The organism is Staphylococcus ureilyticus, assembly GCF_025558845.1.
Classification (GTDB): domain Bacteria; phylum Bacillota; class Bacilli; order Staphylococcales; family Staphylococcaceae; genus Staphylococcus; species Staphylococcus ureilyticus.
Genome location: NZ_CP094825.1, coordinates 1,614,800 through 1,672,470 on the forward strand (window position 1 = coordinate 1,614,800; position 57,671 = coordinate 1,672,470).

Consider the following 57,671-nt stretch of genomic DNA (forward strand, 5'->3'; position numbering starts at 1 on the left):
CTTTTCCGCTTTTTAACGACATTATAACTTCAGGTACACGCGTTAAAGATTGAATTTGTGCATTATCTATTTCAGTTTGTGCTATTTTTTCTTGCTGTGTTTGTTTCTGTACACCGATTTTTTTATTCGCAAAATCTTCTATTGTTTTAAAACGATCAGTTTCTGACTTTTTAATAATCATTTTTTGATCGACTGTCATATAAGGTTTTGAAAAATCTACTTCTTTTAAACGTTCAGGTGTCGGTGTCATTCCTGAGATAATGATATCAATCTTACCAGTTTGAATCGCTCCTAATAAACTATCAAATTGCATATTTACAATTTTCAGTTTTAAATGATTATCTTTCGCAATCTTTTTTGCGATATCAATATCAATACCTGCATACTTTGATTTACCATTAACATTATGTTCAAACTCATAAGGTGCATAATCAGCTGATAAACCAACACGCAATTCACCACGTTCTTTAATTTTTTGCCATTGGTCTTTTTCATTAGCATTTACTTCTGGATTTATGTAAATAATTAAAGTGCTTATAAGGAATGAAAAAACGGTAATTATTTTCAATATTTGTTTCATCTATTTATCCCCTTTCCATATTATTAATTATTATACATAATAACGCAAAAATATTCAATATGAGATATGTGTCATTTTTCTTAATTTTAAAAATTCTAGTTACTGTGATTATATAAAATGGTATTTGGGATATGGTGCGATGACAGTAATATTCACTGCATATTAAAAAAACACCTCCATTTAAAATGAAGGTGCTTGAGTATTGTCTTGATTTCAACTATTTATATCAGTTTAAAGTTAAATACCTGTTGTAATCATACATAATGATACTAAAAAACAAATAAATCCAAAAAACTTATGATCTATTAAATTTTGTTATTTCATTATTGTTTAGGGATCTCAAACTTATAAATATCATCTGTATATTTACGCATCATTTTTTTACAAATTTCATGCACAAAGAATGCAGAAACAAATGGTATTATAAAATATCCAAATACTAATAAAATAATATTCATGTTAGGATCTCCATCCATTCGATTAAATGCATTAATCGGCCCAACTAATCCTGTATAACCAAAACCAGCAGACATTGGTGTACCTTTAATGCCAATAAAGTAAGCGATTAAACCGCCAATCACTCCATTAATTATTAACGGTATTGCAATAATTAAATGCTTAAAATAAACAGGTATCATCATCTTAGCAGCACCAATTATCAATACTAAATTGACTCCGGCCCCATTAACTCTAATTGAACCAAATAAAAATGTCACACAAGCTGCTACAATACCCATATTAGCTGCACCACTACCTAAACCTGATAAACTGATTGCCGTTGCTATAGCAACTACAGATATTGGTGTAACCATTAACAACGCATATGTAACACAAATCAATATTGACATCATCAATGGATTTAATTCTGTAAAGGCATTTACTATATGGCCGATTCCTTTAGTGACATTTGTCACATAACCTAATGTAAACAAGCCTATAACGCCACTTAAAACTGGAATAATAACAGGTAATAGAATCATTTCCATTGATCCTAATTTATTTTGTAATAACAAATACAAAGTACAAGCTATCACTACAACTAAAATAGTATTTATGATATCACCAGTACCATTGAGTAAAAATCCACCTTCAGTCATCTTAACAGCACCACTACCTATCATAGCGGAAACACCTATCATAGTGGCACCAGCCCCATTAAATTTAAACTGATGTGCTGCTAAAACACCAATAATAAATGCCATAAATGATTGGATTAAAACTACTAACTGATAAACAGTCTCTAATAATTGGTTACCTTCTTTAAAAAATTTTAATAATTCACCTAATAATGCATTAGGTATTAATGCAATGACTACACCTGCTCCAACAGCTTGTAAAATATTACCAAAAAATGATTTCCCTGTAATTTTAGCTGTGCCTGATTTTACCATTCTTGTATCCTCCAAATATAACATTAGACTAATAATATTATATTTTCGACTAAAGTACAATATTAAGTTTAAAGTTATAAACTAAGTTATAATCATTAAATTTCTGCATATACACCTAGCTACAAGAATTCAAAATAAATCATATACATTTTAAATCATAAAAAAAAAAGAAACCCCATAAATATGGGATTTCTGAGATATTTTCTCTCTATTTAAACACTAATTATACCAGCGGTCGGGATCGAACCGACACTCCAAAAAGGAACGGGATTTTGAGTCCCGCGCGTCTGCCAATTCCGCCACGCTGGCTCAATATTATAAACAAAAAACTTCCAACCAGGAAGTGATAATGGAGCGGAAGATAGGACTTACACCTATATCTCATTCCGGGAAGGAATGTGTTCTAAGAGTTAAACTACTCCCGCATAATATAAATTAAATGGAGCGGAAGATAGGACTTACACCTATATCTCATTCCGGGAAGGAATGTGTTCTAAGAGTTAAACTACTCCCGCATAATATTAAATTAAATGGAGCGGAAGATAGGACTTGCACCTATATCTCATTCCGGGAAGGAATGTGTTCTAGAAATTGAACTACTCCCGCATATTTCATGGAGGCGGCAACCGGATTTGAACCGGTGATAAAGGTTTTGCAGACCTCTGCCTTACCACTTGGCTATGCCGCCAATAAAACTGGGCTAGCTGGATTCGAACCAGCGCGTGACGGAGTCAAAGTCCGTTGCCTTACCGCTTGGCTATAGCCCATTAATCAATAAGGGCGGTTGATGGGAATCGAACCCACGCGTGTCGGAACCACAATCCGATGCGTTAACCACTTCGCCACAACCGCCATGGCAGGGGCAGTAGGAATCGAACCCACATCGAAGGTTTTGGAGACCTTTATTCTACCGTTGAACTATGCCCCTATTAAATTGAATGGTGGAGGGGGGCAGATTCGAACTGCCGAACCCGAAGGAGCGGATTTACAGTCCGCCGCGTTTAGCCACTTCGCTACCCCTCCATGAAAATGGTGCCGGCCAGAGGACTTGAACCCCCAACCTACTGATTACAAGTCAGTTGCTCTACCAGTTGAGCTAGGCCGGCTTGTATAAAATGGTTCAAGACAGAGTCGAACTGCCGACACATGGAGCTTCAATCCATTGCTCTACCAACTGAGCTATTGAACCATAATGTTAAAAATAATGGCGGTCTCGACGGGAATCGAACCCGCGATCTCCTGCGTGACAGGCAGGCGTGTTAACCGCTACACTACGAGACCAAATTATGTAATTGCGGGAGGCGGATTCGAACCACCGACCTTCGGGTTATGAGCCCGACGAGCTACCGAACTGCTCCATCCCGCGATAATGATATTAATGGCGGAGGAAGAGGGATTCGAACCCCCGCGAGCCGTTAAGCTCCTGTCGGTTTTCAAGACCGATCCCTTCAGCCAGACTTGGGTATTCCTCCAAAAATATACGATAATTATACTATTAAATTGTTTTAAAATGGCGGAGGAAGAGGGATTCGAACCCCCGCGGGCCGTTAAGCCCCTGTCGGTTTTCAAGACCGATCCCTTCAGCCGGACTTGGGTATTCCTCCAAAATTATATGGACCTTGCAGGATTCGAACCTGCGACCGAACGGTTATGAGCCGTTAGCTCTGACCAACTGAGCTAAAGGTCCAGAGTATAATTTACAACTAACAATAGTGGCGGTGGAGGGAATCGAACCCACGACCTCACGGGTATGAACCGTACGCTCTAGCCAGCTGAGCTACACCGCCGTTATAATTTAGTTTGTATCAATAAATATGGTGGAGACTAGCGGGATCGAACCGCTGACCTCCTGCGTGCAAAGCAGGCGCTCTCCCAGCTGAGCTAAGCCCCCATTTAGTTAAATGAATTTTAGTAGATATCGGGAAGACAGGATTCGAACCTACGACTCCTTGGTCCCAAACCAAGTGCTCTACCAAGCTGAGCTACTTCCCGTTTTTCATAGGATGAAGCAATCTAAATTACGCGCCCGATAGGAGTCGAACCCATAACCTCTTGATCCGTAGTCAAGCACTCTATCCAGTTGAGCTACGGGCGCTTAATTCAAAGATGGTGCCGAGGACCGGAATCGAACCGGTACGATGATCTCTCATCGCAGGATTTTAAGTCCTGTGCGTCTGCCAGTTCCGCCACCCCGGCAAAATAATGGAGCAGAAGACGGGATTCGAACCCGCGACCCCGACCTTGGCAAGGTCGTATTCTACCGCTGAACTACTTCTGCAAATGCGGGTGAAGGGAGTCGAACCCCCACGCCGTAAGGCGCTAGATCCTAAGTCTAGTGCGTCTGCCAATTCCGCCACACCCGCGTTATTTGATTAATGGTGAGCCATAGAGGATTCGAACCTCTGACCCTCTGATTAAAAGTCAGATGCTCTACCAACTGAGCTAATGGCTCTAAAGATGGTGCCGGCCAGAGGACTTGAACCCCCAACCTACTGATTACAAGTCAGTTGCTCTACCAGTTGAGCTAGGCCGGCAAATTAAAATGGTGGAGGATGACGGGTTCGAACCGCCGACCCTCTGCTTGTAAGGCAGATGCTCTCCCAGCTGAGCTAATCCTCCGTTTATATTGGCAACGTCCTACTCTTGCGGAACGTAAGTCCGACTACCATCGGCGCTAAGGAGCTTAACTTCTGTGTTCGGCATGGGAACAGGTGTGACCTCCTTGCTATAGTCACCAGACAATGTCATGTATAAAATTTATACACTCAAAACTAGATTGTAAGTAAAATTTAGTTCAACCAACAAAACTTTTAAATTTGATTAAGTCTTCGATCGATTAGTATTCGTCAGCTCCACATATCGCTATGCTTCCACCTCGAACCTATTAACCTCATCATCTTTGAGGGATCTTATAACCGAAGTTGGGAAATCTCATCTTGAGGGGGGCTTCATGCTTAGATGCTTTCAGCACTTATCCCGTCCATACATAGCTACCCAGCGATGCCGTTGGCACGACAACTGGTACACCAGAGGTATGTCCATCCCGGTCCTCTCGTACTAAGGACAGCTCCTCTCAAATTTCCTACGCCCACGACGGATAGGGACCGAACTGTCTCACGACGTTCTGAACCCAGCTCGCGTACCGCTTTAATGGGCGAACAGCCCAACCCTTGGGACCGACTACAGCCCCAGGATGCGATGAGCCGACATCGAGGTGCCAAACCTCCCCGTCGATGTGAACTCTTGGGGGAGATAAGCCTGTTATCCCCGGGGTAGCTTTTATCCGTTGAGCGATGGCCCTTCCATGCGGAACCACCGGATCACTAAGTCCGTCTTTCGACCCTGCTCGACTTGTAAGTCTCGCAGTCAAGCTTCCTTGTGCCTTTACACTCTATGAATGATTTCCAACCATTCTGAGGAAACCTTTGAGCGCCTCCGTTACTCTTTAGGAGGCGACCGCCCCAGTCAAACTGTCCATCTGACACTGTCTCCCACCATGATTAATGGTGCGGGTTAGAAATCCAATACAGCGAGGGTAGTATCCCACCAACGCCTCCACGTAAGCTAGCGCTCACGTATCTAAGGCTCCTACCTATCCTGTACAAGCTGTACCGAATTTCAATATCAGACTACAGTAAAGCTCCACGGGGTCTTTCCGTCCTGTCGCGGGTAACCTGCATCTTCACAGGTACTATGATTTCACCGAGTCTCTCGTTGAGACAGTGCCCAAATCGTTACGCCTTTCGTGCGGGTCGGAACTTACCCGACAAGGAATTTCGCTACCTTAGGACCGTTATAGTTACGGCCGCCGTTTACTGGGGCTTCGATTCGTAGCTTCGCAGAAGCTAACCACTCCTCTTAACCTTCCAGCACCGGGCAGGCGTCAGCCCCTATACATCACCTTACGGTTTAGCAGAGACCTGTGTTTTTGATAAACAGTCGCTTGGGCCTATTCACTGCGGCTCTCCTGGGCGTGAACCCTAAAGAGCACCCCTTCTCCCGAAGTTACGGGGTCATTTTGCCGAGTTCCTTAACGAGAGTTCGCTCGCTCACCTTAGAATTCTCATCTTGACTACCTGTGTCGGTTTGCGGTACGGGCACCATAAATCTAGCTAGAGGCTTTTCTCGGCAGTGTGAAATCAACGACTCGAGGAAACAATTTCCTCTCCCCATCACAGCTTGACCTTATGAGTGCCGGATTTGCCTAACACTCAGTCTTACTGCTTGGACGTACAATCCAATCGTACGCTTCGCCTATCCTACTGCGTCCCCCCATCGCTTAAAACGATTCATGGTGGTACAGGAATATCAACCTGTTATCCATCGCCTACGCCTATCGGCCTCAGCTTAGGACCCGACTAACCCAGAGCGGACGAGCCTTCCTCTGGAAACCTTAGTCAATCGGTGGACGGGATTCTCACCCGTCTTTCGCTACTCACACCGGCATTCTCACTTCTAAGCGCTCCACATGTCCTTGCGATCATGCTTCAACGCCCTTAGAACGCTCTCCTACCATTGTCCTACGGACAATCCACAGCTTCGGTAATATGTTTAGCCCCGGTACATTTTCGGCGCAGTGTCACTCGACTAGTGAGCTATTACGCACTCTTTAAATGATGGCTGCTTCTAAGCCAACATACTAGTTGTCTGGGCAACGCCACATCCTTTTCCACTTAACATATATTTTGGGACCTTAGCTGGTGGTCTGGGCTGTTTCCCTTTCGAACACGGACCTTATCACCCGCGTTCTGACTCCCAAGTTAAATTGATTGGCATTCGGAGTTTGTCTGAATTCGGTAACCCGAGAAGGGCCCCTCGTCCAAACAGTGCTCTACCTCCAATAATCATCACTTGAGGCTAGCCCTAAAGCTATTTCGGAGAGAACCAGCTATCTCCAGGTTCGATTGGAATTTCTCCGCTACCCTCAACTCATCCGCTCACTTTTCAACGTAAGTCGGTTCGGTCCTCCATTCAGTGTTACCTGAACTTCAACCTGGTCAAGGGTAGATCACCTGGTTTCGGGTCTACGACCAAATACTCAACGCCCTATTCAGACTCGCTTTCGCTACGGCTCCACATTCACTGCTTAACCTTGCATCAAATCGTAACTCGCCGGTTCATTCTACAAAAGGCACGCCATCACCCATTAACGGGCTCTGACTACTTGTAAGCACACGGTTTCAAGTTCTCTTTCACTCCCCTTCCGGGGTACTTTTCACCTTTCCCTCACGGTACTGGTTCACTATCGGTCACTAGAGAGTATTTAGCCTTGGGAGATGGTCCTCCCAGATTCCGACGGAATTTCTCGTGTTCCGTCGTACTCAGGATCCACTCAAGAGAGAACAGACTTTCGACTACAGGATTATTACCTTCTTTGATGCATCTTTCCAGATGCTTCGTCTAATCTATTCCTTTGTAACTCCGTATAGAGTGTCCTACAACCCCAACAAGCAAGCTCGTTGGTTTGGGCTCTTCCCGTTTCGCTCGCCGCTACTCAGGGAATCGATTTTTCTTTCTCTTCCTGCGGGTACTAAGATGTTTCAGTTCTCCGCGTCTACCTTCGATACGCTATGTATTTACGTATCGATAATACGACATAACTCGTATTGGGTTCCCCCATTCGGAAATCTCTGGATCACAGCTTACTTACAGCTCCCCAAAGCATATCGTCGTTAGTAACGTCCTTCATCGGCTTCTAGTGCCAAGGCATCCACCGTGCGCCCTTAATAACTTAATCTATTTGCTTTCCAACTCGACAACCGTCGGTTGAAAACCCAAAATGTTATTAATCTGTGAGTGTTCTTTCGAACACTAGCGATTATTTCTTTTTGAATTCAAGCTTATTTAAAACTCTTATTCACTCGGTTTTGCTTGGTAAAATCATAAATTTTACTTACTTATCTAGTTTTCAATGTACAATTACAATTTCTATGGTGGAGACTAGCGGGATCGAACCGCTGACCTCCTGCGTGCAAAGCAGGCGCTCTCCCATCTGAGCTAAGCCCCCGAAATTCGTATTAAATTCTAATGGTGGGCCTAAGTGGACTCGAACCACCGACCTCACGCTTATCAGGCGTGCGCTCTAACCAGCTGAGCTATAGGCCCCTTCGTTTAAGAATACTCAAATGAGCATTCAAAACTGAATACAATATGTCAATGTTATTCCTTTGTCATCTTCTAAAGAAGATGTTCCGAATATATCCTTAGAAAGGAGGTGATCCAGCCGCACCTTCCGATACGGCTACCTTGTTACGACTTCACCCCAATTATTTGTCCCACCTTCGACGGCTAGCTCCATAAATGGTTACTCCACCGGCTTCGGGTGTTACAAACTCTCGTGGTGTGACGGGCGGTGTGTACAAGACCCGGGAACGTATTCACCGTAGCATGCTGATCTACGATTACTAGCGATTCCAGCTTCATGTAGTCGAGTTGCAGACTACAATCCGAACTGAGAACAACTTTATGGGATTTGCATGACCTCGCGGTTTAGCTGCCCTTTGTATTGTCCATTGTAGCACGTGTGTAGCCCAAATCATAAGGGGCATGATGATTTGACGTCATCCCCACCTTCCTCCGGTTTGTCACCGGCAGTCAACTTAGAGTGCCCAACTTAATGCTGGCAACTAAGCTTAAGGGTTGCGCTCGTTGCGGGACTTAACCCAACATCTCACGACACGAGCTGACGACAACCATGCACCACCTGTCACTTTGTCCCCCGAAGGGGAAGGCTCTATCTCTAGAGTTGTCAAAGGATGTCAAGATTTGGTAAGGTTCTTCGCGTTGCTTCGAATTAAACCACATGCTCCACCGCTTGTGCGGGTCCCCGTCAATTCCTTTGAGTTTCAACCTTGCGGTCGTACTCCCCAGGCGGAGTGCTTAATGCGTTAGCTGCAGCACTAAGGGGCGGAAACCCCCTAACACTTAGCACTCATCGTTTACGGCGTGGACTACCAGGGTATCTAATCCTGTTTGATCCCCACGCTTTCGCACATCAGCGTCAGTTACAGACCAGAAAGTCGCCTTCGCCACTGGTGTTCCTCCATATCTCTGCGCATTTCACCGCTACACATGGAATTCCACTTTCCTCTTCTGCACTCAAGTTTCCCAGTTTCCAATGACCCTCCACGGTTGAGCCGTGGGCTTTCACATCAGACTTAAGAAACCGCCTACGCGCGCTTTACGCCCAATAATTCCGGATAACGCTTGCCACCTACGTATTACCGCGGCTGCTGGCACGTAGTTAGCCGTGGCTTTCTGATTAGGTACCGTCAAGACGTGCACAGTTACTTACACATTTGTTCTTCCCTAATAACAGAGTTTTACGATCCGAAGACCTTCATCACTCACGCGGCGTTGCTCCGTCAGGCTTTCGCCCATTGCGGAAGATTCCCTACTGCTGCCTCCCGTAGGAGTCTGGACCGTGTCTCAGTTCCAGTGTGGCCGATCACCCTCTCAGGTCGGCTACGTATCGTTGCCTTGGTAAGCCGTTACCTTACCAACTAGCTAATACGGCGCGGGTCCATCTATAAGTGATAGCAAAACCATCTTTCACTTTAGAACCATGCGGTTCTAAATGTTATCCGGCATTAGCCCCGGTTTCCCGGAGTTATTCCAGTCTTATAGGTAGGTTACCCACGTGTTACTCACCCGTCCGCCGCTAACGTCAAAGGAGCAAGCTCCTTATCTGTTCGCTCGACTTGCATGTATTAGGCACGCCGCCAGCGTTCATCCTGAGCCAGGATCAAACTCTCCATAAAAAATTATGATGTTTGATTAGCTCATAAAATACTAATTTGTGTTATCAATAACACGTTGTTTTGATTCAACATTTAATGTTGAAATCGGAATTAACGTTGACATATTGCAATTCAGTTTTCAATGTTCATTGATGTGTTACAAGAATTAATTGTAACATTAAGTTTTTGTTAAGTCAATAATAAATTTTCATTTGTTATTGTTAAGTTTGTTTCGTTTGTTAACTCAACATTTAACATTGTATAACCATTCAATAATTTTAACAAGTGTCAAATTTACACTTTCTATTATTTTTATTTTGGTTTGTTTTAAAGCCGTCTCGTTTTGACGACTTTTATATAATATCAAGATTAATCTCACTCGTCAATTCAATTTCAATAACTTTTTAGTTAAATTTTACCTTTGTAATAACTAATTATTTTTTATATGTATAAATATGTCAAATTGTATAATTATATCAGTATTGTTTGGACACATTAGCCACTATACCGTCAATTAAAATTGCATTTTTTGTTTTCACTTTATATTGATATAAAACAAGCTCATAGTAATAGAAAGTGCTACATTTATAAATGTAGCACTTTCTAACTTAATAGTTTTTTTCGTAATTGTTCAATTATAATTACTGCTGTAAATTCTCTTTATCTTTACATTCTTTACATAGACCATAAATTTCCATACGATGATGTGTCACATCAAAATTCGTTACGTGTTGAGCTAATTGTTCAACTTCATCTAGTTGTGGGTAATGAAAATCAACAATCTTTCCACAATTTTCACATATAACATGGTAATGATTATGTGTATTAAAATCGAATCGACTTGAAGCGTCGCCATAAGGCAACTCCTTAACAATGCCTATTCCTTTAAATACACGTAAATTATTATATATCGTTGCAACACTTATATTTGGAAAATCGGGTGAAAGTGCTTGATAAATCTCATCAGCAGTGGGATGTGTTTCTGAAACAATTAAAAACTTCAATATCGCCTGTCTTTGTGGTGTTATTCTTATTCCATTATCTCTTAAAGACGCAATCGAGTCTTCTAATTGATGTTCAACTGTTTCCATCTCTGCACTCATGTCCCTCACCATCTTTCTATTTAATAATAATTATTACTTAATATTAATATAACTGTTGCATTATCGAATTGTCAATAAACAAAGACCATTTCAATCAATATCCTGTATCGGGATCAACTTCATTCTCAATTAAAGTATTGTTATTGAGAAAATAACTAAGATTTCGTTTGAATATCTGAGTAACTTCTTGTTTGTTTTCTGTGCCATTGCCCGTAATATGTGCTGTAATTGTAATATTATTTATATTATATAATTGGTTATCTGGAGTAAGTGGTTCTTTTTCAAACACATCTAAATATGATTGTCGTATGATGTTTTCTTTCATCACATTTGCTATTACATTTTCGTCTACGATTGTTCCTCTTCCTACATTAATAAATAAAGCAGCGCTTTTCATCTTTTCAAAATGTTCTCTTTGTAGTAGATGTATTGTTTCTTTCGTTTCTGGTAACGTATTAACAACAATATCTGCTTCTTCTAGTGCTTGAAATAAATTATCGATAGTATACGTTTTGGAAAACCCTTCTACATCATGACCAGTTGTATTAACACCTTGTACAATCATGTACATCGCGTTAGCAATGGTTGCTGTTTTTTGCGCTATACTTCCTGTCCCTAAAAATAAAAGGGTTTGCCCGCTTACTCTTTTTCCAGTTAGCTTCGAATCATATTTTTTATTTGTTTGATTAATAAATGAAGTCTTCATTTTTTTATAGTCATCTAATATAAACGCCATGATAAATTCAGACATTTGTTTTGCGTGTACACCTCGACCATTCGTCAACAAGATATTATTACTATCGATATAGTTTAAAGGAAGCTTATTTACACCGGTAGCATACCAGGCCAACCATTTCAGATTCGAGCATGACTTCAAAAAGTCTTCATCTAATTTACCATCATATCCAAATAGTATGTCCAAATCCTTTTTATCATGGTCATTAATTTCAGAAACACCCTGTGTAAATATAAACTTGACGTTTGGAAAAGCTTCAACTAAATCATTTTCTAAATCTCCCATTCTTTGTAAACTGACTGCCTTCATCTCTAATCACCCCAGAATTGCTTTTAATTCGTCCATTTGTGATTTTACTTTTACTTTTTCTATGACATCGATAATAACGCCATCTTCGTCAATAATGAACGTAGTTCTTACTATTCCCATACTTTCTTTTCCAAAATTTTTCTTTAGTTGATATACACCCACTTCCGCGGATAATTGATAATCTTCATCTACCAATAAATCAAAATTCAAACTATGTTTTTCGCTGAAGTTTTGATGTTTTTTCTTTGTATCTCCACTAATTCCATAAACTTTTGTATTAAGTTCATTAAAATATGATAAATTGTCTCTAAAATCACAAGCTTCTGTCGTGCATGTTGGCGTGTTATCTCTCGGATAAAAATAAAGCACTGCTTTATTTCCTCTTAATGTATCATTAGAAATAATATCACCATTTTGATTCTCAAGTCTAAATTCCGGAAATTGATCTCCTTTTTTCAACAAATAACTCACCCTATTTCTTTTTGTTAATAATTATATGATACGATAATAAACGAAAATATTAAATAAAAGAGGTTGATATTAATGAAATTTACTGAAAGTGAAAGACTTCAAAATTACTCAAATGAATATATATTAGGAGGCGTAAATTCACCTTCTCGTTCATATAAAGCTGTAGGTGGTGGTGCTCCTGTAATGATGAAATCTGGCCAAGGCGCTTATTTATATGATGTAGATGGCAATAAATATATCGATTACTTACAAGCTTATGGACCAATAATTACTGGTCATGCTCATCCTCATGTAACTCAAGCTATTCAAGAACAAGCAGCACTTGGCGTATTATATGGAACGCCAACAGAACTTGAAATAAACTTCGCTAAGAAATTACGCGATGCTATCCCCTCATTAGAAAAGATTCGTTTCGTTAATTCTGGTACTGAAGCTGTAATGACGACAATACGTGTGGCACGTGCGTATACTAAAAGAAATAAAATAATTAAATTTTCTGGCCAATATCATGGTCATTCAGATTTAGTTTTAGTTGCAGCTGGGAGCGGACCTTCCCAATTAGGATCACCAGATTCTGCCGGTGTACCTCAAAGTGTAGCCCAAGAAGTCATCACAGTACCCTATAATGATATAGAATCTTATAAAGAAGCCATTGATTATTGGGGAGATGATATTGCAGCAGTACTCGTTGAACCTATTGTAGGTAACTTTGGTATGGTTAAACCTAAACCAGGATTTTTAGAACAAGTAAATGAAATTACACATAATAATGGAAGTTTAGTGATTTATGATGAGGTTATTACCGCTTTTCGTTTCCATTATGGTGGTGCACAAGACTTATACCAAGTTTATCCAGATTTAACTGCCTTCGGTAAAATTGTAGGTGGTGGTTTACCTATCGGTGGTTATGGTGGTAAACAAGATATTATGGAACAAGTTGCTCCCCTAGGCCCTGCATATCAAGCTGGAACGATGGCTGGAAATCCATTATCCATGAAAGCAGGCATCGCATTATTAGAAGTATTAGAACAAGATGGTATTTATGAATATTTAGATAGCCTAGGTCAACAATTAGAAGATGGTTTAAATAAATTAATACAAAAACACAATATCACTGCTACAGTCAATAGAGTTTATGGTGCATTAACGCTCTATTTTACAAACGAAATTGTCACACACTATGATCAAGTTGAAAATTCAGATGGTGATGCTTTTGCACGATTCTTTAAACTTATGTTACATCAAGGTATTAATCTCGCCCCTTCAAAATTTGAAGCTTGGTTTTTAACAACTGAACACACTAAAAATGATATTGAAAAAACATTAGATGCTGTAGATTATGCTTTTAGTCAAATGAAATAAACTTGAATTTTATAGGGAATCGTTGTATAACAAGTATAAACATAAATTTATTAAATATATGAAGGAGCGCTACATTTGAAATTAGGAGCACGCATTCTGAAGACAGGTATAGCTATTATACTTGCTTTGTTTATCGCTTCTCTGTTCCCTGATGAAGCAGGATTAAAAGCAATCGCTGCTGTCAGTGCGGTAATCGCGATGCAACCAAGTGTTTTTCGTTCCATTAAAACAATTTCTGAAAGAGCAATTGGTAACCTGATCGGTGCAATACTGGCAGTTGTTATGGTTACTGTTTTTGGTAATAATCCAGTAATCATGGGGGTTACTGTTATATTATTAATTGCTATTTTATTCCGTTTTAAATTGGAACATGTAGCTACACTTGCAAGTATAACTGCATTAATTATTATGGGAACACATACTGGTAACTTTTATATTTCTGCATTTTACAGATTTGTCCTTGTTATGGTAGGTGTAATTAGTTCTTCTGCAGTTAATCTTTTATTCTTACCCCCTAAATTCGAGTCTAAAATTTATTATAATTCTTTAAACATTTGTTCAGATATCTTTGTATGGTTCAAACTTGTATTAAATGATACCTCTGAATATCATCATATAAAAGAGGATAGAGGGCTAATCAGCAAACGTATTACAAAATTAGAACAAATCTTTGAATACTACGAAGAAGAACGACCTTGGACGAAAAAGCAAATGTATGCGCAAAATAGAAAAAAAATTCTATTTAAACAAGTTGTCCGTAGCACACGGCAAGCATACGATGTTTTAAAACGAATGAATCGTTATCAAAACGATCTTCATAATTTGAATAACGAGCTGTTACTTCAAATAAAATTAGAAATAGATTTGCTAATCGCCTATCACGAACAAATCTTTATTAGTATTTCAAAGAAAGCACGTTATGATATTAGTCACTTTGATAGTCAGATAGAAAATCCACAAAAAAAAGATTTAATGGATGCTTTCCAACGCGAAATCATTAAAGATCCTTATCAGACAACATATTCATTCACTAATATAATGCAGATTATTTCAGCTATAGAAGAATATCGTTATACTATAGAACACTTGGATCGTTTAGTTATCAGTTTCTTCTCATATCATTCTAATGATAATGAAATTGAAATTGAAGAAGAAGATTTTGATCTATAAAAACTCAATATTTTAACTAAAAAGACCAGAGACATTTTTAAATGTCTCTGGTCTTTTATATTTTCAAAGTCTTTTTATAAATTTTGAATGCTATAAAGATGTTCATAAGCACCTTTTTTCGCTAATAATTCTCGATGTGTGCCACTTTCTACTATTTCACCATTTTCTATAACAACAATTTTATCTGCATGAGTAATTGTAGATAATCTATGTGCCACAATTAACGTAGTACGATCTTTACTTAAGATATTTAATGCATCTTGTATAATAGATTCACTTTCTAAATCCAATGCACTCGTTGCTTCATCTAAGATAATAATCGGTGGATTATTCAAGAAGATTCGCGCTATAGATATACGTTGCTTCTGGCCTCCAGAGAGTTTAACTCCTCTTTCACCCACTTCTGTATCATATCCATCTGTTAATTCCATGATGAAATCATGTGCGTTTGCCATTTTTGCAGCAGCAATGACCTCTTCATCTGTTGCATCGGGTCTGCCTAATAAAATATTTTCTTTAATCGTATCTGAGAATAGTACGTTATCTTGTTGAACTAATCCAATTTGATGTCTGAGGCTACCTGTTAAATAGGACTTAATATTGGTGCCGTCAATTTTAATTTCACCATCTGTAACATCATAAAATCTAGGTATGAGATTGATAAGTGTTGATTTACCTCCACCACTCATACCGACAAACGCTACTGTTTCGCCTTGTTCGATATCCAAATTAATATGGTTTAATATCGTAGATTCATCCGCATTATATCGGAAACTCACATTATTAATTTCAATACGTCCTTCTTGAATTTCTAATGGTAAGGCACCTTTTTTATTCTTTATGTCATAACTTTCATCCATAAGTTGGAACACACGATCCATCGATGCAAAACTTTGCGTTAATGTTGTAAATGAAGAAACCAATCTACGTAAAGGTCCAAATAATTGTTCGAGGTAACCCACAAATGCAGCGAGCGTACCAACTGTAATGGAACCGTTAATAGCTAAAACCGCACCAGAACCTATTACAATTAATGGCCCTAAATCAGTTACTGTATTAATTGCAGCAAATGAATAGGCATTCCATCTCGTATGCGTAAATGCGCGTTGTAAGAAATTGCTATTATGCTTATCAAAATTCACTGCTTCGTTATCTTCTATTGCAAAACTTTTAATGACTGACATGCCTTGTACACGTTCATGTAAAAACCCTTGTACTTCAGCCAAGGCTTGAGATCTCTTACGTGTCAGATTTCTTAAACGTCCAAAGAAGAAGTAGACAGTCAAAATATAAACTGGAAATACTATAATTGCAGCTAGTGTTAATTTTACATCTAGTACAAACATAATAGATAAAGCGATAATGATAGTGATACAATCAAGCCAAATATTCATAAGGCCTGTCAAGATGAAATCTTTTGTTTGTTCAACATCATTAATAACCCGTGAAATAACTTGCCCAGCTTGGTTATTAGCATAGAATCTTGCACTTAGCGCTTGTAAATGATTATATAGACGTTTACGAATGTCATATAATATTTTATTACTTGTCCACTGAGCTAAATATTGTCTTAAAAATTCTATAGGGGGCCTTACGATTACAAAAATAAATACGGCTATTCCTAGCGCAATTCCCAATCTAGCAAATTTTTCTTCTACCGAGATTGCACCGTTATTGATAATGTCATCAATAACATATTTAATTAATAACGGAATAAGCATTGGAATACCAAATTTTAATATACCAACAAGAATTGTGGCAATGATCCGCCATTTATATGGTTTTACGAATTGTATATATCTGCGAATCATACAAACTATACCTCCCTGCTTATTTCAGCAAATGAAACAGCCTTCATTGAAATTCAACGAGGCTGTTATTACAATTATATACGATCAGATCATTTAGTTAAGCATTTGCTATTAAGATTTATTCTATACAATTAACTTGTATCATATATACCTTTAATACTATATCGGATATAACTATCAATTACATTAAATATGCTTAATAATCTCTAATCTTTTTAAACCGTTCACGCCAAACTTTAATAAAATCCGGTGCAAAAGGACCTTTTTTTTGTTCAATCCATTGTTGAAGAATATCTACGTTTCTTCGTAAAATTACATCAATATCAGATGAATAATTCATTTGACGCATATGTTGTTCATATTCATCTTCATCTAATAAATGATATTTACCATTGGGATAGACTTTAATATCTAAATCATAATCTATATATTTGAGTGCTTCCTCATCACAGACAAATGGTGAGGATAAATTACAATAATAATAAACACCATCTTCTCTAAACATACAAATAACGTTAAACCAATATTCGGAATGGAAGTATACAATTGCAGGTTCTCTTGTAATCCATGTTCGATTATCACTTTCTGTTACCAATGTATGGTCATTACCACCAATGACTACATGATCCGTACCTTTTAAAATAGTTGTTTCAGACCAAACACGGTGTATATTTCCATCGTGTTTATAACTTTGAATTTTTATCGTCTGACCCTCTTTAGGTATGGACTCTTTAACCATGCTCCACACCACCTTTTCTGATTTCACATATTGAATTATAACATAATTAACGATTACAGAACGACCTTAATTATTTGTTATTAAAAAATTATATATTTTTGACATACTTACTGGAAAGTTATAATTAACTTTATCATCTACAGGCATCCACTGCATATTGTTAGCTAATGTAATCTCTTGCCGATTAACACAACTTTTAGATATATACACATCAATATCCCATGTTAAATGTGTAAACTGATGTTTTAAAGAATAAACAGGTTTAGCTTGAAATTCAATTTCTGTAAATAATTGTGTATTAATATTTTCGTTGCTTTCCGCTTCATACATAGGAAATTCCCACATATTATTTAATAATTTTTGAGTTCTTTTTTCAATAAGTAAATCACCCTTTTCGTTACGCACTATATAGACATTTTGTTTTATATGTTTTTTCTTCACTTTAGTCGTTTTTACAGGTAACTGCTCAACTGTTCCTTGTTCAAAGGCTTCACAATGTTCTTGTACAGGACAAAATAAACATAACGGATTTTTTGGTGTACAAATTAATGCGCCTAGTTCCATCATCGCTTGATTAAAAGTACCTGAATCTTCTTGAACATATGTTTCTAATTCTTTTTCAAATGTTTTTCTTGTAGTTTGTAATTTGGTATCGCGATGATCATTATTTAGTCTTGACCACACTCTAAAAACGTTACCATCGACTGTTGCTAATGGAAGGTTGAAAGCAATACTCATGACTGCTGCTTTGGTGTATGGACCAACGCCTTTCAGTTCTCCAAAACGCTTCGGATCATTAGGTACCTCACCATTATAATTTACCGCTACATCTTTGATTGCATTATGGAAGTTACGTGCACGACTATAATAGCCGAGTCCTTCCCAATATTTTAGCACTTCATCTTCATGTGCGTTGCTTAAATCAGTTATTGTTGGAAACCTACTTACAAATTTATGATAATAATCGATAACCGTCTTCACTTGAGTTTGTTGTAACATTACTTCACTTAACCAAATATAGTATGGATTTTTAGTTTCTCTCCATGGCATTTGTCTTTGATTTTTCTCAAACCATTTTACGAGATTATTTTTAAATTCTGATTCGTTATACATGTTATACATCTCTTTCTCTACGTGATTCTAAAACTTTTTTTCTTCATTTTAGTATGTTAATTTTATTATTTAGTATATTAGATTATAATAGAAATAATATTGAAATGAAATGAGAGGATACTTATGGATACAGGTACGCATATTGTCATGGGTATTGGATTAACCGCTTTGGCAACACAAGACCCAGCGATGACTGGTTCATTTGCAGCAACTGCAACTACTCTAATCATCGGTTCTCTGATACCAGATGGAGACACAGTTTTAAAACTTAAGGATAATGCCACTTATATATCAAATCACAGAGGTATAACACATTCAATACCTTTTACGATTCTGTGGCCATTACTTATAACTTTATTTATATTTACATTTTTTAAAAATATTGATGCTAGCCATATCTGGTTATGGGCTCAGCTTGCGGTCTTTCTTCATGTCTTTGTTGATATATTTAATTCATATGGAACCCAAGCGCTCAGACCCATCACAAATAAATGGATTCAACTCAGTGTCATCAATACATTTGACCCAATCATATTCATCCTTTGGTGTGTCGGCATTTTGCTTTGGGTATTAGGCTTACATCCATACCTTTCATTTTTCCCTATTTTTGGTATTCTTGTTGTTTATTATATTATTCGGTTTAGGATGCAAGCCATCATTAAACAACAAGCGCTCAAACAAATAAAGCAAGAACATAACCCTGTTAAAGTTTTTGTTGCACCTACCATGCGATTTATGGAATGGCGTGTTGCTATTCAAACAGAAAATCACGATTATGTTGGACGCAGTTATGGTAGAAATATCGTTTTTAGTGATAAATCTGAGCGTCATCCTTTTCCTAGTAATGATTTAATGCAATTTGTTAAAGATGATAAAAACATAAAAACTTTCCTTAACTTTTCATCTATATATCGCTGGCAAGCTAGAAAGCTAGATGATGACACGACAGAAATTAGATTAATCGATTTACGCTATCTAAAAAATGGTCACTATTCTTTTGTAGCAATCGCACATCTAGACGAATTTATGAATATTGATCATTCTTATATTGGTTGGGTGTTTAGTGAAGATAAATTACAAAAAAAATTATTTGCAAAGTAAAAATTTTATTGATAATGACAAAGGCTGGGACACAAGATTGTGTCTCAGCCTTTACTAATAAGATTGAAAATGACTAAAATCATTATTTATGGTTTGTATTTTGAGCAATTACATTTTCGTTATGATTTGAATCATTTTTTAATTTGTCATCAGTATACTTTTTCTCATGCGCAACTCTAAATTTCTGATATGCTGTCGTTCTAAACAGAGCAAATATCAATGCACAAGCTGTCGCCATTAAAAATATAAAATAAAAATGGTATGGTATATTATTTAAGCTTAATGCACCTAAAACAACAGACTGTGAGATTCCCTCTATAAGATAAAATAACGGGTTCAACATTAAAATATGAGAAATTACTGTTGAATTACTGGACGGAATATACACAATTGGTACGAGAAAAAACACAATAACTGATAATATATAAAATATGATATCTACATTATTTTTTGTAATAGTTAGTAAATCAAATACTGTAGAAATAACTACGACAAAGATAATTGACATTATAACAAAGTATATTGTCGATGGAATGGAACTCTCTATATTAACTGGTGTCATTAATATAATCATCATTAACGCAATAAACATTAATAAATTAGAAATAATAGCTATCATAATCGTTTGAAAAATTGGATTCAAATTAAAAACTTTAGCAGTAAAATACTCTTTTTTAAACAATTGATAACTTTGATAAATAGCTATCCAGATAAATGAAAAACTTATTAATGCTGCTAATCTAAAATAACCACGTGCTTGTTTTATTTCTTCTGTACCATTCACATTAAATATGAACATTAGTAGACATAATAACAGGATGCTAATAATAAATGGTATTACAAACCATTTCCACTGCCCCTTTAATCGATGGTACAAGTGTTTACTTAAAAATGGTGCATTCTTATAAAAATTAATTAAATTATCTATCATTTACTACACCTACAATTCAATATATATCCATTTATCATTTTTAAAATCAGCCATGAAATAACCATCACCTGATTTAGTAATCCAGAAGTTATTATCAATATTAAATTTCTCTTTTAACTTCGCTTTATCTTTCATCGGAATTGTAAACCCGGAAAGTTTATTTTGATCATTAAATATCATTGCAATCGGTTGTTGAACGATAGGTACAATAAAGCGATCATTTTTCCCTTCTTCTGGAACTAGTGAATCTGTCACTGTACCATGCTTTTTATGTAAGTGACTATTAAAAAATTCAAAATAATTACTATAATTTTTACTCATAAATGGCGCGAGTGCATCCCCACTATGTTCTTCAAATAAACCTGCTGGATCAAAATAACGAATATCTTTTTTTCCGACTTTATAAGACTGATTATCGACACTAACACGATAATTTTTTGTGTTTTCACCAGTAATGGTAAGCAAAGCGTACTTGTTAGGACTTAACTCTTTTCCTTTTTTTAGGTTCTTTAATTTAACTGAATCATCTAATACGATTCCGTATGATAGTTTAGCTTCGTAAGGATTTTTAGGTTGGTTTTGAATAGTGGCCTGGTCTTCATTTTGTCCTATGTTAATTTTACCAATATCATTAAATATTAACACTGCTGTTAAAAGCACACCTAGTATACAAATAGTTATAAATGTCCAGAATCTAACTAGTACAATCGGTGGTTTGACGTGGTTATATCTTTCAATTCGTTTGAAATTATAAGTTAACTCAGGCGTACGCGCTCTACTTTTTTTCCAATCTAAATCAAAATTTCGTTTTTCTTCATCACTTTCTAAAGATGCTCTGTCTCTCTCATGTTCATTAAATACAGGAATGACTTGTTTAATAGAACCTTCCATTCTAAGTTGACCATGCGAAACCCACGCTATATAATTACTTGCTTTACTAACTCTTTCAACATTGTCATCTATCATAACAATGGTTAAATTATTATTTATGTATTCATCTGATAGTTCAATTGCTTTTTCAAAATATTCATCCGTTAAATTTTGCAGTATTTTATTAAAAATGATAATACTTGCTTTAGATGTTCTTGCAAGCGAAAAAAGTATGCGGGCATATACTTCATCTGGTAATTCACATATAGGCGTATCACTTTGCGCTTCGACATGTGCATATTTTAGAACTTGTTCAACTTTATGCGTATTGACTTTGTTTGGGAATAATGTAACTGCATTAGATATGAAATCTTCAACCGATATATTTTGAGCATATTTATCGTCTATATCTGCATAAAACAAATCTGTTTTGCGCACAATTCTTCCCTTATCAGGTTTAATTTCACCACTTAATATCCGACCTACAAGAGATTTTGAAGACGCAGGCTCACCGATGATGCCAAGTGATTCACCTTGATAGATATGTAGATTAATATTATTTAACTCTATGTTATCTGCATCATAACCAAAAGGCTGATACCACTTTTTTGATTTTTTATTTCTATAGTAATGTGTTACATTAAGTAACTTTAAAATAATTGAACTACCCATGCTATCTTCATCCTTCTACAGTTTTAATAATGCTAAGGGCAAACCTTCTTCTGGCTCTGAACTATTAATTCTGAATCCCCATGCAAAAATACCTTTAAGTCGTTCTACCTTAAAATAACTTTTTGTACCATCATTCAGTTGATAAATTTTGCCAAGTTCTACTTTATTTCTATCTACTAAATAGCTTTCTGCTATGATTGCTTTACTTGCATATACGTCATACTCGTTATAAATACCATTCATTTCTGCTTTGCGCATTTGTTCTTTATACCCTTGAATTTCATGACGTAATTCTATTTCACTCATTTCACTCAATTTCTTCCGTTCCATTCTCAATACCACTCTCTTCTAGTTTAGATTTTATTTTATCATATTGATAGCCTTTTCTCATAAGTGTTTCAATCGTTTTATTAACTAATTTTCTACCTGTATACTTTTTCGAACTCTTAGTATACGCTTTTTCTAAATCGTTTTGTAATAACATGTCTAATGATTCTTCTGATTGTGAAAAATCTAATTCTTCCATCACGATGTTAATCGTTTCAAATGTATAACCTTTTTGCATCAAAGATTGTTTTAACTTTTCTTCACGCTTTATTTGTGGTCCTTTTTTTTGTTTCAATATTTTATTCGCTAATTTTATAATCTTGTCTAAAGGTTGTTCTTCATTATATAAAAGCGCATATTCGTCAATAATATTTTGCTCTAAACCAGCTTCGCGTAATTTTTGTTTGAAAATTTCAGGACCTTTATCCGTAGTTAAAATCATTGTGTTTTTTAAACTATTCGCGTAGTCTTTATGATCTATTAAATTTTGCTTATGGCAATAATCTAATACATCTGCAATAACACTTTCTGAAATATCTTTCTTTGCTAGATGCTGTGCCACTTCGTGCTCAGTTCTTTTTCTATATGACAGATATTGAATCGCTATATTAATCGCTTGTCTATATTGCTCATACTTTTGAATTTTTTCCATTTCAGTTGCTTCAACAAGTTGTCCCTTTTTAAGATTGAAATAGACAAAAGTATCAATATCAATACCCATCTCAAATTCATCATCTAAATATAAATTAAAACGTTCTTTATTGTTTTTTTGAACTTCTATTTTTGTGATTTTCGGCATTATCTTCACTCCACTTATAAGAATAACTTATATTGTTTATGAATGGAATTATAGTGATTTTTATTTGCAAACTTCAACTTCATTATTTTTATATACAAATTATATCATGGTTCAAGGTTTATTCCTTTCACAAAATGACATCGTTAATCTACAAATTTCAACGTATTTTATAGTACTTAACAAGCATTTAAAAAACCTTCATTGCACAGTTGCAATTAACGTATTTTGTATTTTTAAAAGATTTAAAAAAGCCCCTTCCAAGCATTCATTTTTTCATGACTACTAAGGCAGGGACTTCTCTTTGACAACTTATCTTATACTTCTCATGATACTTGCTGATATTACTATAATCATACGCCTAATTCTAATAATGCATTTTTGTATTGTTCATCTGAAATAAATTCTTGTTGTTTCATTTTTTCTAAATCACTTTTCACTCGATTTATGAAATTATCCGACATATCATCGATATTATAAACACTAGGTGCATTAATTTTGCTTGCTAAAATGGCACTCTGTAAAACTGAAATTTGTGGCAACTCTTGATTATTTTTATCTGTCGTAACCCCAAAGTAATAATTTGCAGCTGATTCTACTGAATAATTATCACTACCGTAATAAATGTTATTCATATAAAAACTAAGTATTTCATCTTTACTGTAGTTTTTTTCAACGCGATGAGCTACAAACAATTCTTTAACTTTACGTGTAATAGACTGTTCATTATCATAAAAATAATTTTTTACTACCTGTTGCGTGATTGTACTTCCACCTTGTACATTTTTATCACTTAATGTCGAAAAAAGTGCCCTTGACGTTCCTTTTATATCAAATCCGTGATGCCTATAATAGCGTTCATCTTCCATAGCTATAAATGCACCTTTAGTATATTCTGGCATGTTTGAGACAGATACAAACGAATTCTTATTTTCTATTTTTTTTAATTCATCAATATCTGCGCGCGTACTCAAAGCATACATTATAGCAATAAATATTCCTAAAACAATTAAAATAGGAATAAGTAATTTGAAGAAAAGTCCTTTTCCTTTTTTCTGTTTTTTTGTTTTTGTTACTGGCTGAAAATAAGTATTATATTGAGGTTCGTTTACAGTATCAGTTTGAGATTTTTTGGTTGTTTGCTTATAACGATCGCTTCTTTTCATGCGGTAGCTCCTTTATATTGCTCTCATATCATTATAAGTGAGTTTATCAATTGTTGGAATTTTTATCTATAGTAAATCATAAAAATCGGTCCAAGGGTGTATATGTAACTCCTATCATGGCATTATGATCAAAGCTTTTAAAATTTATAATATCTCAATCCCAAAATACGGTTTGAATTTAAAATTCTATAAGAAACAAAAAAGTTGCCTATATTTTATAATGAACCACTTTAGAACCTTCAAAGTAAATTCATCTAAAACATAGACAACTATTTCCTTAATACCATTTTTAAAAATTGACGTACTACAAATGATTAAGCATTTAATTGATCTACGATTGCTTTATTAAAGTCATCTAAATCATCAGGTGTACGACTTGTTACAATATTGTTATCAACAACTACAGATTCGTCAACAACTTGTGCACCAGCGTTCGCTAAATCTTTACGAACATTTAGTACTGCAGTTACTGTTCTACCTGATAAGTCGTCTGTATCTATTAAAATTTGTGGTCCATGGCAAATTGCAAACGTTGAGACATCATTTTTGGTAAAGTATTTAGCAAATGTACCGTATCTGCCTTCAGAATCACCACGTAGATGATCAGGTGAGAAACCACCTGGAATTAATAATCCATCATAATCTTCTGGTTTTGCATCAGCAATACTTACATCCACAGAAACTTTTTCCCCATGTTTCCCAACAACTTCACTATTGGCTTCATCTCCAATAACAACAGTTTCGTGTCCTGCTTCTTCAATTGCTTCTTTAGGACTTGTTAATTCTACATCTTCAAATTCATTCGTTACAATAATTGCTACTTTTTTAGCCATAAATTATCACCTTTCCATATTTATGTTATATATTTTATATAGACTAAACTTGAGATTTTTAAACATAAACATTATATTACTTCGAAATTTAATCGGATGTTTTCGAAACTGATTTAACTTTTTCTTCTAATTGATCTAATAAACCAATCCATTCGTCTATGTCTTCTACTTTAACTTCATTAGGGTTAACATGATCGATATCATTCATAAACTTTTCTAGTCTCTTTTTTATTTGATCTATTGTTTGATTGTCATCCATTATATTAGTAACTCCTTTTTTTCAGATATTAATATACTAACATGGATTTGACAAATTTTGCCAAAGTCTTAATAATTATAAACTGAAATAATTTTACTCAATTAGAAACATTTCTAAATGTTTAATCATTTCACACATTTAAATCTAAGCCAAGCTTTAATAAAAGGATGTTTAAAATGACATATCAAGAATCTTTATTGTCTAGTATAAAAAAAACTATTTCTATATTTAATGATCCATGGGAAACCTATAATGATATCCAAGAACATAATGCATTAACTTTGAGTAATATTGAATTCACCACGACGAATCTATGCAATATGCGTTGTAGTCATTGCGCGGTAGGATACACACTTCAAACTGCAGACCCTTCTCCTTTACCAATGGATTTAATTTATCGACGTTTGGATGAAATCCCAAATTAAAAAACGATGTCCATCACTGGTGGTGAACCTATGTTTTCAAAGAAATCTATTAAAAATGTTGTGAAACCACTATTGAAATACGCCTATGAACGCGGAATTTATGTTCAAATGAATTCAAATCTTACATTACCTATCGACAGATATTTAGATATAGCTGAATATATTGATGTAATGCATATTTCACATAATTGGGGAACGATAGATGAATTTACAGAAGTTGGATTTGGAGCAATGGAAAAACAGCCACCATTGAAAGCAAAATTGAGACTTTATGATCAAATGTTATCAAACGCTCAAACACTTTCTGAACAAGGCATGTTCATTTCTGCTGAAACAATGTTAAACAAAAGTACAAGACCTTATCTGAATAAAATACATAATGAAATTGTTAATGATATGAAATGTCAAAGACATGAAATTCATCCGATGTATCCTTCTGACTTTGCTAGTCAATTAGAGGTGTTATCATTAGCTGAAATCAAAGAAGCAATTCATCACTTACTAGATATTCGACATCCAGATATATGGATGCTTTTTGGAACATTACCCATTTACCCTTGTATTTCCAACGAAGATGATCAAGCATTACTACATAGATTAAGAAATTCCAAAAATGTTACGATGCGAAATGATCCAGATGGTAGAAATAGATTAAATGTGAATGTGTTCTCTGGAAACATTATAGTGACTGATTTTGGTGATGAAAATGATACTTTATCAAATATTAAAAATGATAAACTCACAGATGTTTTTGATGCATGGTTAAAGACACCTTTAGCACAATCATCAAACTGCCATTGCCCTAAATTTAATTGCTTAGGACCAAATGTACTCGTAAAAAATATGTATTATCCTGATACAAATTTCAAACAAAATGAAATAGATATGCATCGACGTTATCCTATGCATTGATCATTTCTATTAAATTTAATAATTCAATCAAAAAAGGAATGTCATTTTCAAATATGATGTATATCCTTAGTCAAAACTAAGATTTCAATCATCATATTCGGAATAGACATTCCTTATCTTTATTCTATATGCTGCACACTAGCTAAAAACTCAATTGTTTCTTTACTTTCTTGTCTTCTTTCTTTACGGCGTTTAACCCTCGCTAATGCTGTTTCATGAAACCAGTTTTCAGTTTTTGATTCTGGATACACTTGTGGTACATTTGATGGTTTACCTTCATTGTCCAGTGCAACAAAAGTCAAAAAACTCAGCGCTGCTAGGTGCCTTTCATTTTTCAAAACATCCTCAATTGTAATTTGTACACATACTTCCATTGATGATGTGCCTGCATATGACACCATTGCCTCATATGAAACGATATCGCCCTTTTTAATTGGCTTTAAAAAATCAACAGAATCTGTAGATGCCGTAACAACTTGTGCGTTACTATGCTTCATTGCTGTAATTGCTGCTATTTCATCAATGTTAGCCATCAACATTCCACCGAACATCGTATGATGATGATTCGTATCTTGCGGAAATACTTGTCTTGCTTTAACACTTCTCGATTCAGACATCGATTTCATTTTAGTAGTTCCCATAATATATTCCTTCCCTTTTTTAAACTTAAGCAAATATAAATTAAGAGTGAGACAGAAACCTATTTTTATTAAAAAGATTTCGCCGTCCCACTCCGAAAATGATGATTTTAATTGGAAAATATCTAATGATTAAACTATTTTTATAAATGATTAATTAGCCCAATTACCATTTTCAAAAATCAGTTCTTGCTCGCCACTTGCTGTGATTCCATAAATTGTTAAATCAGAACTACCAATCATAAAGTCGACATGAACCAGTGAATCGTTTAATCCATGTGCTAATTTTTCTTCAGTAGTCATCGTTGTGCCACCCTCAATATTAAAGCCATAAGCTGAACCTAATGCAATATGACAAGAGGCATTTTCATCAAATAACGTGTTATAAAATATTGTATTCCGATTAGAAATTGGGGAATCGTCTGGTACTAAAGCCACTTCACCCAAGTGTTTGGCTCCTTCGTCTGTATTCAGTAAATCACGTAGCACTTCTTCACCTTGTTCGGCTTTAAAGTCTACTACTTCACCGTCTTTAAATGTAAGTGTAAATCCATCAATAATATTACCGTTATGGCTTAATGGTAATTTATTCGTTACATATCCATTCACTTTCAATCGATGCGGTGCTGTGAATACTTCTTCTGTCGGAATATTAGCAACAAATGCTTGACCATTCTCTGTATAACTCGTTGCATCTTCCCAAATATGCCCTTCTGGAAGACCAATTTTTAGATCAGTTCCTTCAGAGATATAATGCAAAGCCTCATAGCTTTTACGTTGCAATTTATCTGCATGTTTACTTAAATTTGCAATATGCTTTTCCCAATTTACCACTGGATCATTTCCGTCTACACGTACAATGTCTAGGACTTCATCAATAAATTTTTCATATGCTGCTTCTACAGTTAATTCTGGGTATACACGTGCTGCCCACGCTTTTGATGGAAATGCAGCTACACACCAAGGAAATTGATTTTTCTGACTTGCTTCCATATAACCTTTATATGCTGTAGCGTATTGTCTTTGGAACGTGGCTAATTTATCACTATCTATACCATTTAATAAATCTGGATCCTGAGTAATTAATGCTAGATTTGCTGCACCACGATTAACATAATCCATGCGTTTAGCTACCTCGTACGTCTTAACTTCATTTTTTTCAAAATGTTCAACTGTTTCATTTTCAAATTTAAGACGTGCTAAACGATCATCACTATACTCTACTTTCACATCTGAAGCCCCTCTTTTATATGCTGCTTCAACTATGTAATGCGTCAATTCTAAAGCATCTACGCTTGAACGGATGAATACTGGTTGGCCTTCTTGTACGTTCATGCCAATATCAGCTAATAATTCAGCGTACTGTTTCATTTTATGTTGTAATTGCCCCATATTTAAACTCTCCCTTATTTACGAATTTGTCCAAGCGCATCTGCAATTGCTGAAGCTTCACTTGGCGTAAATGAGGCTTTCGACGTTACATAATCATATACCTCTTTTACTTCTTGCGCATCAGCAGATTTATATTTTTCGGGATTGATTAAACTTTGATTAACTAGATTTAAACGATCACGAATTTCTTCAATCATTTCTTCGTTATTTTTAGTCACAACTCTCACCTCTTTTTAATTTATTTTATCAAATTTGCTAACCTTGTAAAACTTTTATCATAATTACTCTTTAGAAATGATTAAAAAAACATTAAAATGGGAAATAGGATTATATAATTTGGAGGTCAATATATGATTACAGTTGCATTTGTTTGTTTAGGAAATATTTGTCGCTCACCTATGGCAGAAGCTATAATGCGCCAAAGATTAAAAGATAGAAGTATCGATGGTATAGAAGTCACTTCAAGAGGTACAGGTAAATGGAATCTTGGTCAATCACCTCACGAAGGGACGCAAAAAATATTAACTGAACATCATATTCCATTTGATGGGATGATTAGTGAACTATTTGATTCTAACGACGACTTTGATTATATTATTGCTATGGATCAAAGCAACGTTGATGATATTCAAAGTATTAATCCAAATATTAAAGGAAAATTATTTAAATTGTTAGATTTCAGTGATATGACTGAGACTGATGTACCAGATCCTTATTATACAAACAATTTCGAAGGCGTGTATAAAATGGTACAATCGTCTTGTGATAATTTAATTGATTTCATTATTAAAGATGCTAATTTAAGAGAGGGGTAACAACATCATGCAAAACAAATTAATTCCAGGTATATTATTAGGTGCTGTAATAGGAGGCGCAGCAACACTTGCTGACAAATCTACACGCCAATCATTAAAACAATCAATTAAAGATATTAAAGAAGGTAATCATTCACAAAAGCCTTCAGCATTTTCTAACATTAAAGATGAAGTTTCGTATTGGAAAGATGCAATTGAAGAAATTAGACGTAATAATCCTGAGTTAGAACGTTCTTTAAAAGATGCAAAGGATACATTTGTTGAACGCAAAAATAATCGTTTGAAAAATTAAGGAACAGCTTTACTAATGAACACTATAAATGTTTATCTATTTTATATTTATAAATTGAAGTGAATCGTCAAAGATGACTAGCAGAAATATAACATAGTCAACTTAGCGGGGGTGGGAATTGGAAATCAACTTGTTAGTTATGATTTCTTTCCTACCCTCTTTATTTTTGATTTATTATCTGATATTTTATTTCTCAAAAGATACTTTATTTCAAAAGAATGTGGCAACACATATTTACCTTTAATAGATTTTACAGTATATTAAACTGTATACGTAAAATATCAGTACACAAGGAGATTTGATATGTCTAAAAATGAGAAAACATCTTCTAATTTTCTGAATGAAACTAAAGAAGTTGAAGAACAAAAGAACAAAAAAGATAAGCACGAACAAATTGAACGTGATCGCATATACATAACACCAAATGAATTCAAATCGAAATCACCAAAAAAAGATAATCAAGAATTTTTTGTCTCACGTATCAATAAACCAGCAAAATATACTAAAGATTCAAATTTTTTCTCTTATTTAGCATATAGAATAGGAAAAGACGATGCATCAGGATTATCAGCACAATTATCCTATTATTTTATGCTGTCACTATTTCCTATGTTACTTTTCTTGTTATCTATTGTGCCATATCTCGGTATTAAACAAGGTTCAATTAGAAGCATGATTAAGGAACATGTACCACAAGATTACGCACCACAAGTATCATCTATTATCGGTGATATTATGGACAATGCTAGTGGTGGCTTACTATCTATTGGGTTAATCGCAGCATTATGGTCTGCATCCAACGGTATGACTGCATTAATGAATTCGTTCAATGTCGCATATGATGTTGAAGATAGTAGAAACTTTGTAGTTTCTAAACTATATAGCGTGTTATTCACATTAGCAATGATAATCGTAATGCCAGTTGCGCTTGTTTTACCTACATTTGGTCAACAAATTGGCGATCTATTATTTGGGCCTATTGGACTTGGTGAACAAGTGAAATGGGTATTTGATACAGTACGTTTTGTATTGCCCGTTATTGTCGTTCTAATTGCATTTATGGTTTTATACACATTAGCGCCAAATGTTAAAATTAAAATGCTTTCAGTTATACCCGGTGCTATTTTTGCAACTATCGTATTTTTAGGCGGCTCTTATTTATTTGGTATTTATATTTCAAACTTTGCTAATTATTCTAAAACATATGGTAGTATTGCCGGTATCATTATATTAATGCTATGGCTTTATATCACTGGTTTTATCATCATCATTGGTGCTGAAATCAATGCTATTATGCATCAAAGAAAAGTTGTTGCAGGTAAGACACCAGAAGAAATTACCATTGATCAACTTGAAGAAGAAAAAAATAGCGGTGTAAATGAAACGACTTAATTTTCTTTATATATAAATTTAAAAAGCTAAAACCTAGGCACACATTATTTGCTTAGGTTTTAGCTTTTTTTATTGTATTAAATTATGTTGAAATGCATAAATTACAGCTTGAGTTCTATCTTGTACTTCTAATTTACTCAACACGTTACTAACATGTGTTTTAACTGTTTTGATTGTAATATGTGAAGCACTAGCAATTTCCTGATTTGAGTAACCTTTAGCGATTAATAATAATATCTCCATCTCACGTTCAGTTAACATCTCATATAATTCAGCGCGTTGTTTCATACGATTCCTCATCTTAACCAACACTTCTGCTTCAAACACAGATTCATCACGATATGTTTTACGTATCGCTTCGGCGATATCGCTAGCACTTGTCGTTTTTAAAATATAACTATCTACACCAGAATCTAAAGCACGGTATACTTCATTATCTTCAATATAACTGGTTAGCATAACAACTTTAATGTGTGGCAAATCTTTCTTGATTTGTTCTGTAGCTTCTACACCATCCATATCATCCATGAGTAAGTCCATTAAAATTAAATCAGGCTTAAGTTCATGTGCTTTTTCAATTGCATCTTTCCCCGATTGCCCTTCTCCGACTACTTCTATATCTGGTTGAGTAGATAAATAACTAGAAATACCAATTCTGACCATTTCATGATCATCAACAAATAATACTTTAATCGGCATACGAATCCTCCTTATTTAATGGGGCTTTGACTTCAATCCGTGTTCCTGAATCTGGCAGTGATACTATATGAAATGTTGCGCCAATTTCAAGTGCTCGTTCACGCATATTTTTTAACCCATAGCTTTGTTCTACCTTATCATCAACGTTAAAGCCTTTACCATCATCTTGTATACGTAATAATAAATATTCCTCTCTATTAAACAATTCAATTGTAACTTTTGTACCTTTTGAATGTCTTAATGTATTTGAAATTGCTTCTTGTGTAATTCTAAACAAATGATCTTCAATGCCTTTAGGAACGTCGAAATCTTCAATATCATGTACGACTTTCATTGGCACTTTTTTCTGTAGATCAACTACTAAATCTTTGATACCTTGACCAAGTGATTTATCCTTCAAGCCAATTGGTCTTAAATGTAATAGCAAGGCGCGCATTTCTAATTGTGAATCTTGGACCATTTTTTCCAATACTGGAATTTGTTGATCTAAAGGTGCTTTCAAATCAGTTTCTTTAATAGCAGAGAGCATCATGCTTGCTGCAAATAGTTGCTGGCTTACGGAATCATGTAACTCACGAGCCAGTCTTTGCCTTTCATCTTCAATTATTTTTTTAACTTTCACATCGTTCATATTATATGATTCATTCGTTAAATTTTGTGTTTTTAAACGTAATTTATGAACTTCTTGATTGAGCGGTACAAGTGTTTGATATAATTCAATTGTTTCATTATATAATTCTATATTCTGGTCGTTGATACCAACTGTTTGTCCTTCAATAGAACGTTCAATTTGATCTTGTAACCAATGATTTTGTTGGTTGATTTTATATGCTAATACTGAGCCAACTATGATGCATAGTAATATAACTAATAAATTAATAAATAGTAAAACTGGAATACCAAAGATTTGTGTATAAATCATACCTTGAAAATATATAATATTCACAAATACTTTATCTATAAAAAACATAGCGAAAAATGTACTATAAACTAATATCAACATCGACCCTATTGCTCTTATATAGTGATTCATTTATAAATCACCTCAACATCTCCTATGAATGTTGACAAATAGACATTTACAGCATAATTATCTTCTTTTGTTTCTTCACTAACTTTAATATTGTTGTTTTCAACTTTATATGATGTTTCATTGACGTATGCATTGCCATAAAGTGCTGAAAAATGTAATTTTATATTGTAATTTAAAGGCACAATAATTTGCACTTTACCTAAAAAATGTCTGATTACTACCGTATTATGTTCTCTAATATTAGCAGCTTTAGACATATCTATATGAATATCACCAATACCATGCTGTATTTGTAAATCTTCCCATTTATAAACATAAATAGGTGTACGTTGCTCACCAAACCACTTTTGTTTAATAAATTCTGGAGATTCTACTGCCTCTTCTGTCGCAATAATTTTCAACGGTTTAAATCTATAAAAGATATATCTCACTATCAACACAATTAAAAATATAAATAATATAATAATCGTGTATTTATTAGATAATAAGGTAAAAGCAATAAGTAATACCCCTATCCAAAATGATAATAAACCTCGTATTTTATGAAAATATAAATAGCCTACATAAACCAATATACAGCCTAATAATAATACAAAAATAAAGCCAATTTTTTCAAAGAAAATATAGTAGAAATTAGCTATTATCATTAATGCTGTAAACACAATCAACATCTCAGTTGATATATATTTATGAGTCATGTTTCGCCACCTTTCTTCAAGCGACTAAACTAATTTGTTCGATTAAATCACATTCTGTTTCAACATTTACTTTTTCTTTAGCTTGTTGTGATAAATCGGCTACAATACGTGCGTAGTCTGCTTCCATTTCATTCAAATCATTTTTAATTTTTTCTATATCATAGTGCTCAATTTCCTGTGCACATTCAATATCAGATTCATCTAAAATGTCGATATATTTATTTTCTAAAGATAATGTTAAATGATCTATTAGCCTAGCTACATAAGTTTTTCTTTCAAATAGATAATTTATGTACATTTCTATACTTCTTAATTTTTTATCAAGATATTGTCTATACTCAATTAAGCTTGAATAAAAGGTTTGTTTGGTCATTTTTTCTAAATAAGTCGTAATATAATTCATAGAATCACCTCATGATTGATTAGATTCTATTATAAAAAATATCCGGAACCATTAGTATGGGCTCCGGAACCATCTTATATTAGGACTTTAGACCGAAACTTATTCTAATCTATTTTAGTAGTTAAAACTGGTCCTTCTTTCGTTACTATAACGGTATGTTCAATTTGAGCAACAAAGCTTTTATCTTGCGTTTCAAAAGCCCATTCATTTTTACCTTCTGTGACAAATGTTGCTTTTGAAGAAATAAATGGCTCAACAGCAATTACAGTGCCTTCTTTAAGCAATGTTTTATCTTTTGGATCATAATAATTCATCACATGGCTTGGAGATTCATGTAATGACTGACCAACACCATGACCTGTTAAATTTTTAATCACAGTTAAATCATTTTTACGTGCCGTCGCGTGGACTGCTTTACCAATTTGACTTAGCTTCGCACCAGGCTTGATTTTGGTCATAGCTGCATCAAATGCTTCTAATGCAACATCACAAACTTTTTGTTTCAATGGATTATCCGCTTCACCAACTACAAATGAAATTCCTGTGTCCGCATAATAGCCATTTTTCAAGGCAGAAACATCAATATTTACTAAGTCGCCTTCACGAATTTTTCGTTTTCCAGGAATACCATGTGCCACTTCTTCATTTACGCTGATACAAGTTTGGCCTGGAAAGTTTTCGTCATGAATTGGCGCTGAAATAGCTCCATGTGCTTTAAATAAATCTTTTGCAATATCATCAAGTTCTTTTGTAGTAATACCAGGTTTAGTAGCTTCTTGCATTTTGTCTCTGACAAGTGCACAAATGTATCCAATATCTTTTAGTGCTGTTAATTCTTCTTCTGTTTTTACAATCATTTTATCCCGTTCCTTTTTGTAAATTATATTCCTTCTTATTATAGCAGACTTTTTTTGATATAATAAATTAGAAAATTTTTATCATATATAGTTTAACATTTTAACAAAGTAATGACATAACCAGTTTTACAATTCTGGTTAAATCATTAAACGTTTATTTATATAGGAGTTTTAATATGAATGATTCTTGGTATAAAAATATTGTTGGTGCACGTACAATAAAAACAGGTTTAGCTACATTTTTAACTGCTCTTTTTTGTTTAGCCTTAAATTTAAACCCAATTTTTGCTATATTAACAGCTATAGTCACAATTGAACCAACCGCTAAGGCTTCATTAATAAAAGGGTATAGAAGACTTCCTGCAACAATTATTGGTGCATTATTTGCCGTGATTTTCACTTTTATTTTTGGTGATCAATCTGCTTTTGCCTATGCATTTAGTGCAACATTCACCATTATTTTATGTACAAAATTGAACTTACAAGTTGGTACTACTGTAGCAACTTTAACCGCAATGGCTATGATTCCTGGTATTCATGATGCTTATTATTTTAATTTCTTTTCCAGACTATTAACAGCTATTATTGGATTAGTAACAGCTGGATTAGTAAACTTTATTGTCTTACCACCCAAATATTATGATCAATTGGATGATGCTATTAATTTAACAGAAGAAAAAATGTATGCACTATTTCATAAGCGTATACGTCAACTTGTTGTTGGTAAATTTTATAATGGATCGACCAATCAACAACTTGCCACCTTATTAAATTTAAATCAAAAAGTCGAAACGTTGCTTTCTTATCAAAAAGACGAACTCAGTTATCATAAACACCATCATTCAGAATGGATTCGTTTAAAGTCTTTAACTACACGTACACATACAAATCGCTTATTCATAACTCACCTATCTAACTTAGTTTATTTGCCAAAAGACACGCAGGTTACTTTTACTAAAGAAGAGCAACTTGCTATGCTGAATATTGCTGACAGTATAAATAATATACATAGTACCGGGCATTTTGAACGTCATCCTGAATCAGCGTCATTACTTAAATCCACGGTCAAAGGTTTAGATGAGTTTGATAAAAACCAATTAAAAAGTCATATTGTCTATGAAATACTATTAATTTATAGAATTTTAAATAGTCGATTTGCTTAAAGAATAACATTAAATACGTAACATAAAAAATAGCCTAGGACCTTTGTCCTAGGCTATTTTTTATATTTTAATAAAGTCGGAATTCTATTTTTTCTGTTGAGAAACGCGTTCAATAATGACTTTCTTAGCTGCTTCTTCCTCAGTATTATCTAATTCTTTCGGTTCGAATACAATGCCTTTGCGTTCACACGCTTTTTCTAATAGATAGTCTGTAATTTCATGGTTTTTAGGTAGTATGGGGCCATGTAAATACGTACCTAATAAATTCTTGTAATGAATACCTTCTTTGGCATCGTCATCATTATTACCAAAACCATGCGTAACTTCTCCCAAAGTCCCGAAATTATGATAAGTACGTCCCCCATGATTTTCAAATCCAACTATTGTGCCAAAAGTATCACTTTCGATTACAATATCTCCTGTCAAACGATCTTTTTTAGATTCTGTATAAAAATCTAAAATATTTAACCCGTCTAATTCTGTACCATCTGGCGTAACGTATTTACGTCCTAAAAATTGGTAACCACCGCACACAGTTAGACCGGGTAAGCCATCTTCAATCGCATCTTTTAACTTGCTTTTAATTTTAGTTAATTCTTGTGTAGCTAATGCTTGTTCTCTGTCACTACCGCCACCAATAAAAAAGATATCACATTCATCGAAAGTAACATTTTCTGTCTGATTAATATCTACTACTTTTAGTTTGATATTACGGCGTTTAGCACGTTGTTTAAGTGCAATGATATTTCCTATATCACTATATAAATTTAATTTATCGGGCATAAAGTGATAGACCGTCAACTCATTCATTTTACTTTGTCCTCCTCAAAAGAGTGGTTCAATTGCTTTAACATAGGGGAAAGTGAAGTATAGTTAGGTATTGCTACAGTAAAGCTATTTGTATATTCCATTGTTTTCGCAGTCGCTTTGTAGATATCACTTTCTAATATGATCGGTACATTAATCTCTGCAAGCTTTAATCTTAATTGTAGCTCTTCCGCTCGTGAACCTGTAACTATAATAGCTTCTATTTGTTGATTCACTAATTTTTCAAAATCAGCATCGTAAATCCAAGATGTGTCACGTCCGTCCGCTGCATAATCATTTAAACTGATAACATAAACTTTATTCCCTTCTATTCGATCACCGACCGAGAGACTTGCATTCATACCGGCAGGGTTTTTTGCTAGATTGATCATAGCTTCTTTGGTACCCTTTTTAAAATACTGCATTCTGCCATTATCAGAAGTATAAGTTTCAAACCCTTTTCGAATTGACGCATCATTTAATCCAAGTTCTCTGAGCACGGTATAAGCAGCAATTGCATTATATGCATTAAAATCGCCTGCAATTTTCATATTAAATGTTGTAGTACCAACATTTAAGTTAAGAAATGGAGTTAAATCAAATTGAGATACTTCATATTTTGTTTTTTCTCGTTTAAAACCACATTCACAATAATAATGGCCTAATTGGTTATAATGAATATAATCATAATGTAATAAATGACCACAATTAGGACAATATCTACTTTCATTCATAGAACTTTGTTCAAAATCATGCGCATGCTTTTTCATACCATAATAAGTAACAGTATCACTTGCTATCTTTAATCTACTAACAAAAGGATCGTCGGCATTTAATAATAATTTTATACCTTTATTATCAATTGCTTTTGCAATATTATTTACCATAATATCGATTTCCCCAAATCGATCCATTTGGTCACGAAAGAAATTAGTGACGACCATCATTGTAGGTGTAACTTCGTTTAGTACTCTTGGTATAGAACCTTCATCAATTTCAATAACTGCAATTTTAGTATTTTTTTTAAGTTGCAAAATAAAAGCTGATGTAATTCCAGCAGCCATATTTGCACCTTCATTATTATGTATGATTTCAATTTGGTTTGCTTTTAACGTATGACCTATTAAATTTGATGTAGTCGTTTTCCCATTTGTACCACTTATAAATACAATCTCATCAACATGAGATGCCAATTCTCTTAAAATATTTTTATCCACTCTTCTAGCGACTTGACCTGGTAAGTCTGTTCCTTTTTTCCCAACAGTACGACTTACTTGTCTTGCCAATCTCGCTAGGCGTGTTGCAGTCCATTGTCTCATCTACTTCCTCCTCTACTATTCACTCAAATATTATAACACGATTAAGTTGTATTCCAAACAATTCTCAATGCAAATATATATCAACCTCCCAGATTAGAATAATTATTATTTACGAATGAGAATAAATTTGCTATACTAATAAAAAATGATACATGGAGGCTTTGACTTATGTTGAATAAAGAATTATTAGATGCATTAAATGAACAAATGAATCACGAATATTTTGCTGCACACGCCTATATGGCAATGGCTGCATATTGTGATAGCAAATCCTACGAAGGCTTTGCTAATTTCTATATCCAGCAAGCAAAAGAAGAAAGATTTCATGGTAAGAAAATTTATGATTACATCAATGATCGTGGTGAACAAGCAATCTTTAATTCGATACCAGCACCTAAATCTGAATTCACAAGTATCTTAGAAACCTTTGAAGATGGCTTAGCTCAAGAACAAGACGTAACACGCAGATTTTATAACTTATCTGATTTAGCTAATAAAGATAAAGATTATGCTACGATTTCATTTTTAAATTGGTTCCTAGATGAACAAGTCGAAGAAGAATCAATGTTTGATACACATATTGATTACTTAAAACGTATCGGTGATGATAGTAATACTTTATATTTATATGAGAAAGAATTAGCCTCACGTTCATTTAATGAAGATGAAGCATAGAGTTAGTGTGGTAACTCACTACTTATTTCTATATAGTTATTAATAACTATACAAAAGCATGCCAATGATGTTGGCATGCTTTTTAAGTATTTATGAGTCAGCAGCAAAGACTAGCAGATGCAACTATTTGTTTCATTGAGTTTTACTCACTTGACTTCGAAAAGAGAATTATATAAAGTCATAACATATTCTATAAGAGAAAGGATTCTTGCTTGATGACAGCCAATGCTTATATTGCTTTAGATTTTGAAACTGCAAATGGAAAAAGAACGAGTATATGTTCAGTGGGAATGGTCAAAGTGATCAATCATCAAATTACAGAATCTTTTTACACACTAGTTAATCCAAATGACTATTTTTCAAAACAAAACATTGCAGTTCATGGTATTAATCCAAATGATGTGAAAGATGCGCCGACATTTGAATCAGTATATCCATATATGATGCAATTCATTGATGGTTTACCAGTAGTTGCTCATAACGCAGCCTTTGATATGAATGTGTTGTATGACAGCATTAAACAAATTGGACAAGAAACACCAACAATTACTTATTTTTGTTCACTACAACTGTCTAGAAAAACAATAAATAGTCATCGTTATGGGTTGAGCCACATGATGCATTATTACAATCTAGATTTTCATGGTCATCACGATGCTTTAAATGATGCGAAAGCATGTGCAATGATTACCTTTCGACTATTACAACACTATGATGATTTAAACAGTATGTTATCAATATTTGGTAAACAGTTAAAAGATAAAGATTAATGGATTTAAAATCAGTCTATATTACCTTTGTATTTTACTTAAATATAGTCGTAAATTGTCATATTTTCATAGGTCGCCTTTTCTAGGTTACCCACTGTCACACCAACCAATCTAATTGGTGTTTCTGAATCTTTTAGTTCAGTATATAAACTATAAGCAATATTATAAATATCCGTCTCATTTCTTACTGGATCTCTCAAACTTCTTTGTTTTGACAAGGTTTCAAATTTAAAAGTTTTAATTTTAACAGTAACGGTTTTGCCAGATTTTTGAATTCTGGCTAAGCGTTCAGCTGTTTTATGACTTAATTCCCATATTTTTTGCAGAATTTGATCATCATCGTTAATATCGGTTGTGAAAGTACGTTCTGTTCCGACGGATTTTCTAATTCTTGTAGCTTTCACTTCATTATTGTCTATACCTCTTGCCTTATTGTACAATCCATAACCGCGTTTTCCAAAAAGACGAATTAATTCACGTTCACTTTGATTATACAAATCTTGACCATTATAAATTTTATGTTCATGCATTTTTTCTTTTGAAGCTTTACCCACCCCTGGAAAATCTCCAATATCTAATCCCATTAAAATATCGTGTACATTTTTATAATCAATAATAGTTAGACCATTAGGCTTATTCATACCACTCGCTAACTTCGCCAAAAATTTATTGTATGAGACACCTGCAGAGGATGTTAACTTAGTTGCTTCGTATATATCTCTGCGAATATATTGTGCAATCATAGACGCCGGTAAATCAGGTCGCACTAAATGCGTAATATCTAAATAAGCCTCATCTAATGACAATGGTTCGACAATTTCAGTATAACTTTTAAAAATATTCATAATTGTATTTGAAGCTTCTTTATAGGCTTCAAATCTAGGTGATACATAAAAACCATTCGGACATAATTTATGAGCTTGTGCGGTGGGCATTGCAGAATGAACACCATATTTTCTTGCCTCATAAGAAGCTGTTGACACCACGCCTCTACCACTTGCCTTTCCACCGACGATGACTGGCTTCCCTTCCAAATTTGGATTATCTCTTATTTCTACTTGAGCAAAGAAATAGTCCATATCTATATGAATAATCCTTCTTTCTGACAATGCACACACCTCCCTTTTAAAATTCATATTATGATGCTTTTGATATTTATCTTACAATCTAAATGATTTTGTTACATAATATATGCTCATAACAAAAAAACATACAAAAAAGAGTTAGCTAACCACTTTTTAACACGCAATGATCCATAAAAGCAACTGCGTATATAGTAGTAATACTAACTCAGATTAATTATTTTTTATGATTTTGGTTCAGTTTGCAATTCATTTGAAGGGTTTTTTGTATAATATTTAATACCATCCTCAGTGTCTTCTATCACTTCAACCTTGTCATTTAATACGCCGGAAAGTAAATATAAATCCATAACACAATAGCCAATGTGGAAACTTGCTATAAATATGATAGATGAATAAGGCGTAATAAAAAATACGATAAATAAAATGGATGATATAATAATTAAAGGGGCTAACATAATCAAGCTATATTGCCATTTTTTAAAATAAACTTGTGGCATATGTGACTTTACCAAACCATATTTAACTCGATAAATTGGTTTTTGACCTTTTGATAAAATGCGAAACATTAAGTTATGAATCAATTCATGTATGAAATAAACAATTGTAAAACCTAAAATACCATAGATTAAATTAAATAAAATATTTTGCTCTATAACTGAAGCAAATAAATAAGCAAATTTATACGATAGCAATATACTAATCATTACTATTGTCAATTGGAATAGTAAAAATCCTTCTAATAACTTTTTATTAGAAAACAACTCAATTTTAAACATTAGCAACCCTCCAAATGCTTTGTTGTTACCTAGAGTATACAATGATTTTATCCACTTAGAAAGAGCTATTGAACAAAGTTAATGACTTGTAATTGAATTTTAACAAATCTTCTTAGAATGAAATAAACTGCAATACTGAGTAAATAACAAGTTAATTAACTTTACACAATGTTTATTGAATAACACTTATCTATTAAGCTATTTTTAAATACGGTTGAATTGTGCAACCGTTTCAACATGTGTTGTATGTGGAAACATATCTACTGGTGTAATTTTCGTTAGTTTGTAATGTTGCGCTAAATATTGCGCATCACGTTGCTGTGTAGATGGATTACATGAAATATAGACAATTTTTCTTGGATTTAATTCTAATAATGTTTGTAAAAATGTTTCATCACAGCCTTTTCTAGGTGGGTCAACCATCACTACATCTGGTTTAATTCCTTGTGATTTCCATTTTAATATAACCTCTTCTGCCTTACCACAGACAAAAGTAGTATTTTCAAATTGGTTTATAGTCGCATTTTGTTGTGCATCTTCAATGGCTTCTGGCACGACTTCTACTCCATAAACATGTTTTGCTTTTGGTGCCATATATAAACCTATTGTTCCAATACCACAATATGTATCCAGGACAATATCATCTTGATTTAAGTTTGCATATTCAATCGCAAGCTGATACAATTTTTCAGTTTGTATCGAATTAATTTGATAAAAAGATTGATCGCTTATTTTAAAAGTAACGTCTGATAGTTTATCATTAATTGTTGTCTCACCATATAAGGTATTAGACTCGGCTCCTAATATCACATTGGAATGTGTATTGTTGATATTATGTTTAATACTCGTGATTTCAGGAAATGTATCAATTAATTTTTGTACAAGTAAATCACTTTGTTTAAACTTCCTGCCATTTGTCACAAAAATAACCATTAATTCTCTTGAATGGTGTCCAGTACGTATAACAACATGTCTCATAAGCCCTTGTTTTTTTTGTTCATTATAAACACTAATATTTAATTCGTTAAACCAAACTTTAAGTCGGTTCATAACTTTTTGATGCAATTGGTCTTGAATTAAACATGTTTCCATATCTATAATATCGTGACTTCTTTGTCTATAAAAACCTGAGATAATCTCTCCTTCTTTATTCTTTCCAACGGGTATTTGTGATTTATTTCGATAATACCAGGGGTTTTCCATACCAACTGTTTCATTAATTATCGTTTCTTTAAAATCTGCTTTTCGATGAAACAAATTAACCACTTGTTCTTTCTTCATATTCAATTGAGCTTGGTATGTCATATGTTGTAATTGACAGCCCCCGCATTTGTAATAATATACACAGGGTGGCTCGATACGTTCATTACTTTGTTCTTTAACTTCTATTAATTTACCTATCGCAAAATTCTTTTTTACTTTGATCACTTTAAATTTAATCGTTTCATCTATTAAACTATTAGGAACAAACACAGGATAACGGTCTAACTTTACAACGCCATGTCCTTCATGTGTTAAATCAATTACGCGTCCTTCTATAATTTCATTTTTTTGTATTATGCTCATTTTGTCACCCCATATAAAAGAGGTTAGGCTATTTGTAGTTTTACCTAACCTCGTTGTCTATTAACATTTTGGAAGATTCATTTTATCTTATTCATTAATCTCGTTCACGATGATGCTTTATTTTAATATATTGTCTATTATTGCTCAACTAACTCCTCGTTTTTAATATCGTTTGGTGTATAGACTTCAATATGCTGTTTTAAATTCAAAAAGTTTCCAGGCAACTTGCCACCATATTCACCATCCACATTCAATTGCAGATCTATAAATGAAGAAATATTAATCGATTTGGCTTTTTTATAATGTACTTTAGGATGTTTAATATGTTCACCTCGAGATGCAAGCGTCATAATATGTCCTAATTCTGCTAAATTAGCTTTTTCAACTATAATCAAGGTAAAATAGCCATCATCTAATTTGGCATCAGGCACTAACTTTTCAAATCCTGCCATAGAGTTGGTCAAACCTAATAAAAATAAGAGCGCCTCTCCTTGGAAAACCTCTTCATCATATTCGATACGTAAATCAACAGCTTTCATCTGAGGCAACATTTCAAATCCTTTAATATAATATGCAAAAGGGCCGACAATTGATTTTAATCTACTTGGTGTCTCATAAGATACCTGTGTTAATTGTCCACCTGCAGCTAAATTAATGAAGTATCTACTGTTCATTTTTCCGATATCAACGCGTGTTGAATGACCTTCAATAATGACATCTATCGCGCTCATAATATCATTAGGTAAGTGCAAAGCTCGCCCAAAATCATTTACAGTTCCCATTGGGATTATGCCAATCTTAGGTCTATTCGGATGTTCTGCTATGCCATTGATGACTTCATTGAGTGTCCCATCACCACCTGCAGCTATTAAAACATCATAATCTTGTGTTAAACAACGCTTCGCCTCAGTGGTAGCATCTCCAATTTTTTCAGTCGCATAGGCACTCGTTTCAAAACCGGCCTTTTCTAATTTTATTAACACATCTGGTAATGTTCGCTTAAACAATTCTTTACCAGATGTTGGGTTATAAATGATTCTAGCTCGTTTTCTCATATTTTATCCCTCAACTTTTTATACTCAGTATATATATTAAATGATTTAGTTAAATGATAAAAGCATTTAGGCTATTTTTAAAAAGAAAATATAATATACTACTCAATATTAAAGTTCTTGAAACATCCATACCTATGCTTAAAACATAAGCATTAATCCATAATTAAGAATTGCTATCACATTAAAATTTTAAAGTTTTGATTGTGCTACATTTTACATGAATATACATTATCCTCATTTGCTCCTTTTAAATGATCCTCTTGGCGTCAATAATTGCCAAAATCGCTTAAAAAAGATGATAATGATATATTCCTGAATGTTACACTAACAAAAAACGCCAATTTCTATAGTTGTAATAGAAATTGACGTTTATTTTTTTTTTAAGATGCTTCAGTCTCAGGTTTTTCTTTAATTAGATTAAAACTGTTTAAAAATAAATGATGATGTTATCTTTTATCTAATTCTTGTTTTAATAATTGGTTCACTAATTGTGGGTTAGCTTGACCTTTGGAAGCTTTCATAATTTGACCAACTAAGAAGCCCATAGCTTTACCCTTACCATTTTGATAATCTTCAACGGATTGTGGATTGTTGTCTAACGCTTCATTTACAAATTTAAGCAGTGTTGCTTCATCAGAGATTTGAACTAAGCCTTTATCTTCCATAATTTGTTTGGCATCTCCACCATTTTCAGCTAGTTCTGGGAAAACTTTTTTAGCGATTTTACTACTCATTGTGCCATCTTCAATCAACTTAATCATACCTGCAAGATTTTGTGGTGTAAGTTTAGTATCTAATAATTCTATTTGATGTTTATTTAAATACTCATTAACGCCGCCCATTAACCAGTTTGAAGTTAATTTTACATCTGCACCTTCAGCTACTGCACCTTCAAAGAAATCAGACATTTCTTTTGTCAATGTAATCACATGTGCATCATATGCTGGTAAACCAAATTGATTGACGTATTTATCTTTTCTTTCATCTGGTAATTCAGGTATTGTTTGACGTACGCGTTCTTTCCATTCATCATCAACATATAAAGGCACAATATCTGGTTCTGGGAAGTAACGGTAATCATCAGAACCTTCTTTTACACGCATAAGATTCGTTTTACCTGTAGCTTCATCAAAACGTCTCGTTTCTTGTAAAATCTCTCCGCCGTTCAATAATTCTTCTTCTTGACGTTTTTCTTCATATTCTAACCCTTTACGAACATAAGTAAATGAGTTTAAATTTTTCAATTCTGCTTTTGTTCCAAATTCTTCTTGACCATATGGTCGTAAAGAAATATTAGCATCACAACGCAATGATCCTTCTTCCATTTTACAATCAGAGACACCAGTATATTGTATGATTGAACGCAATTTTTCTAAGTATGCATACGCCTCTTGTGGTGAGCGAATATCTGGTTCAGATACAATTTCAATCAATGGTGTACCTTGTCTATTTAAGTCAACTAGTGAATAACCATCCTTATGCGTTGACTTACCAGCATCTTCTTCCATGTGTAAACGTGTGATACCTATACGTTTCGTTTCACCATCTACTTCAATATCAATATAACCATTTTCACCAATTGGCTGATCAAATTGTGAAATTTGATATGCTTTAGGATTATCTGGATAGAAATAGTTTTTACGATCAAATTTTGATTCTGTTGCAATATCCATATTTAATGCCATTGATGCTCTCATCGCCCAATCAACCGCACGTCTATTGACAACCGGTAATACACCAGGGTAAGCCAAATCAATGACGTTTGTGTTTGAGTTAGGTTTTGCTCCGAAATGTGCTGGTGATGGAGAAAACATTTTAGATTCTGTTTTTAACTCAACATGGACCTCTAGTCCAATAACTGTTTCAAAATGCATGATTTCCACTCCTTATAAATTTTCGTATTCATTATGCAAATTAAATTTTGTTTCATATTGGAAAGCGACACGATATAATGTTTTCTCATCAAATGGTTTACCAATAAATTGCAAACCAATTGGACGTCCATTCGCTTTACCGCAAGGAATAGATATACCTGGCAAACCAGCTAAGTTAACTGGTGTTGTTAGTAAGTCATTCGCATACATTGTAAGTGGATCATCGATTTCTTCACCTATATTAAATGCAGTTGTTGGTGTTGTTGGTCCTACTACAACATCATAGTTATCAAAAATACGATCGAAATCATTTTTAATTAATGTTCTAACTTTTTGTGATTTTTTGTAGAACGCATCATAGTAACCCGAACTTAACGCAAATGTACCAAGGAAAATACGACGCTTAACTTCTTCACCAAATCCTTCACTTCTTGACATTTTATATAATTCTTCAAGTGAATTTGCTTCTGGTGAATGATAACCGTATCTGATACCATCAAAACGCGATAAATTTGATGATGCTTCAGATGATGCGATTACATAATAAGAAGGAATGCCATATTTTGTGTTTGGTAATGAAACTTCTTCTACTGTAGCACCTAGTTCTTTCAATGTTTCAACAGCGTTTTTCACAGATGCTTTCACTTCGTCAGATATACCTTCGCCAAGATATTCTTTTGGTAATGCTACTTTAAGTCCTTGAATATCTTTACCAATATCAGATGTAAAGTCTGCATCTTCTACTGGTGCACTTGTACTATCATTTTCATCTAAACCAGTGATTGCTTCTAATACTAAAGCATTGTCCTTAACATTGCGTGTTAACGGTCCGATTTGGTCTAATGAAGACGCAAACGCTACCAAACCAAAACGTGATACACGACCATAAGTTGGTTTTAAGCCTACGATTCCACAATAAGCTGCAGGTTGACGAATTGAACCACCAGTATCAGAGCCTAAACTAAAAGGAACTAATCCTGCTGCAACTGCTGCTGCAGAACCACCAGATGAACCACCAGGAACAGCTGTGTGATCAAATGGATTTAACGTTTTTTTAAAATAAGAAGTTTCTGTAGAACCTCCCATTGCAAATTCATCCATGTTTAATTTTCCAATTAAAACCGCTTGTTCGTTGCGTAATTTATTCATAACTGTGGATTCATAGATAGGTACAAATCCTTCTAGCATTTTACTAGCACATGTTGTTTCTACACCTTCAGTAATAATATTATCTTTAATTCCCATTGGAATACCAAAAAGTTTGCCTTCCATTTGGTCCTTGGCTTGTAACTCATCTAATTCTTGTGCTTTTTTAATAGCATTATCTTTATCTAATGCAAGAAATGATTTGATTGTTGGATCAGTTTCTTCAATTGCATCGTAGATATCGTTTACTACTTGTGAAGGTTTAATTTCTTTGTTTTTTATTAATGTAATTAAATTTTCCACAGATTCATAACGGATGGTCATCTTAAGCGTCCTCCTCATTCATGATAGATGGCACCTTGAATTGTCCATCTTCCGTCTCTTTAGCATTTTTTAATGCAAGCTCTTGAGGAATGCCCTCGATTGCTTTGTCTTCTCTTAACACGTTTTGTAAATCTAATACATGATAAGTTGGCTCAATTGAGCTAGTGTCTGCTGTATCTATATGATTAGCAAAATTTAAAATACTTTCTAATGTATCTTGCATTTCAATTGTTTCTTCTTCTGATATTTGAAGTCTAGCTAAATTAGCAATATGCTCTACCTCTTCACGTGTAACTTTAGCCATTAAATAAAAGCCTCCTTTTTACTCATTCATTATAAAATTGTATCAAAATTCCAAGCAAAAATCTAAACTTTTCACCAATAACAATAAATAACCCGGTTTATTTTAATTCCTTTTGCTCAACCTTTTGGAATTATGTGACTTAAATATATTTTGAACATAATCTACTTAAGTATCACAGCATTTATATCAATCATTGCATAATAAACCATATTATTTATAAATAGTGTAATATTATTTCATTTAATGTAAGCATTTTCATTTTTGTCATTGAGCTAGTTATTTTGAAATACAAAAAATATTTCTACTCTATTTATAAATTTCATTGTATAATAATTCATGTAACACAATTTAATATTCTGGGGATAAGGGAGTTGAAGTATTATGTTTATTCTAGGCACATCTTTAGCGAATCAAGTTCACGCTACTTGGCAAACGTATATCATGATTATTATTTATTTTATCATTTTATTAGTTATTGGCTATTACGGTTATAAGCAATCCACAGGTAATTTAAGTGAATTTATGCTTGGAGGTAGAAGTATTGGCCCTTATGTAACTGCCCTATCAGCAGGTGCATCTGATATGAGTGGATGGATGATTATGGGGCTTCCTGGATCTGTATATAGTACTGGATTATCTGCAATGTGGATTACAATTGGTTTATCGCTTGGCGCTTATGTTAACTATTTTGTAGTCGCACCTCGACTTCGTATTTATACTGAAATTGCAGGAGATGCTATTACCTTACCAGATTTTTTTAAAAATCGACTCAACGACCGCAAAAATTACATAAAAATAATTTCAGGTCTAATCATCGTTGTGTTTTTTACTTTATATACACATTCTGGGTTTGTATCTGGTGGTAAATTATTTGAAAGTGCTTTTGGCTTGAACTATCATTGGGGGCTTATCATTGTTGCAGCAATCGTTATTTTTTATACGTTTTTTGGTGGATATTTAGCTGTATCCATTACAGATTTCTTTCAAGGTGTAATTATGTTAATTGCTATGGTCATGGTCCCTATCGTAGCACTTATAAAACTTAACGGTTTGGATACATTTAGTGAGGTAGCAGCAATGAAACCTACCAATATGGACTTGTTTAAAGGGACTACATTTTTAGGTATTATTTCCTTATTTGCCTGGGGTTTAGGTTATTTTGGACAACCACATATCATCGTTCGTTTTATGTCCATTAAAACACATAAACTTTTACCAAAAGCTAGACGTTTAGGTATAAGCTGGATGGTTGTAGGGCTCTTAGGTGCAGTTGCTGTAGGGTTAACAGGTATCGCATTTATACCTCAATACCATATTAAAATGGAAGATCCAGAGACACTATTTATCATTATGAGCCAAATTTTATTCCATCCACTCGTTGGTGGATTCTTATTAGCAGCTATATTGGCAGCTATCATGAGCACAATTTCATCTCAGTTATTAGTAACTTCTAGTTCACTGACTGAAGATTTTTATAAACTTATTCGCGGTGAATCGAAAGCAAAAACACACGAAAAAGAGTTTGTAATGATAGGAAGACTATCTGTTTTACTAGTAGCAATTATTGCAATTTGGATTGCTTGGTCTCCAAATGATACAATTTTAAACCTTGTAGGTAATGCTTGGGCAGGGTTTGGCGCGGCATTTAGTCCGTTAGTAATCTTCTCACTTTACTGGAAGGGTTTGTCTCACGCTGGTGCTTTGAGCGGTATGATTACCGGTGCTTTAGTCGTTATTGTATGGATTGCTTGGATTAAACCATTAGCATCAATAAATGAAATCTTCGGTATGTATGAAATAATTCCTGGTTTCCTAGCTAGTGTGATCGTTACTTATCTAGTAAGTAAAATTACGAAAAAGCCCGGTGAGTTTGTAAATAACGATTTAAATAAAGTAAAAGAGATTGTCAAAGAATAATCGTATAATAACTCTCTCACTATAAATTAACACATTAAAAGCCACACTTGTAATACATATCTTGATTACAAGTGTGGCTTTTAATGTGTATATGCTTATTAATTATTGTTTTTATAAATATGGACTTGTGGGTCTTTGTCATCTTTAGTTTTACTGATTAAAGCTTTTCCCTTGTTACCATCTTTTATACGAATTTCATATTCGTCAATATCATCAAAGTATTTCTCTGCTTGTTCAGTGATATATTGTGTGATACCAATTGTTTCTGCTTCGCCATAATAATCAATCGGTACATCAACAGTTAGTTGCTTCGCTTTTTTATTATCAAATTTAACTGTCCCTACTGCTTGAGTAAAGTTATTAAAATACGTCTGTAAATCATCATTAAATTGTTTGAAATTATTATTTAGATTTTCATCAATTTTACTTGCTTCATCAGAAGGTAACAATGCTGTTGTTTGATTAATATCTTTCCATTCATTAATACGTGTCTTACCATCTTCAACTGTCGTACCAGCAATAAACTCTCCTGGTACAATTGAATTTTCGCCAGTTTGTTTATAAATTGCAAAGTGTATAGGTATGTCTTTCAAAGCTTTATTTTCTCTGACTCTTGACAAAATTTCGCCTGCCATTTGCTTTCCTTGCTTCTTAATTTCTTTATCATCTAAATCTTTACTATAGGTCTCGCCATCTTTTTCTTTTTGATAGTAATACGTACTATTCATTGCTAGCCCAATGGTCATACCTTTAATTTTCTTCCCTTTAGTATCACCACTCGCATAAAAATCCTGTTCCAAAATATTAGAAAGATATGCAGGTGAATCTTCCGCAATTTTTTCTGGATCTGTTTCACCATTATGTGATGGATTTAAACCTAAATTCTCATTCGCTTTCTTTTCTTTTCGTTCATCTTCATCCATTGCATCTACTTCTGATTTGGTATATTTCGGGTCTAAATAAGCGTTAATCGTATCTTTATCTAAGTATTGACCATCTTGATATAAATAATCGTCAGTTGGAAAAACTTCTTTACTCAATTCTAAAAGCCCGTTTTCAAAATCTTCACCGTTATAACTATTTGCCATATTATCTTGTAATAAACCACGTGCTTGACTTTCTTTAAATGGTAAAATCGTTCTATAATTATTGCCTTGAACATTTTTATCGGTGGCAATTTCTTTAACTGAACCTGATTTTTCTTGCTGCTTATTGTCATTAGATTGTTCTTTACTTTTTTCATTATCCTCATTTCCACATGCTGATAATAGAAAAATTGCTGAGATGAATAGTATAATCGTTCTTTTCATGCATTATCTCCTCTATCCCTCTATTTCTTTTTGTTTCTGGACAAAGTCATCTTCTGTCCAAACTTCTGTACCAAATTGTTCAGCTTTTGTAAGTTTTGAACCAGCGTCTTCTCCAGCAATTACTAAATCTGTCTTTTTTGTAACACTGTTTGTAACTTTAGCACCTTGAATCTCTAACCATTTTGAAGCTTCATTTCTTGTCATTTGATATAACTTTCCAGTTAAAACAATGGTCTTATTAATAAATTCTGGATGTCCTTCTAACTCTGTTGTGTTGACACCTTTATAAGTCATATTAACATGTGTTTTCTTTAATTTATTAATAAGTGCACGGATATCTTCATTTTCTAAATAAGTGACTAATGATTGTGCTAATTTTTGACCAACATCATAGATTTCAATCAATGACTCTTCTGTAACATTAAACAAATCATCCATGGTTCCATATTTTTCAGCAATGACTTGGCTCGCTTTGACACCTAAGTGTCTAATTCCTAAACCAAATAGCAAATGTTCTAATGAGTTTGATTTAGCATCTTCAATCGCATTTAATAGATTGTTTACTTTCTTTTCACCCATTCGCTCTAATGGTAGCAAATCGTCTTTAGTTAAGTAAAATATATCAGCAACATCTTTTATTTTTTCATTTTCATAAAGTTGTTGAATAATTTTAGTACCTAAACCATCTATATTCATTGCTTGTCGTGATACAAAATGAATCATACCTTCAACAAGTTGTGCTTGGCATTTTGGATTGATACATCTTAAAGCCACTTCTCCTTCAATTCTTACAAGTTCATGACTACAACTAGGGCAATGTGTAGGCATGTGATAAACTTCAGCATTTTGTGGTCGACGATCTAATACGCTTTTTATGACTTCTGGTATAATGTCTCCCGCCTTCTTAATTACAACACTATCACCAATTCGAATATCTTTTTCATGTATTAGATCTTCATTATGTAAAGAAGCTCTAGAAACTGTAGTGCCCGCTACTTTAACTGGTTCAAGTATAGCCGTAGGTGTAACGACGCCTGTTCTACCAATACTCAGTTCAATATCTAATAAATCTGTTATGACTTCTTCAGCAGGAAACTTATACGCAATTGCCCAACGAGGAGATTTTTGTGTATAGCCAAGCTCATCTTGCTGGTCTAAATCATTTACTTTGATAACAATGCCGTCGATATCATAAGGTAACTGTTCACGTGCTTCAGTCCATTTTTCAATATAATCGAATACTTCTTCTATAGTTTGGACACGTTCTCTTTCTTTATTTGTTTTAAAACCTAATTTATCTAATTCATCTAAAGCTTCGCTTTGTGTATGTGCATGAAATTGTGTAAAGTCATTTACGCTATATAAGAAAACACTTAACTTTCTCTTTGCTGCAAGTTTGGAATCTAATTGTCGAAGTGAACCAGCAGCTGCATTTCTTGGATTGGCAAAAGGTTGCTCATCATTTTGTGCTTTAGCTTCATTTAAATCAAAAAATGATTTTCTGGGCATGTATGCTTCACCACGAACTTCAAATGTTCTAGCTTCATTAATCTTTAATGGTATTGCATGTATCGTTCTTAAGTTTTCGGTGATATCTTCACCCGTAGTACCGTCACCACGCGTCAAACCTTGTACAAATTTACCATTCTCGTATTTGAGAGAGACTGCTAAACCATCTATTTTCAATTCGCACATGTATTCCACATGATTAATTTGTTCACGTATACGCTGGTCAAATTTTTTTAAATCTTCTTTATTAAAAGCATTCCCTAAACTTAGCATCGGTGTATCATGATTCACTTTTTCAAAAGTTGATTGAGCTGAGCCACCTACTCTTACTGTAGGTGAATCAGCTGTTCGATATTCTGGGTTGTTCGCCTCAATATCTATCAATTCATGTAAAAGTTTATCGTATTCACTGTCTGGTACTGAAGGGTTGTCTTGTACATAATATTCATAACTATATTGATTTAGTAATTGATGTAATACATCGACACGCGATTGTAAGTCAGCCACGCTTTATTCCCCTTTCTTTTCAATAGGTGCAAATTGAGCAAGCAAACGTTTAGGTCCTTCAGATTTAAAGATAATATCTAATTCAACCGAACCATTTTTTTCATTAACATTACTTACCATACCTTCGCCCCATGATTTATGAATAACTTTGTCACCAACATGCCAATCCGTCGATTGTTGTGCTTTTTTCGAGGATGTCACACGTTTACTATATCCTCTTTTTTCAGGTTGTTTGGTTGCAGATTTAAATCGATTTCCTTGTGCAGTTGCTCGTGATTTATTTTCGTTTTCTAATAAATCTTCAGGTATTTCATTTAAGAATCTTGAAGCCATATTTGACTGCGGTCTTCCAAAAAGCATTCTTGATGTCGCATGCGTTAAATATAACGTTTCTTCAGCACGTGTAATCGCTACATAACAAATTCTTCTTTCTTCTTGCATTTCATGATCATCATCACTTTTTATCGCCCTTATATGTGGAAATAATGATTCTTCCATGCCCATAATAAATACAATAGGAAACTCTAATCCTTTGGCTGAGTGCATTGTCATCAACGTTATGCCATCATCTATTTGCGCTTCGTCTATATCAGCAACTAAAGATAAATCTGTTAAAAAATTGATTAACGACTGTTCTTCTAATGGCGTGTTTTCTTCGTAGTCTTTAGGGACTGACATAAATTCATCTATATTTTCTAACCTACTTCTTGATTCTAATGTTTGTTCTCGTTCCAACATCTCACGGTAACCTGATTTCACCAATACTTCTTCAACGATTTCTGTAATCTCTAAAAATTCTTGTTGTTTAATTAAGTTCTGTATCATGTCATAAAATGAAATACATGCTTGTGTTACTTTTTTAGATAAGCCTATAAAGTCTACTTCTGCTAGTGCATCAAACATACTTATCTCGTTTTGAGCAGCATATGCCTGAATTTTATCTACTGTCGATGGACCTACGCCACGTTTTGGTACATTGATTACACGACGTAAACTGATATCATCATTGCTATTGGCTATTATTCTCAAATAGCTAAGTAGATCTTTAATTTCTTTACGATCATAGAATTTTTGACCACCAACCATTGTGTATGGAATATTAGATTTCATAAATGTCTCTTCCAACACACGAGACTGAGCATTGGTACGGTATAAGATAGCCATATCTTTATATTTTTTTCCATTACGTTGTTGTTTCATAATTTCCTTAACTACATATTCCGCTTCGTCTCTCTCAGTAGTAGCTTCATAATAGTGAATTTTTTCTCCAGATGTATTACCTGTCCATAATCCTTTAGGTTTACGCTCTGAATTATTTTTGATTACTTCGTTAGCTGCATTTAATATATTTTTAGTTGAGCGATAATTTTGTTCTAAAAATATCGTTTTAGCTTCAGGATAATCTTCTTCAAAGGAAAGTATGTTTTGAATATCAGCACCACGCCAACCATAAATAGATTGATCAGAATCACCAACTACACATAAATTTTTAAATTTAGATGCTAAGAGATTTACTAATGTATATTGTGCTTTGTTTGTATCTTGGTACTCATCGACATGAATGTATTGGAATTTATTTTGATAAAATTCTAACACATCTGGCACACGTTCAAATAATCGAATTGTAACCATGATTAAATCATCAAAATCCAACGCTTCATTTCTTGATAACTGTCTTTGATATCCTTTATACACTGTAGCAACCATTTGTTCATGATATGTTTCAGCATCTTTTTGTGCATCCTCTGGTGTTTTCAATTCATTTTTCAAATTACTTATAGCACCTATAAACATTCTTGGTTCAAACTTTTTACTATCTATATTTTCATTTTTCAACACATCTTTGATAACTGATTTTTGGTCAGTAGGATCAATTATAGTAAAATTACGTTCAATACCAATTCTATCCGCATCTCTTCTCAGTATTCTTACACACATTGAGTGAAATGTTGACATCCATATAACTTGAGCCGGTTCTCCTACTAAAGCTTCCACACGTGCTTTCATTTCTTTTGCTGCCTTGTTTGTAAAAGTAATCGCTAGAATGTTGTATGGGGATACGTCCTTTTCATCAAGCAAGTAAGCTATACGATGAGTTAAAACACGTGTTTTGCCTGAACCCGCACCCGCCATAATAAGTAATGGTCCTTCTGTAGTGCGTACTGCTAAACTTTGTTCATCATTCATCTTATTTACTAATGCATTCATTTATGTGACTCCTTTATCTTAACTGTTTTTAATGCGTTTTTAATGTCTTTATAAACAATATCACCAACGATAATCGTATCAGCAATCGAAGCCATTTCTTCAGCTTCTTCTTGATTACTAATGCCACCACCATAAAATAATTGTGTATCACTTAACATATTTGCAGCTGTCTTTACCTTTTCAACTTCTCCGTATGCACCACTATATTCAAGGTACATAACTGGTAATTTATACATTTCATTAATCATTTGAGCATATGCTTCGATATCTTCATCTGTTAAATTTGTTTCAGCTTGTGTAACTTGTGCTACTTTGCTTTCAGGATTCATGACAACATATCCTTCAAAAACAACTTCTTCAAAATCTATGACATGTCCAAATGATTTCAATGCTTCTAAAAGTACACCGTTATGATATTTTACATCTGTACTATTCAATACAGTCGGTACAAAATAAAAGTCAAAACCAGGCATAACACTTTCGATATTGGAAATTTCGAAAACGAGAGGTAAAGGATATCTTCTCACCCTACTCATCAATTGAATAACATTATCTTCAGTAACATCATCTGTGCCACCTATCATAATTGCATCGGTTTGAGACATACATACCGCATCTAAATCATCGTCAGAAATCGACTTAGCAGGATCTAATTTAAAAATATGTTTCCATTTTTTAATGTCATACATGATATGTTACTCCTTTTTTTAGCATACTTTTGATTATATCATTTTTAACCACTGAGTTCTAAAACGATATAGGATTTTATATTGAATTCTAACATGACATATCAATGGTAGATTAATCATGTTTCTCATTAAATATATTCAAAATTTTTCAGAAAAATAACCGCTTCGTATCTATTTTATCAATACACTTTAAATTAACAACATAAAAAGCTGTCAGCAAAGAAAGTTTCTTTACTAACAGCTTTACTAATGAAATCATTAAAATTACACTTCGCTACAGTATATAGAATTGTTAATTAATCGGCCGTTTCAATATTCATGCGGTCTAGAATCATTGTGTAAGCATCATTTCCCCATTGTAAAGATCTCTTAACACGAGAAATCGTTGCAGTTGAAGCACCAGACTCTTGTTCAATCGTCGCATAAGTATATCCTTGCTTAATCATTTTTGCGACTTGCAATCGTTGAGATAACGATTGAATCTCATTTACTGTACATAAATCGTCAAAGAATTGGTAACATTCTTCTCTGTTTTCTAATGTAAGAATTGCATCAAATAATTCATCTAATGCTTTTCCTCTTAATTTTTCTATTTGCATTAAAAACAACCCCTGTACTTTCATTTTAATCTTAATTCAACGTGCTAATACATTAAAGTGTAACGATTTCATAAATAAATTTCAATTATTCTAATCCTGCACGTTTAAAAATCGTATCAACTTGGTTTAAATGGTGTTTTGGATTGAAACATTCATCTAATTCTTCAGTGCTCAATAAATCTGTAATAGATGAATCTTGTTCAATTAATGTTCTAAATGGTGTTTTTGTTTCCCAAGACTCCATCGCTTTTGGCTGTACTTTATCATATGCTGCTTCACGTGCTAAACCTTTATTTATCAATGCTAATAATACACGTTGCGAATAAATAAGACCAAAAGTTTTATCGATATTTGCTAACATATTATCTTCAAATACAGTAAGTCTTTCTACAATATTTGTAAATCTATTTAACCCGTAATCTAAAGCTATCGTTACATCTGGCAGCATGATTCTTTCTGCAGATGAATGTGAAATATCTCTTTCATGCCATAAAGCTACATTTTCATATGCAGTTGTAATGTATCCTCTGATAACACGAGCAATACCAGTAATATTTTCTGAGCCAATTGGATTACGTTTGTGTGGCATCGCTGACGAACCTTTTTGGCCTTTAGCAAAAGCTTCTTCAACTTCTCTTGTTTCAGTTTTTTGTAAGTTGCGTATTTCCACTGCAAATTTTTCCATAGAAGTACTTATCAACGCTAAAGTAGCTATATAATATGCGTGTCGGTCACGTTGTAACGTCTGAGTAGAAACAGCGGCTGTATCTAAACCTAAATTTTCACAGACATGCGCTTCAATTTCAGGTGGGATGTTTGCAAAAGTCCCTACTGCACCACTCATTTTACCAACTTCTATTTCTTTTCTCACACGCTTAAAACGCTCTAAATTACGTTTCATTTCTGTATACCATAATGCCATTTTGACACCAAATGTTGTTGGTTCCGCATGTACACCATGAGTTCGTCCCATCATTAAAGTATATTTATAATTTTTAGCTTTTTGTGCTAAAACATCAATAAATCTTTCTAA

General features: G+C 33.9%; 48 protein-coding genes, 28 tRNA genes, 3 rRNA genes and 1 pseudogene (2 of these 80 running past the window's edge). 11 read left to right on the forward strand and 69 right to left on the reverse strand.

The features are described 5' to 3' along the window. From MUA21_RS07910 to bcp, 36 genes are all read right to left on the reverse strand, one after another. On the reverse strand, window positions 1-580 hold the beginning of the coding sequence (locus tag MUA21_RS07910; protein ID WP_107526287.1) for an ABC transporter substrate-binding protein/permease. Its footprint begins 884 nt before the window's first position; 580 of the gene's 1,464 nt are visible here — the first part of the coding sequence; its start codon is at window positions 578-580; its stop codon lies off the left edge, out of view. Between the two features lie 323 nt (window positions 581-903). Next, complete coding sequence (locus MUA21_RS07915) at window positions 904-1,971, reverse strand: PTS sugar transporter subunit IIC (protein ID WP_262561023.1); 1,068 nt, start codon at window positions 1,969-1,971, stop codon at window positions 904-906. A 226-nt stretch (window positions 1,972-2,197) separates the two neighbouring features. After that, a tRNA-Leu gene (locus MUA21_RS07920) sits at window positions 2,198-2,280 on the reverse strand. A gap of 41 nt (window positions 2,281-2,321) precedes the next feature. Next, window positions 2,322-2,396: transfer RNA gene (locus MUA21_RS07925), tRNA-Gly, on the reverse strand. A gap of 15 nt (window positions 2,397-2,411) precedes the next feature. Further along, window positions 2,412-2,486 (reverse strand) — tRNA-Gly (locus MUA21_RS07930). A 16-nt stretch (window positions 2,487-2,502) separates the two neighbouring features. Continuing rightward, window positions 2,503-2,577, reverse strand: a tRNA-Gly gene (locus MUA21_RS07935). Between the two features lie 8 nt (window positions 2,578-2,585). Next, a tRNA-Cys gene (locus MUA21_RS07940) sits at window positions 2,586-2,659 on the reverse strand. A 7-nt stretch (window positions 2,660-2,666) separates the two neighbouring features. Then, window positions 2,667-2,738: transfer RNA gene (locus tag MUA21_RS07945), tRNA-Gln, on the reverse strand. Window positions 2,739-2,750: 12 nt separating this feature from the next. After that, window positions 2,751-2,823: transfer RNA gene (locus MUA21_RS07950), tRNA-His, on the reverse strand. 2 nt (window positions 2,824-2,825) lie between these two features. Beyond that, window positions 2,826-2,899, reverse strand: a tRNA-Trp gene (locus MUA21_RS07955). 11 nt (window positions 2,900-2,910) lie between these two features. Then, a tRNA-Tyr gene (locus MUA21_RS07960) sits at window positions 2,911-2,994 on the reverse strand. 7 nt (window positions 2,995-3,001) lie between these two features. Next, window positions 3,002-3,077 (reverse strand) — tRNA-Thr (locus MUA21_RS07965). Between the two features lie 10 nt (window positions 3,078-3,087). After that, window positions 3,088-3,160 (reverse strand) — tRNA-Phe (locus MUA21_RS07970). 16 nt (window positions 3,161-3,176) lie between these two features. Beyond that, window positions 3,177-3,252, reverse strand: a tRNA-Asp gene (locus MUA21_RS07975). 11 nt (window positions 3,253-3,263) lie between these two features. Continuing rightward, window positions 3,264-3,337, reverse strand: a tRNA-Met gene (locus MUA21_RS07980). 13 nt (window positions 3,338-3,350) lie between these two features. Beyond that, window positions 3,351-3,443: transfer RNA gene (locus MUA21_RS07985), tRNA-Ser, on the reverse strand. Window positions 3,444-3,482: 39 nt separating this feature from the next. Beyond that, window positions 3,483-3,575, reverse strand: a tRNA-Ser gene (locus tag MUA21_RS07990). 9 nt (window positions 3,576-3,584) lie between these two features. Further along, window positions 3,585-3,658: transfer RNA gene (locus MUA21_RS07995), tRNA-Ile, on the reverse strand. Window positions 3,659-3,684: 26 nt separating this feature from the next. After that, window positions 3,685-3,758, reverse strand: a tRNA-Met gene (locus MUA21_RS08000). Window positions 3,759-3,786: 28 nt separating this feature from the next. Beyond that, a tRNA-Ala gene (locus MUA21_RS08005) sits at window positions 3,787-3,862 on the reverse strand. 27 nt (window positions 3,863-3,889) lie between these two features. Then, a tRNA-Pro gene (locus MUA21_RS08010) sits at window positions 3,890-3,963 on the reverse strand. Between the two features lie 29 nt (window positions 3,964-3,992). After that, window positions 3,993-4,066: transfer RNA gene (locus MUA21_RS08015), tRNA-Arg, on the reverse strand. 12 nt (window positions 4,067-4,078) lie between these two features. Continuing rightward, window positions 4,079-4,167 (reverse strand) — tRNA-Leu (locus MUA21_RS08020). Window positions 4,168-4,174: 7 nt separating this feature from the next. After that, window positions 4,175-4,249: transfer RNA gene (locus MUA21_RS08025), tRNA-Gly, on the reverse strand. A gap of 3 nt (window positions 4,250-4,252) precedes the next feature. Continuing rightward, window positions 4,253-4,334: transfer RNA gene (locus MUA21_RS08030), tRNA-Leu, on the reverse strand. A 13-nt stretch (window positions 4,335-4,347) separates the two neighbouring features. Continuing rightward, a tRNA-Lys gene (locus tag MUA21_RS08035) sits at window positions 4,348-4,423 on the reverse strand. Between the two features lie 6 nt (window positions 4,424-4,429). Beyond that, window positions 4,430-4,505: transfer RNA gene (locus MUA21_RS08040), tRNA-Thr, on the reverse strand. Between the two features lie 9 nt (window positions 4,506-4,514). Next, a tRNA-Val gene (locus MUA21_RS08045) sits at window positions 4,515-4,590 on the reverse strand. Window positions 4,591-4,595: 5 nt separating this feature from the next. Beyond that, a 5S ribosomal RNA gene (gene rrf, locus MUA21_RS08050) occupies window positions 4,596-4,710 on the reverse strand. Window positions 4,711-4,787: 77 nt separating this feature from the next. After that, window positions 4,788-7,708: ribosomal RNA gene (locus MUA21_RS08055) — 23S ribosomal RNA — on the reverse strand. Between the two features lie 194 nt (window positions 7,709-7,902). Continuing rightward, window positions 7,903-7,978: transfer RNA gene (locus tag MUA21_RS08060), tRNA-Ala, on the reverse strand. Between the two features lie 21 nt (window positions 7,979-7,999). After that, window positions 8,000-8,076, reverse strand: a tRNA-Ile gene (locus tag MUA21_RS08065). A gap of 102 nt (window positions 8,077-8,178) precedes the next feature. Continuing rightward, window positions 8,179-9,731: ribosomal RNA gene (locus MUA21_RS08070) — 16S ribosomal RNA — on the reverse strand. The 16S, 23S and 5S rRNA genes sit together here with 28 tRNA genes alongside, the layout of an rRNA operon. Window positions 9,732-10,351: 620 nt before the next feature. Beyond that, window positions 10,352-10,813 carry a peroxide-responsive transcriptional repressor PerR gene (gene perR, locus MUA21_RS08075; RefSeq protein ID WP_046207933.1) on the reverse strand — a complete coding sequence of 154 codons (462 nt, stop codon included), beginning with the start codon at window positions 10,811-10,813 and terminating at the stop codon, window positions 10,352-10,354. Window positions 10,814-10,907: 94 nt separating this feature from the next. Continuing rightward, window positions 10,908-11,858, reverse strand: coding sequence for an NAD(P)-dependent oxidoreductase (locus tag MUA21_RS08080; RefSeq protein WP_262561024.1), 951 nt, complete (start codon window positions 11,856-11,858; stop codon window positions 10,908-10,910). A gap of 6 nt (window positions 11,859-11,864) precedes the next feature. Further along, complete coding sequence (gene bcp, locus MUA21_RS08085; protein WP_073345843.1) at window positions 11,865-12,320, reverse strand: thioredoxin-dependent thiol peroxidase; 456 nt, start codon at window positions 12,318-12,320, stop codon at window positions 11,865-11,867. Between the two features lie 81 nt (window positions 12,321-12,401). Here bcp and MUA21_RS08090 point away from each other — a divergent pair, with 81 nt between their 5' ends. Together MUA21_RS08090 and MUA21_RS08095 are read left to right on the forward strand one after the other, a co-directional pair. Then, window positions 12,402-13,691: a glutamate-1-semialdehyde 2,1-aminomutase gene (locus MUA21_RS08090; protein ID WP_064209712.1), complete on the forward strand. Its 1,290-nt coding sequence runs from the start codon at window positions 12,402-12,404 to the stop codon at window positions 13,689-13,691. Window positions 13,692-13,766: 75 nt separating this feature from the next. Continuing rightward, window positions 13,767-14,861, forward strand: a complete 1,095-nt coding sequence (locus MUA21_RS08095; RefSeq protein WP_046207937.1) for an FUSC family protein — start codon at window positions 13,767-13,769, stop codon at window positions 14,859-14,861. Window positions 14,862-14,935: 74 nt separating this feature from the next. Here the strand turns inward: MUA21_RS08095 and MUA21_RS08100 are convergent, their stop codons facing one another. The 3 genes from MUA21_RS08100 to mutY all read right to left on the reverse strand — a co-directional run bounded on the left by MUA21_RS08100 (window position 14,936) and on the right by mutY (window position 18,524). Further along, window positions 14,936-16,672: an ABC transporter ATP-binding protein gene (locus MUA21_RS08100; protein ID WP_107525755.1), complete on the reverse strand. Its 1,737-nt coding sequence runs from the start codon at window positions 16,670-16,672 to the stop codon at window positions 14,936-14,938. 196 nt (window positions 16,673-16,868) lie between these two features. Further along, window positions 16,869-17,411, reverse strand: coding sequence for a nucleoside tri-diphosphate phosphatase (gene ntdP, locus MUA21_RS08105; protein WP_019469633.1), 543 nt, complete (start codon window positions 17,409-17,411; stop codon window positions 16,869-16,871). Between the two features lie 66 nt (window positions 17,412-17,477). Beyond that, window positions 17,478-18,524, reverse strand: coding sequence for an A/G-specific adenine glycosylase (mutY, locus tag MUA21_RS08110; protein WP_070658314.1), 1,047 nt, complete (start codon window positions 18,522-18,524; stop codon window positions 17,478-17,480). 123 nt (window positions 18,525-18,647) lie between these two features. Here mutY and MUA21_RS08115 point away from each other — a divergent pair, with 123 nt between their 5' ends. Next, entirely contained in the window at window positions 18,648-19,625 is a 978-nt protein-coding gene (locus tag MUA21_RS08115; RefSeq protein WP_046207940.1) for a metal-dependent hydrolase, read from the forward strand. Between the two features lie 82 nt (window positions 19,626-19,707). Here MUA21_RS08115 and MUA21_RS08120 read toward each other — a convergent pair whose 3' ends face one another. The 7 genes from MUA21_RS08120 to MUA21_RS08150 all read right to left on the reverse strand — a co-directional run bounded on the left by MUA21_RS08120 (window position 19,708) and on the right by MUA21_RS08150 (window position 25,479). Next, window positions 19,708-20,556 carry a sugar ABC transporter permease gene (locus tag MUA21_RS08120; RefSeq protein WP_262561030.1) on the reverse strand — a complete coding sequence of 283 codons (849 nt, stop codon included), beginning with the start codon at window positions 20,554-20,556 and terminating at the stop codon, window positions 19,708-19,710. A gap of 9 nt (window positions 20,557-20,565) precedes the next feature. Continuing rightward, the gene (locus tag MUA21_RS08125; RefSeq protein ID WP_107525758.1) at window positions 20,566-22,098 is read right to left on the reverse strand and encodes an ATP-binding cassette domain-containing protein; all 1,533 of its coding nucleotides are present in this window, start codon (window positions 22,096-22,098) and stop codon (window positions 20,566-20,568) included. A gap of 15 nt (window positions 22,099-22,113) precedes the next feature. Then, a complete protein-coding gene (locus MUA21_RS08130) occupies window positions 22,114-22,428 on the reverse strand; it encodes a YfhH family protein (RefSeq protein ID WP_046207943.1) in 315 nt (104 codons plus the stop codon). Continuing rightward, complete coding sequence (gene recX, locus MUA21_RS08135) at window positions 22,406-23,224, reverse strand: recombination regulator RecX (RefSeq protein ID WP_107525759.1); 819 nt, start codon at window positions 23,222-23,224, stop codon at window positions 22,406-22,408. The genes MUA21_RS08130 and recX overlap by 23 nt, the downstream gene beginning before the upstream one ends. A gap of 350 nt (window positions 23,225-23,574) precedes the next feature. Beyond that, window positions 23,575-24,387 (reverse strand): monofunctional peptidoglycan glycosyltransferase SgtB, encoded by an 813-nt coding sequence (gene sgtB, locus MUA21_RS08140; protein ID WP_107525760.1) that lies wholly within the window; start codon window positions 24,385-24,387, stop codon window positions 23,575-23,577. A gap of 314 nt (window positions 24,388-24,701) precedes the next feature. Then, entirely contained in the window at window positions 24,702-25,220 is a 519-nt protein-coding gene (locus MUA21_RS08145; protein ID WP_262561032.1) for a type 1 glutamine amidotransferase domain-containing protein, read from the reverse strand. Window positions 25,221-25,308: 88 nt separating this feature from the next. Then, a complete protein-coding gene (locus tag MUA21_RS08150; RefSeq protein WP_107525761.1) occupies window positions 25,309-25,479 on the reverse strand; it encodes an SE1561 family protein in 171 nt (56 codons plus the stop codon). 176 nt (window positions 25,480-25,655) lie between these two features. Here MUA21_RS08150 and yfkAB point away from each other — a divergent pair. Then, window positions 25,656-26,816: pseudogene (gene yfkAB, locus MUA21_RS08155) on the forward strand (radical SAM/CxCxxxxC motif protein YfkAB). A 119-nt stretch (window positions 26,817-26,935) separates the two neighbouring features. Here yfkAB and MUA21_RS08160 read toward each other — a convergent pair. The 3 genes from MUA21_RS08160 to MUA21_RS08170 all read right to left on the reverse strand — a co-directional run bounded on the left by MUA21_RS08160 (window position 26,936) and on the right by MUA21_RS08170 (window position 29,064). Beyond that, window positions 26,936-27,457, reverse strand: a complete 522-nt coding sequence (locus tag MUA21_RS08160; protein ID WP_262561033.1) for an acyl-CoA thioesterase — start codon at window positions 27,455-27,457, stop codon at window positions 26,936-26,938. A gap of 150 nt (window positions 27,458-27,607) precedes the next feature. After that, a complete protein-coding gene (locus tag MUA21_RS08165) occupies window positions 27,608-28,846 on the reverse strand; it encodes an aminopeptidase (protein WP_107525762.1) in 1,239 nt (412 codons plus the stop codon). Between the two features lie 14 nt (window positions 28,847-28,860). Next, on the reverse strand, window positions 28,861-29,064 hold the full coding sequence (locus tag MUA21_RS08170; RefSeq protein WP_046207949.1) for a DUF1128 family protein: 204 nt from the start codon (window positions 29,062-29,064) through the stop codon (window positions 28,861-28,863). 132 nt (window positions 29,065-29,196) lie between these two features. Between MUA21_RS08170 and MUA21_RS08175 the strand changes: the two genes are divergently transcribed. The 3 genes from MUA21_RS08175 (at window position 29,197) to MUA21_RS08185 (ending at window position 31,345) form a co-directional block, all read left to right on the forward strand. After that, complete coding sequence (locus MUA21_RS08175) at window positions 29,197-29,661, forward strand: low molecular weight protein-tyrosine-phosphatase (RefSeq protein ID WP_046207950.1); 465 nt, start codon at window positions 29,197-29,199, stop codon at window positions 29,659-29,661. A 7-nt stretch (window positions 29,662-29,668) separates the two neighbouring features. After that, a complete protein-coding gene (locus tag MUA21_RS08180; RefSeq protein WP_262561046.1) occupies window positions 29,669-29,953 on the forward strand; it encodes a YtxH domain-containing protein in 285 nt (94 codons plus the stop codon). A 303-nt stretch (window positions 29,954-30,256) separates the two neighbouring features. Next, window positions 30,257-31,345: a YihY/virulence factor BrkB family protein gene (locus tag MUA21_RS08185; RefSeq protein ID WP_262561047.1), complete on the forward strand. Its 1,089-nt coding sequence runs from the start codon at window positions 30,257-30,259 to the stop codon at window positions 31,343-31,345. Between the two features lie 69 nt (window positions 31,346-31,414). Here MUA21_RS08185 and vraR read toward each other — a convergent pair whose 3' ends face one another. The 5 genes from vraR to map all read right to left on the reverse strand — a co-directional run bounded on the left by vraR (window position 31,415) and on the right by map (window position 35,035). Then, window positions 31,415-32,044: a response regulator transcription factor VraR gene (vraR, locus tag MUA21_RS08190; RefSeq protein WP_019469616.1), complete on the reverse strand. Its 630-nt coding sequence runs from the start codon at window positions 32,042-32,044 to the stop codon at window positions 31,415-31,417. Then, window positions 32,034-33,077 carry a sensor histidine kinase VraS gene (gene vraS, locus MUA21_RS08195; protein WP_046207953.1) on the reverse strand — a complete coding sequence of 348 codons (1,044 nt, stop codon included), beginning with the start codon at window positions 33,075-33,077 and terminating at the stop codon, window positions 32,034-32,036. The genes vraR and vraS overlap by 11 nt, the downstream gene beginning before the upstream one ends. After that, window positions 33,074-33,775, reverse strand: a complete 702-nt coding sequence (gene vraT / locus MUA21_RS08200; protein ID WP_073345877.1) for a cell wall-active antibiotics response protein VraT — start codon at window positions 33,773-33,775, stop codon at window positions 33,074-33,076. Before vraT ends, vraS begins: the two co-directional genes overlap by 4 nt. Window positions 33,776-33,791: 16 nt before the next feature. Beyond that, entirely contained in the window at window positions 33,792-34,178 is a 387-nt protein-coding gene (locus MUA21_RS08205; RefSeq protein WP_019469613.1) for a hypothetical protein, read from the reverse strand. Window positions 34,179-34,282: 104 nt separating this feature from the next. Then, entirely contained in the window at window positions 34,283-35,035 is a 753-nt protein-coding gene (map, locus tag MUA21_RS08210) for a type I methionyl aminopeptidase (RefSeq protein ID WP_107525763.1), read from the reverse strand. Between the two features lie 176 nt (window positions 35,036-35,211). Between map and MUA21_RS08215 the strand changes: the two genes are divergently transcribed. Next, the gene (locus MUA21_RS08215; RefSeq protein ID WP_064209717.1) at window positions 35,212-36,198 is read left to right on the forward strand and encodes an FUSC family protein; all 987 of its coding nucleotides are present in this window, start codon (window positions 35,212-35,214) and stop codon (window positions 36,196-36,198) included. A gap of 84 nt (window positions 36,199-36,282) precedes the next feature. Here MUA21_RS08215 and gatD read toward each other — a convergent pair whose 3' ends face one another. Then, window positions 36,283-37,008, reverse strand: a complete 726-nt coding sequence (gene gatD / locus MUA21_RS08220) for a lipid II isoglutaminyl synthase subunit GatD (RefSeq protein ID WP_046207957.1) — start codon at window positions 37,006-37,008, stop codon at window positions 36,283-36,285. Further along, a complete protein-coding gene (gene murT, locus MUA21_RS08225; protein ID WP_107525764.1) occupies window positions 37,005-38,324 on the reverse strand; it encodes a lipid II isoglutaminyl synthase subunit MurT in 1,320 nt (439 codons plus the stop codon). The genes gatD and murT overlap by 4 nt, the downstream gene beginning before the upstream one ends. 168 nt (window positions 38,325-38,492) lie before the next feature. On the opposite strand from murT, the gene MUA21_RS08230 reads away from it, so the two are divergent. Together MUA21_RS08230 and MUA21_RS08235 are read left to right on the forward strand one after the other, a co-directional pair. Then, window positions 38,493-38,999, forward strand: coding sequence for a ferritin (locus MUA21_RS08230; protein WP_046207959.1), 507 nt, complete (start codon window positions 38,493-38,495; stop codon window positions 38,997-38,999). 215 nt (window positions 39,000-39,214) lie between these two features. Next, window positions 39,215-39,769: a 3'-5' exonuclease gene (locus tag MUA21_RS08235; protein WP_046207960.1), complete on the forward strand. Its 555-nt coding sequence runs from the start codon at window positions 39,215-39,217 to the stop codon at window positions 39,767-39,769. Between the two features lie 38 nt (window positions 39,770-39,807). Here MUA21_RS08235 and dinB read toward each other — a convergent pair whose 3' ends face one another. The 7 genes from dinB to gatC form a co-directional block, all read right to left on the reverse strand. Continuing rightward, a complete protein-coding gene (dinB, locus tag MUA21_RS08240; protein ID WP_262561050.1) occupies window positions 39,808-40,878 on the reverse strand; it encodes a DNA polymerase IV in 1,071 nt (356 codons plus the stop codon). Window positions 40,879-41,075: 197 nt separating this feature from the next. After that, window positions 41,076-41,630 carry a DUF3267 domain-containing protein gene (locus tag MUA21_RS08245; RefSeq protein WP_107525765.1) on the reverse strand — a complete coding sequence of 185 codons (555 nt, stop codon included), beginning with the start codon at window positions 41,628-41,630 and terminating at the stop codon, window positions 41,076-41,078. A gap of 204 nt (window positions 41,631-41,834) precedes the next feature. Next, complete coding sequence (gene rlmD / locus MUA21_RS08250) at window positions 41,835-43,196, reverse strand: 23S rRNA (uracil(1939)-C(5))-methyltransferase RlmD (RefSeq protein WP_107525766.1); 1,362 nt, start codon at window positions 43,194-43,196, stop codon at window positions 41,835-41,837. A 137-nt stretch (window positions 43,197-43,333) separates the two neighbouring features. Continuing rightward, window positions 43,334-44,251: a diacylglycerol kinase gene (locus tag MUA21_RS08255; protein ID WP_107525767.1), complete on the reverse strand. Its 918-nt coding sequence runs from the start codon at window positions 44,249-44,251 to the stop codon at window positions 43,334-43,336. A 446-nt stretch (window positions 44,252-44,697) separates the two neighbouring features. Next, complete coding sequence (gatB, locus tag MUA21_RS08260; RefSeq protein WP_046207965.1) at window positions 44,698-46,125, reverse strand: Asp-tRNA(Asn)/Glu-tRNA(Gln) amidotransferase subunit GatB; 1,428 nt, start codon at window positions 46,123-46,125, stop codon at window positions 44,698-44,700. Window positions 46,126-46,137: 12 nt separating this feature from the next. Next, entirely contained in the window at window positions 46,138-47,595 is a 1,458-nt protein-coding gene (gatA, locus tag MUA21_RS08265; protein ID WP_046207966.1) for an Asp-tRNA(Asn)/Glu-tRNA(Gln) amidotransferase subunit GatA, read from the reverse strand. A gap of 1 nt (window position 47,596) precedes the next feature. Continuing rightward, window positions 47,597-47,899, reverse strand: a complete 303-nt coding sequence (gene gatC, locus MUA21_RS08270) for an Asp-tRNA(Asn)/Glu-tRNA(Gln) amidotransferase subunit GatC (RefSeq protein WP_019469599.1) — start codon at window positions 47,897-47,899, stop codon at window positions 47,597-47,599. A 381-nt stretch (window positions 47,900-48,280) separates the two neighbouring features. Between gatC and putP the strand changes: the two genes are divergently transcribed. Next, window positions 48,281-49,816, forward strand: a complete 1,536-nt coding sequence (putP, locus tag MUA21_RS08275; RefSeq protein WP_046207967.1) for a sodium/proline symporter PutP — start codon at window positions 48,281-48,283, stop codon at window positions 49,814-49,816. Between the two features lie 98 nt (window positions 49,817-49,914). Here putP and MUA21_RS08280 read toward each other — a convergent pair whose 3' ends face one another. The 6 genes from MUA21_RS08280 to purB form a co-directional block, all read right to left on the reverse strand. Further along, the gene (locus MUA21_RS08280; protein WP_262561051.1) at window positions 49,915-51,126 is read right to left on the reverse strand and encodes a CamS family sex pheromone protein; all 1,212 of its coding nucleotides are present in this window, start codon (window positions 51,124-51,126) and stop codon (window positions 49,915-49,917) included. A 12-nt stretch (window positions 51,127-51,138) separates the two neighbouring features. Then, window positions 51,139-53,142: an NAD-dependent DNA ligase LigA gene (gene ligA, locus MUA21_RS08285; protein WP_107525769.1), complete on the reverse strand. Its 2,004-nt coding sequence runs from the start codon at window positions 53,140-53,142 to the stop codon at window positions 51,139-51,141. 3 nt (window positions 53,143-53,145) lie between these two features. Then, window positions 53,146-55,350 (reverse strand): DNA helicase PcrA, encoded by a 2,205-nt coding sequence (gene pcrA, locus MUA21_RS08290; protein WP_046207970.1) that lies wholly within the window; start codon window positions 55,348-55,350, stop codon window positions 53,146-53,148. Beyond that, complete coding sequence (pcrB, locus tag MUA21_RS08295) at window positions 55,347-56,039, reverse strand: heptaprenylglyceryl phosphate synthase (protein WP_070039287.1); 693 nt, start codon at window positions 56,037-56,039, stop codon at window positions 55,347-55,349. Before pcrB ends, pcrA begins: the two co-directional genes overlap by 4 nt. Before the next feature lie 296 nt (window positions 56,040-56,335). Further along, window positions 56,336-56,638, reverse strand: coding sequence for a YerC/YecD family TrpR-related protein (locus MUA21_RS08300; RefSeq protein WP_046207972.1), 303 nt, complete (start codon window positions 56,636-56,638; stop codon window positions 56,336-56,338). Between the two features lie 85 nt (window positions 56,639-56,723). Beyond that, a protein-coding gene (gene purB / locus MUA21_RS08305) for an adenylosuccinate lyase (RefSeq protein WP_064209727.1) crosses the window boundary here: on the reverse strand, window positions 56,724-57,671 show its 3' portion. Its footprint extends 348 nt past the window's final position; only the last 948 of its 1,296 coding nucleotides appear in the window; the start codon falls outside the window, past its right edge; the stop codon is at window positions 56,724-56,726.

Bases quoted from the DNA above. Each gene is read 5' to 3' on its own strand.
- MUA21_RS08090 (WP_064209712.1), top strand. From the start codon at position 12,402: ATGAAATTTACTGAAAGTGAAAGACTTCAAAATTACTCAAATGAATAT.
- MUA21_RS08080 (WP_262561024.1), bottom strand. From the start codon at position 11,858: ATGAAGGCAGTCAGTTTACAAAGAATGGGAGATTTAGAAAATGATTTA.
- recX (WP_107525759.1), bottom strand. From the start codon at position 23,224: ATGCCGAAAATCACAAAAATAGAAGTTCAAAAAAACAATAAAGAACGT.
- map (WP_107525763.1), bottom strand. From the start codon at position 35,035: ATGATTGTAAAAACAGAAGAAGAATTAACAGCACTAAAAGATATTGGA.
- MUA21_RS08150 (WP_107525761.1), bottom strand. From the start codon at position 25,479: ATGGATGACAATCAAACAATAGATCAAATAAAAAAGAGACTAGAAAAG.
- MUA21_RS08100 (WP_107525755.1), bottom strand. From the start codon at position 16,672: ATGATTCGCAGATATATACAATTCGTAAAACCATATAAATGGCGGATC.
- MUA21_RS08160 (WP_262561033.1), bottom strand. From the start codon at position 27,457: ATGGGAACTACTAAAATGAAATCGATGTCTGAATCGAGAAGTGTTAAA.
- gatC (WP_019469599.1), bottom strand. From the start codon at position 47,899: ATGGCTAAAGTTACACGTGAAGAGGTAGAGCATATTGCTAATTTAGCT.
- sgtB (WP_107525760.1), bottom strand. From the start codon at position 24,387: ATGAAAAGAAGCGATCGTTATAAGCAAACAACCAAAAAATCTCAAACT.
- MUA21_RS08130 (WP_046207943.1), bottom strand. From the start codon at position 22,428: ATGGAACGGAAGAAATTGAGTGAAATGAGTGAAATAGAATTACGTCAT.
- gatD (WP_046207957.1), bottom strand. From the start codon at position 37,008: ATGAATGAGTTGACGGTCTATCACTTTATGCCCGATAAATTAAATTTA.
- MUA21_RS07915 (WP_262561023.1), bottom strand. From the start codon at position 1,971: ATGGTAAAATCAGGCACAGCTAAAATTACAGGGAAATCATTTTTTGGT.
- vraR (WP_019469616.1), bottom strand. From the start codon at position 32,044: ATGCCGATTAAAGTATTATTTGTTGATGATCATGAAATGGTCAGAATT.
- MUA21_RS08125 (WP_107525758.1), bottom strand. From the start codon at position 22,098: ATGGGTAGTTCAATTATTTTAAAGTTACTTAATGTAACACATTACTAT.
- MUA21_RS08205 (WP_019469613.1), bottom strand. From the start codon at position 34,178: ATGAATTATATTACGACTTATTTAGAAAAAATGACCAAACAAACCTTT.
- vraS (WP_046207953.1), bottom strand. From the start codon at position 33,077: ATGAATCACTATATAAGAGCAATAGGGTCGATGTTGATATTAGTTTAT.
- MUA21_RS08145 (WP_262561032.1), bottom strand. From the start codon at position 25,220: ATGGCTAAAAAAGTAGCAATTATTGTAACGAATGAATTTGAAGATGTA.
- pcrB (WP_070039287.1), bottom strand. From the start codon at position 56,039: ATGTATGACATTAAAAAATGGAAACATATTTTTAAATTAGATCCTGCT.
- MUA21_RS08280 (WP_262561051.1), bottom strand. From the start codon at position 51,126: ATGAAAAGAACGATTATACTATTCATCTCAGCAATTTTTCTATTATCA.
- murT (WP_107525764.1), bottom strand. From the start codon at position 38,324: ATGAGACAATGGACTGCAACACGCCTAGCGAGATTGGCAAGACAAGTA.
- MUA21_RS08185 (WP_262561047.1), top strand. From the start codon at position 30,257: ATGTCTAAAAATGAGAAAACATCTTCTAATTTTCTGAATGAAACTAAA.
- rlmD (WP_107525766.1), bottom strand. From the start codon at position 43,196: ATGAGCATAATACAAAAAAATGAAATTATAGAAGGACGCGTAATTGAT.
- MUA21_RS08255 (WP_107525767.1), bottom strand. From the start codon at position 44,251: ATGAGAAAACGAGCTAGAATCATTTATAACCCAACATCTGGTAAAGAA.
- perR (WP_046207933.1), bottom strand. From the start codon at position 10,813: ATGAGTGCAGAGATGGAAACAGTTGAACATCAATTAGAAGACTCGATT.
- MUA21_RS08300 (WP_046207972.1), bottom strand. From the start codon at position 56,638: ATGCAAATAGAAAAATTAAGAGGAAAAGCATTAGATGAATTATTTGAT.
- pcrA (WP_046207970.1), bottom strand. From the start codon at position 55,350: ATGAATGCATTAGTAAATAAGATGAATGATGAACAAAGTTTAGCAGTA.
- MUA21_RS08230 (WP_046207959.1), top strand. From the start codon at position 38,493: ATGTTGAATAAAGAATTATTAGATGCATTAAATGAACAAATGAATCAC.
- MUA21_RS08120 (WP_262561030.1), bottom strand. From the start codon at position 20,556: ATGATAGATAATTTAATTAATTTTTATAAGAATGCACCATTTTTAAGT.
- MUA21_RS08235 (WP_046207960.1), top strand. From the start codon at position 39,215: ATGACAGCCAATGCTTATATTGCTTTAGATTTTGAAACTGCAAATGGA.
- MUA21_RS08215 (WP_064209717.1), top strand. From the start codon at position 35,212: ATGAATGATTCTTGGTATAAAAATATTGTTGGTGCACGTACAATAAAA.
- MUA21_RS08115 (WP_046207940.1), top strand. From the start codon at position 18,648: ATGGATACAGGTACGCATATTGTCATGGGTATTGGATTAACCGCTTTG.
- MUA21_RS08165 (WP_107525762.1), bottom strand. From the start codon at position 28,846: ATGGGGCAATTACAACATAAAATGAAACAGTACGCTGAATTATTAGCT.
- ntdP (WP_019469633.1), bottom strand. From the start codon at position 17,411: ATGGTTAAAGAGTCCATACCTAAAGAGGGTCAGACGATAAAAATTCAA.
- putP (WP_046207967.1), top strand. From the start codon at position 48,281: ATGTTTATTCTAGGCACATCTTTAGCGAATCAAGTTCACGCTACTTGG.
- MUA21_RS08245 (WP_107525765.1), bottom strand. From the start codon at position 41,630: ATGTTTAAAATTGAGTTGTTTTCTAATAAAAAGTTATTAGAAGGATTT.
- MUA21_RS08180 (WP_262561046.1), top strand. From the start codon at position 29,669: ATGCAAAACAAATTAATTCCAGGTATATTATTAGGTGCTGTAATAGGA.
- MUA21_RS08175 (WP_046207950.1), top strand. From the start codon at position 29,197: ATGATTACAGTTGCATTTGTTTGTTTAGGAAATATTTGTCGCTCACCT.
- gatA (WP_046207966.1), bottom strand. From the start codon at position 47,595: ATGACCATCCGTTATGAATCTGTGGAAAATTTAATTACATTAATAAAA.
- mutY (WP_070658314.1), bottom strand. From the start codon at position 18,524: ATGTATAACGAATCAGAATTTAAAAATAATCTCGTAAAATGGTTTGAG.
- vraT (WP_073345877.1), bottom strand. From the start codon at position 33,775: ATGACTCATAAATATATATCAACTGAGATGTTGATTGTGTTTACAGCA.
- gatB (WP_046207965.1), bottom strand. From the start codon at position 46,125: ATGCATTTTGAAACAGTTATTGGACTAGAGGTCCATGTTGAGTTAAAA.